Source organism: Rhodopseudomonas palustris, from assembly GCF_003031265.1.
GTDB classification, from domain to species: Bacteria; Pseudomonadota; Alphaproteobacteria; order Rhizobiales; family Xanthobacteraceae; genus Rhodopseudomonas; species Rhodopseudomonas palustris_H.
This window is the reverse complement of record NZ_CP019966.1, coordinates 3300857-3357221: the sequence shown is the minus strand read 5'-3', so window position 1 is coordinate 3357221 and position 56365 is coordinate 3300857. Positions and strand designations below refer to the sequence as shown.

Below are 56365 nucleotides of genomic sequence, written 5' to 3'. Positions count from 1 at the left end.
GCCGGGTGCTCACCGTCGGCAGCGGATTGCTCTTGGCGAGCTCCTCGTCGTACTGCGGCAGCGTCTGCACCGGCGCCTTGGCACGCATCTGCACGACCTTGTAGCCACCGGCCTTCAACCGCCGCAGCAGCTCCGGCAACGCCTCGGCGGTGCTCTTCTGGAAGTCGTGCATCAGGATGATGCCTTTGCCGAGCTTGTCGAGCTTGTTCATCACGTTGTCGACGACCTGCTGCGGCTTGCGCACCTTGAAGTCGAACGAGTCGATGTCGCAGGAGAACATCGCGACATTGCGGGTGCCGAGATAGGTCACCAGCGCCGGCGGATGCTGCAGCGCAGGGAAGCGGAAGAACGGCGACGGCGCTGTGCCGATCGCCCACTTCACCGCGGCGAAACCCTTTTCGATTTCGTCCTTGGCCTGCTGCTCGGTCAGCTTCTTGTTGCCCAGATTGGCGTGCGACCAGGTGTGCGAGCCGACGGTGTGGCCGGCTGCGGCGACCTGCTTGAGGATTTCGGGGTGGTAGGTGGCGTGCTTGCCGATCGGGAAGAATATCCCCTTGGTGCACTGGTCGCCGAGCGCCTTCAGCACCGCCGGGGTGTTCACCGGCCACGGACCGTCGTCGAACGTCAGCACCACTTCCTTGTCACGCAGGAAGTCGAGCTGCTTGAAATGCTCGAAGCCGAAGCCGGGGCCGCCGGTGGTGTCGATCTCGACCACGCGGCCGACACCGAGCGCATCGGGATTGGCGCAGACCGGTTTGGCCGCGGCTGCCGCTTGTGGGGCTGGCGCTGGAGCAGGGGCGGCCTGCGGAGCGGCGGGAGCGGGAGCTTTCGGCGCCTGCGCAAAGGCCGCGGTCGTCCCGATAGACACCACACCTGCAACGATCAAAGCTGCTGCTGTCCGCATGCCGAAGTCCTTCTGCCGTTTGGCCGTCCGAGCGAGCGCGGCCCGAGTCGGACCGGCGCGCATCGCCACGCCAAGGTAGAGGCTCGCACCCAGCCGTGCCAACGGCTTTTTGCCACGGCTGCGGAGTTGCCCGCAGATTCGAAGGTGCGCAGCTCAGCGCAGCCGGACGATGAAATCGGTGCCCTTGCCGGTCTCGCCAGCGGCGATGCCCTGGTCGGATACGATCAGCGAGCCGCCATTGGTCAGCGCTTCGGCGATCCTCTTCATCGCTTCCGGCGGGATGGTCAGGCGATCGAGCGCTTCGGTCGGGCTGTTGATGTGAAGCGAAGCTTTCGACTCTTCCGTCAAGGCATTGCCGTGACGGCGAGATTTGCGCTGCACTTCAGGTTCCGCTTTAGACAGTGCGACCGGCAGCGACACGACAGACCAGCGCACGCTCTGATCCTTGTCGAGCTCGGCGGTGAAGATGTGGGTGCCCAGCGGACGGTCGCTGGCGGCAATCGTCACCGGCACGTCGAACAGCGGCGTCTGGTTCTGCCGGACATACAGCTTGCCATCCTTGCCGCTGACGAAGGCCGCAATCTGCTCCCTCGGATTCGGCGCAGGCAGCGTCGGGGCGGCGGCGGTGTGCTCATCGCTCGTCGGCGCGTGCGACTGGTCCTTGGCGCCGGACGAGGTCGCGGCTTTGTCGTCGCTCGTTGCAGCGGATGCCTTGGGCTGGTCGGTAGCCGGGGTGGCCTCGGCGGCCGCAGGCGCCTTGGCGTCAGCAGGGTTGGCGTCGGCAGGCTTGGTGTCGACTGGCTTGTCCTGAGCCTTGGCAGCCTTGGCGGGATCGACGGGCCCGGTTGTCGCGGGAGCGGTGTCGGTGGTCTCAGGCGCTTTGCTCGATGAGGCATCGGTCAGCGTCACCGTCGCGGCGGCCGCATCCGCGGTCCGGACCGGCGAGGCCGATGGCTGGTCGCTGCCGAGCGCGAGGCCACGCCGCAGCTCGTCGGCGACAAGCGTGGGCTCCGCCGGTTGGTCATTGACGGCCGCCTTGTCGGATTTGGTCGTGGTCGCCGGCTTCGGCGAATCCGACATCATCGGCTCGGGATCCGGCGCGACCTTCTTGGTGGCGAGCAGCGGATGAGCAAAGCTCACCGGCGTCACGTCGCCGGGGGCGACGATCACGCGGGCACCCATCCGGGTCCAGCCCCACATCTTCACCGCGAACGTCATCGGCATCCGGATGCAGCCATGCGAAGCCGGGTAACCGGGGAGAGCGCCGGCATGCAGTGCGATCCCCGACCAGGTGATGCGCTGCATGTAGGGCATCGGGGCGCCGCTGTAGATATTCGAGCGGTGATATTTGCTCTTCTGGATGACGCTGAACACGCCCATCGGGGTCGAGTGCCCACGCATCCCGGTTGACACCGGCGTCTCGGCAAACAGGCCGTTGGCGTCGTACACCCGAAGCTTTTGCTGCTCGATCGAAACCGCGATCACCACCGGCCCTTGCGGCTTGGTCGCCTGCTTTTCGATCTGCTTTTCAGCCTTGTGGTCGAGCTGAAGCCGCTTGCGCGGATGCTGATAATGCCGCTTCGGCGCAGCCGGCGGCGGCTCGTCGTAAATCGGCACTTCGTCCGACCAAAACCAGGCGGGCGAGGCTTGCACGGGCGTGGCCGCCATCGCAGTGGCCATGATGCCTGCGGCGATCGTGGCCTGCGAAATGGTCAATCTCCCAGCACCGGTGCGCTTGCTGGTGCGGGAGTAACGCTCGTCGGTGAAATCGGCTTCGCATTGAAAGACGCGCACGCAGTTCTTCCCCGAATCTTGCCAGCAGGATTTTAGATTAGTGTCTCTGGCGCGAGACGCGTTCGCCTTCGTGGCGAACTGTCGCGCAATCTGTTCGACCGTAACAAAAAAGCTTCACCGGAGGTTAAACGCGGCGGCGGGCAGGAGTTGCACCTTTCAAACCGGCAACGTGCTCACCAAATGCACAGAACCGTTTCTATGGAGAATTCGATGAACCGGCGTGCCTCTCAGTTTCGCCTCTCCCGCTTCAAATCCGCGACCCTGGCGCTGCTCGCGCTGGCCGTGACGGGCGCCTCCACCGCTGCTGTGGCCGCCGACGATCCGGATCTGATCTTCCGACGCTCGACGGTGTTCAAGCTGCTGAGCCCCAACGACAAGCTCGCCGTGTACGGCATCGACGATCCGGAGATCAAAGGCGTCGCCTGCCACTTCACCGTGCCGGAGCGCGGTGGCTTCAAGGGCTGGCTCGGTTTGGCCGAGGAGGTCTCCGACATTTCGCTGGCCTGCCGGCAGGTCGGACCGATCCACTTCACGAAGAAACTCGATCAAGGCGACGACATGTTCAGCCAGCGCCGCTCGATGTTCTTCAAGCGGATGCAGATTGTCCGCGGCTGCGACGCCAAGCGGAATGTGCTGGTTTACATGGTGTACTCGGACAAGCTGATCGAGGGCTCGCCGAAGAACTCGACGTCGTCGGTGCCGGTGATGCCGTGGGGCGCGGACGCAACAATCGAGAAGTGCGGGGACTTCTTCAAGTAACGATCAAGTTCAAGTAACGATCAAGGCGTCGGCGCTTCGGCTGCGGAGAGCAGCGAAGCGCCGACGTGTCATTTTGGCACGTCGAAATTCACGGCACTTGGAATTCAGGCTGACTCCCGCTCAGACGAGAGCGGTTGCGCCGCGACCGAGCGGGCCGGTGCGCAGTAGCCGATGAGACGCACGAGGCGCTGCGGCATGCCTTGTGTGGCGGAATGGCCGAACGGTCCCTGCAGCGCCATCTCCCCCGATGTCGCGACGCCTCTGCGGCCGTTGCGGAGCAGCTCAGTGTGTAGAGCCTCCGGGCGGGTGGAATGGCGCCGTTCTGTGGGACGGTCGCTGCCAGTGCCGTCGCCGAGCGCATTACTGGCCATTTTTGTCTCCTCCATCATGTATGAACGCGGCCGATCCGGAATCGTTGCCGCACGTCGCCAAGCGACGCGTGGTCCGAACCGAAACGGGCTTTCGTGACGCAAACCGGATCAGCCGGCGCGGCGAGGGGCGAGATCCGTTAATCTTTGGATCTCCAACGTCCAGGTCTCTGCCACGGCAGCGGTGTAATGCACCGCAATGATCTGCACCCGACGTCACAGCGCGGCTCAAAGCTGGATCACGCCAAGCTCCGCAACTAATCATTTGTAGAGCCGATCCAAAGAAATTACCAGCCTCAACTATCCAACGGCCAAAGTTGGTAACAGAGGGTGGGTGGATCCCTCGTTCTCGGACCGCTGCGTGTAACGGGATGCACGCCCTACTAAGCGTCGATTGATGACGTGGTGATGTCACCGCAGCCCACCGGATGGATCAGCGCCAGCAACTTTAGTCGTGCATGGCCGCGTCTTGGGCTGAACCAGAGCGCACTGAAATCCCGATGGTTTTTTCCGCAATGTTTCGTCGAGGACGGTCCGACGAAACAATTCGCGGGTGGGACGAAACCATTCGGCTGCGCGCTTGCAGCGGTCTGGAAACACAGCGTGGTTATCAACTGTTCAACGACAGCGGCGGGGCCGGCTGACGACCGGCAGGAGACCTCGAATGCGGAGCTGGAGCCTGTTCCTTGCCCTCGCTTTGGTGGCCAGCGGTGCTTCATCCGCCGGCTCATCGGAAGGACGGCTGCCGGGCGCCGGGACCTTCGCCTATCTCGGCACCCCTGTCGCGGAAGTTGCTGCGGTCCGGGATGGCGCAGTCTGGCGAGGCGGCGACCTCGCCGAATGGAGTCGGAATTGGTGACGATGTTTCGGATGGCTGCGCTGGCGGTCGGTTTCGGCCTGATGATCGGCCATGCGGCGCAGGCGCAGACCCATACACAGACCCGGTCTCTATTTGGTGCTCAGGATGCTCGGATGGAGTTCATCCGCCAGTGCACCGCGCACATGACCGGTCGGTGGGCGCATCCCGACTCTGTTTGCGGCTGCCTGCACGATCACGCCGCGGCTAAAGTGTCCGATAGCGACCTGCGTCAGGCGCTGCTGCGCGGCATCCGCGAGAGTGGCGTGCCGACCATCGACAACGATTGGGTGCCGCAGACCAAGCAGTCGCAGATCAGCGCCACCTTCACGCTGATCGCCAAGCCTGCTCTGCAGTGCATGTTCGATCCGGCCGACTAACAGATCTGCCTTCCGGACGTGAGCCAGTCAGCGCCGCACGCGCGGGATGCACTTGACCGTCGCCACGACGCCCGAGGCCGACAGTGTCGATCCCGTGACTTCCTTGATCTGACCATTGGGGCAGGAGCCATCGTCGACCAGGATCTTCTGGCCGAGCCGCAGTTCGGTGATGTCCTGTTCGCGGAAGACTTGCAGTTGTTGTGCGGCGGCCGGCGTTGCAACGGCGAGAAGCGCGGCGGCTCCGAGCACGATCACGGTCAGAGGCGAACGCAAAGGTTGTGAACGGAACATCGGATCTCCTGAACGGTGGCGCGGCATGAGGGCATGATTCGATCGCAGGGCCAAACTGCATGGAAAATCGGGCGATCTGTGGTTTGATCCGCGCGCCGGTGTCAGACCAAACAGAAAGGAGCGCCCACCCGCATGAGCGATAACGATCTCCAGCGCCGCATTCTCGATGCCGTCGATGCCGGTTTCGACGCCCAACTCGCCACCACGCGTGACTTCGTTGCAATCCCCAGCACTCGCGGGGCCGAGGGACCGTGCCAGGACATGATCGGAGATCTGCTCCGGCAGCGCGGCTATGAAGTCGACGACTGGCATATCGACCTTGAGGATCTCAAGGATCTCCGCGGCTATGGTCCGATCGAGCACGATTTTTCGAAAGCGCGGACCGTGGTTGGCACCTATCGGCCGTCGACCAATGCCGGCCGATCGCTGATCCTGCAGGGGCATTGCGACGTGGTGCCGACCGGGCCGCTGGAGATGTGGGATACCCCGCCGTTCTCGCCCGCGATCAAGGACGGCCGGATGTACGGCCGCGGCGCATGCGACATGAAGTCCGGCACCATCGGCGCGCTGTATGCGTTGGATGCGATCAAGGCCGCCGGCCTGCGTCCGACGGGGCGGATCCACTTTCAATCGGTGATCGAGGAGGAGAGCACCGGCGTCGGCGCGCTCTCGACCCTGCAACGCGGTTATCGCGCCGATGCCTGCTTCATTCCCGAGCCGACCGGCGGCAAGATGGTGCGTTCCCAGGTCGGGGTGATCTGGTTTCGGTTGAAGGTGCGCGGTTTTCCGGTCCACGTGTTCGAGGCTGGGTCGGGATCGAACGCCATCACCGCGGCGTATCACTTGATCCTTGCGCTGGAGAAGCTCGAGGAGGAGTGGAACAGGCGCGCGGCGAGCGATCGCCACTTCAAGAGCGTGGCGCATCCGATCAACTTCAATCCCGGAATTATCAAGGGCGGAGACTGGGCATCCAGCGTGCCGGCCTGGTGCGACGTCGATTGCCGCATCGCCATCCTGCCAGGCTGGTCGGTCGCCGACCATCAGGCCGAGATCATGGCCTGCGTCACCGCGGCGGCGCGCGATCACCGCTTCCTGTCGAACAATCCGCCGCAGGTGGAGTGGTCGGGCTTCTTGTCGGAAGGCTATGAGCTGACCAACTCGGCTGAACCCGAGGCCGCCTTCGGCAAGGCGTTCTCGGCGGTGTACGGCGGAGCGCCCGAGGATTTAGTGTTCACCGCGCTGACCGACACCCGGTTCTATGGCCTCAACTACAACATCCCCAGTCTTTGCTTCGGCGCTTCCGGTGCGGCGATGCACGGCTTCAATGAGTACGTCGATCTCGACTCGCTGCGGCAATCGACTAAGGCGACCGCGCTGTTCATTGCCGAATGGTGCGGCGTCGAGCTGGTCTGAGGCACAGCTCGCGCGCCGCGTCGATGACCTGACAGGTCATTGCATCGAGGCGGACCGGTAGGCATCGGTCCGCTGGACAAATCCAAATGAGCGACGGTCGGCAGCCCGCGCCGCCGTCGCCACACCGGCGGGCAGGGGAGGCGCGACCATGACGCCGCTGGAGAAAATCAATTCAATTCCGCTGCCATTCGCGGCGCTGATGGGGCTGCGCTTCACCGAAGCCGAACCCGACCGTGTCGTCGCCACGCTGCTGGTGCGTGACGATCTCTGCACCGTGGGTGCAAGCATTCATGGCGGCGCCGTGATGGCGCTGGCCGACAGCGTCGGCGCGGCCGCGACCGTGATCAACCTGCCGACCGATGCCAAGGGCACCACGACGCTGGAGAGCAAGACCAACTTCATCGGTCCGGCGAAGGCCGGCTCAACCGTGGTGGCGACTGCCACGCCGGTGCATCGCGGACGGCGGACCCAGGTGTGGCAGACCCGAATCGAGACCGAGGACGGCAAACTGGTGGCCGTGGTCACGCAGACGCAGATGGTGCTATGATAAGGTTTGAGCCCTCTGTAAGATTACGAGGGTGCGACGCAAAACCGCTCCCCGAGCACCGTTTGCGCTGCCTCAAGCTTCCTTAACCGCCTTAGTTTAGATAGGTTTTGCGAAAGTTCGAGGGCTCTCTGCCGTTCTTTCCTAGGCGTCGCCTGCGAATGGGTCTTGAATATTATTGTGCAATGCACAATATGACTTCTGTCTAGGGAAGAGAACGCCTCCTTGAGGGTCATCCCGAGAGGAGAGAAGACTTATGCACGACGCTCTCATCGCCGATCTCACCGGCTCAAAAGGGACGATCCGATCCCTGATCAATCAAGAGCTGCCGCTGCTGCGGGATCACCTGTTGCGCCTCGATGCCGAAAGCCGGCGCGATCGCTTCAATGGCTTCGCCGACGAAGGCTTCATCGATCGCTACGCCATGAAGTGCGGCGGCGACGGCACCATCATCATCGCATTCTTTGCGGAAGACGGCTCTGTGCATGCGGCTGCTGAGCTGCATCAGCCCGATCTGCACATCGACTCGCTTCCCGAAATCGCCTTCAGCGTGGAAAGCCATCTGCGCCGCAAGGGCATCGGCAGCATCCTGTTCAAGCAGCTGATGGAGGTCGCACGCTCGCTCGGCTACGAGAAGCTGCGGATCACCACCGGCTCGCAGAACCAGGCGATGCGCGCGCTCGCTAACAAGTTCGGCGCGCACCTGACCTTCCGCCAGGGCGAATCGACCGGCACGATCGATCTCCAGCACGAGGCGGACACGGTCGCGCCCGCGCGCTCGATCGACATTCCGGGCGGCGCGGCCAATGCGCTGATCTCCTTCAATCAGGCTTGCTGGAACCTGTTTCTGAGAATGTCGGGCTTCAATCGCGCGGCCTGACGATCCGGCTGCACAAAACAACAACGCCGCGTGCTAACAGCTCGCGGCGTTCTTTTTTGGTCAGAGGCTGGTGCGCTCGAACGGCCGAGCGCGAATGCCGGTCAGATCCGCTTGTCGTTACCGACGATCCGGCGCGACACCCGGCGCTCAACCACGACAGAGCGCTGGAAGCCCTGTTCGCCGGTGATCACCCGCGAAGTTCGTGCCGAGGCACGGGCCGACTTCCGGACTTCCTTCAACACGGCTTCGATCGGCATCCCCATCAGGGACGCGGCAATCTCCGCCTGCGAGTCAACGTCGTCGGTGATGCCGGCCGCCGCAAAGATCGCTTCTTCAAGAGTCGGCGGGTCGCGTCGCACGCGCCGCACGCCATATTTGGTATTCCAGTCTTCGCTCATCGACGGCCCCGGGTTGAGTGCGTTTACCTAGTGGAGCCGATGTTGCATTGCAATATTGAATATCGGCGACGCGAACCGGACCTTGGTCGAAGGTGGCGGACCACCGCTTGCGGCAGATCAAACAGGGAGCAGATCATGGCTGCCCTGCGCCGAAGCGCAGGGCGCTGCGTACTGATTAGGCTCTGAAGATCGTGAATCCGAGAATCAGCAGCACGACGAAAATCACCACGAAGATGTAGAACAGAATCCGCGCGATGTCGGCAGACGCGGCGGAAATTCCGGTGAATCCGAAGATGCCGGCGATGATCGAAACGACCAGAAAGATCAGCGCCCATTTCAAAATCGTCATTAGGTTCTTCCTTGGCTGAGACTGCCGGCTTGAACGACGCGCAAATGCAATAGTTCCGACACGGGGTTGGCCCGATCGAGCGGCTGACGCAGGGGAAAAGCCGGGGCCCGATGCCCATCCTGATGCTTGCGGCAAGTCGGTTTTCGACGGCCCGCGGGTCTCCTCCACAATCCTTTGTCGCGCCGGGTCAGTTTAAACCTGCGTGGGGATTGGCTAGATTGCGCCCGATCGAGGCTGCCTGTGGCGGCCGGGGGCTGCTTGCCGGGGGCCGGCGCGGCCCGCGTGTTTGGGGATGAATGATGATGACGAGATCGTGGGCCGCCGGCGGGTCGGCTGTCCTGCTCGCGCTGTTACTTGGGGGCGCGATCACCTCCGCACACGCGCAGTCGGCTGATCTGGTGTTGTGCGATCGGATCGCCGCTGACCCGGCCGATCCCGACAAGCCCGCCGACGCGAAAGGCGTGATCGAGATCGCGCCCGGCGATGTCGCGACCGCCATCAAGTACTGCCGTGTTGCTTCCGCCGGATCGCGCCGGGCGATGTACGCGCTCGGTCGTGCCTATGCGGCCGGCGGGCAGAGCGCCGAGGCGATGGCCGCTTATCGTAAGGCCGCGGACAAGGGCTCGAGCGCTGCCATGGTCGAACTCGGCGTGGCTTACGCGACCGGCGTCGGGCTGCCGAAAGACGATGCCAAGGCGCGGCAGCTCCTGGAGCGTGCTGCGGCCGCGGGCAACCCGCGCGGTATCAGCAACCTGGCGGCGCTCGGCGGTGGGGCGTCGTCCGACCCCGTGAAAACCCGAGCCTTGCTTGCCAAGGGCGCGGAGAGTAACGCCGAGGCGCAATATCAGCTCGGCATGATGTTGGCCGACGGTATCGGCGGTCCGAAAGACGACGTCGGCGCGCGAGCTCTGTTCGAGAAGGCGGCGGGGCAGGGCCACCCCGGTGCTCTGCTGCAAATGGGCGCGTTCGCCCAGGCCGGCCGCGGCGGTCCGAAGGACAGTGACGCGGCCAAAGCGTACTACGAGAAGGCTGCCGCGCTCGGCAATGCCGACGCCAAGGCGGCGCTGAAGCGGAGCGATTGCCCCTATGTGCTTAAGGACAAGCGCGGAAACATGGTGACAAACCTATGCTTCTAGGCAATCGACGCAGCCGCGCCTGACTGGCTTCAACCGAATCAACACACACTCGACCACGTCCTGGAGCGGCGGCGCCGCGCGCCCCTGATCCAGGTCAATCAAGGGGCGTAGCCTTCATGCAACAGACGCGGGACCGATTTCGAGTGCTGCCCCGGGGACATCGGCGCAGCGCGCCGGCTCTTGGTCCGGCTGCGGCGCCCGCGCGGCAGGTGCTGTGCCCCGCGTCTATTGCATCCGCCCAGGCGGCCCGAGGATAGGCAATGAGCCAGCAGAAGAAGGGCATCGGTCTCCTGGTCAGTGCCATCGGAGTCGTGTTCGGCGACATCGGCACCAGCCCGCTCTACGCCCTGAAAGAAACCTTCGCCGGCCACCACCCGATTCCGGTGACGCCGGACAACATCTTCGGCGTGCTGTCGCTGGTGTTCTGGACGGTGATGCTGCTGGTGACGGTGAAGTACGTCATCGTCATCATGCGCGCCGACAACCACGGCGAGGGTGGCAGCCTGGCGCTTTTGGCGCTGGTGACCGAACTGACGCGCGGACGCCGCGTGCACTATCCGCTGATGATGCTCGGGGTGATCGCCGCCGCGTTGTTCTACGGCGACAGCATGATCACGCCGGCGATTTCGGTGCTGAGCGCCGTGGAAGGCCTCGAAGTCGTCACGCCGGACCTGAAGGCCTATGTGGTGCCGATCACGGCCGTGGTGCTGACTTTGCTGTTTGCCATCCAGTCGCGCGGCACCGGATTGGTCGGGCGGCTGTTCGGCCCGGTCATGTGCCTGTGGTTCCTGACGCTGGCCTTGCTCGGGATCGCCAACATCGTGCATGCGCCCGAAGTGCTCGAAGCGATCAGCCCCACCTTCGCGATCGAATTCGTGTTCCGTCATCCGCTGATGAGCTTCTACGCACTCGGCTCGGTGGTGCTGGCCGTCACCGGCGGTGAGGCGCTGTACACCGACATGGGGCACTTCGGCCGCTTTCCGATCCGGCTGGCCTGGTTCGGCCTGGTGCTGCCGGCGCTGCTGCTGAACTATTTCGGCCAGGGCGCTCTGCTGATCCACGATCCGTCGGCGATCCAGAACCCGTTCTTCCGGCTTGGGCCGGAATGGATGGTGGTGCCGATGGTCGGGCTGGCGACGCTGGCGACCGTGATCGCGTCGCAGGCGGTGATCTCCGGCGCCTACTCGGTGGCGCGGCAGGCGATCCAGCTCGGCCTGCTGCCGCGGATGACGATCGTCCACACCTCGGGCGAAGAGGCGGGGCAGATCTACGTGCCGTTCACCAACTGGACGCTCTATCTCGCGGTGATGGCGCTGGTGGTGGGCTTCCAGTCATCGAGCAATCTGGCGGCGGCCTACGGCATCGCCGTGACTGGCACGATGATGATCGACACCATCCTGGTGTCGTTCGTTGCCGCTCTGCTGTGGCGGTGGCACCCGGCCGTGGTCGCGGTGGTGATCGGCACGCTGCTGCTGCTCGACTTCGCGTTCTTCGCCGCCAACATCATCAAGGTCGCGCAGGGTGGCTGGTTCCCGCTGTTCATCGGCTTCATCTCGTTCACGGTGCTGACGACTTGGCGGCGTGGGCGAGCGCTGGTGCGCAAGCAACTCAAGAAACAAGCGGTGCCGCTGGACGTGGTGCTGCGCGCGCTTGGGCCGAACGTGTCGCGCGCCCGGGGCACGGCAGTGTTTCTGACCGCCGCGACCGATGGCGTGCCGCCGGCGCTGCTGCATAATCTGAAACACAATCAGACCGTCCATCAGCGGGTCATCCTGACGACGGTGAGTACGGCCGAAACGCCCTACGTGCCGGACAGCGAGCGCGTGCATATGACCGATATCGGCGACGGCTTCCATCGCCTGATCATCCGCTACGGCTTCATGCAGACGCCGGACGTTCCGGCCGCGCTTTCGCTGTGCAAACAGTTCGGGCACGAGTTCAACATGATGTCGACCTCGTTCTTCCTGAGCCGCGAAACCTACGTGCCGAGCCTCAATCCCGGCATGGCGCTGTGGCGCGAGCGGCTGTTCACGTTCATGACGCTGAACGCGACGCGGGCGACGACCTTCTTCAAGATTCCGACCGACCGTGTGGTCGAGCTTGGGACGCAGCTCGAGATCTGACGACGCCGATCAGGCAAGCCCGAGCGCAAAGGCGAGGGTGCCGACGGCGGCGTGCGAGGCGATCAGCGGCCAGATGTTGAGCGTACGCCAGTACACAAATCCCCACACCACGCCGAGCAGGAAGGTGTTGAGTAGTAGCGCCGGATCGCCGTAGCAGAGGTGGATCAGCGAGAACAGCGCCGCCGAATACAGCACATAGGCCCAGCCGCCGTGCTCCATCCGGTCTGTGATCAGCTTCGGAATCGAGCGGCACACCACTTCCTGGCACGGACTTGATACCAGCACGTAGAACGGTGCGAAGCTGAGCCAGGCCAGTGGCTGCGCGTCGAAACTGAACAACCGGGTCTGAAGCAGCATCACCGCCGAGATAAGGCTGGTGACCGCTAGTGCGCCAAGCCAATGCCGCCATTGGTGCGGACGCCCGAAGCCGAGTTCGGTGAAAGAGAAGCCCGCCCACAGGCACAGCCCAATGCACAGGGCCGATACCACGATCAGGGCGCCCATCCGGTACTCGAACGGCAGCAGCCCGAATTGGATGGCGAGGCCCGGCGCTGCCAGCAGCAGCGTCAGCCCGGCCAGTGGGGCGAAGCGGACAGCCGGATGCGGGGCCGCCGCGGTCTGGGTGGGAACCTGTCGCAAAAACGTCATGAGACCCATAATCCGGTATTAGCCGGTGGGTTCCAGTCCGGAAGGCTCCGAGGGTCAGCGGCGCACGCCGGCCCCGACGCTGATGCTGCCGCCGAGCTTGACGCAGGTTGTGCCGCCTTCGACCTGGACGAAACCCGGGCCGAACGCCGAGCATGGATTTCGCCCGGACGCGAGTGGGCGCGTCGGCGCGCTACTCGGTTCCGCGCGCGCCACAGGCGCCGCCGATTTGTGCGGTTCCGCACCGGCTGAGGCCGGTATCAGGACGGCAAGGACGATCAGCATCCGTTTCATCGGTGCTGCTGTAGCGCCTCGGCGCTCATCTGGCCAGTCGCGGCAGATGTGGAGCCGAGTGGGCTTGCCCAAAACCTGCCGCAATCGCAACGCCGTGCTGAGTGGTGGAAGGACCAGGGCTGCGGCAGCCGGCGTGCTTGACGGCACCCGACAGCTCCGGTTTGAGGATCATCGCCGCGGGCGGCGGCCAGCCGCGTGTGGTACGGGGCAAGGGACGGGGATTTCGATGAGAACGATCATGGTACTTGCCGCGCTGCTCGTGTCGAGCGCGGTGCTGGCGCAGAGCAATGCACCGGCTGCCGGCACTGCGCCGGCCGCTACCAACGGGACGCCGATGGTGGGCGATCAGCCGTTGGTGCAAATCAAGCCGAAGGACCACAAGGCGGCCAAGCACACGGCGGCCGCCAAGCCGTCGATTGCTGATCAGGTGAAGGCCTGCGTCGAGATCGAGGACGCTACCAAGGAGCGGCTGGATTGCTTCGATGCGGTGTATCCGCCGAAACCGAAGGCGACCAAGGCGGGTGCCAAAGCGAAGCCGGCCAAGACTGCGGCGGATTGTCGCCTGCTCAAGGAAGAGGACGAGCGGCTCGCCTGCTACAACGGCTTCTTCGACAAGGCGCCGGCCGCCGCTCCGAAGACATAGTCTCAATTCCGCTGGTCGGCCTCAGCCGTTGAGGCCGGCCAGCGCACTGTCGGGGTAGCGCGCGCCGACGGCGGCGCCGGCCGGCAGCGCGTCGCGGATGGTCGCAAGGTCATCCGCGCTCAGCGACACCTCGGACGCACCGAGGTTTTCATCCAGCGTCGCGATCCGCCGCGTACCGGGGATCGGAATGATCCGATCGCTCTGGTGCAGCAGCCAGGCGATCGCAAGCTGCGCCGGCGTGCAGCGTTTAGCGGCCGCGAGCTGCCGGACCTTCTCCACGAGCTTCAGATTGGCATCGAGATTGTCGCCGACGAACCGCGGCGAACGGCGGCGGTAATCGTTCACTTCGAAGCTACTGGCGTCGTTGATCGTACCCGTCAGCATGCCGCGGCCAAGCGGGGAGTAAGCCACGAAGGCAATGCCGAGCTCGTTGCACGTCGGCAGCACTTCGGCTTCCGGATCGCGGGTCCACAGGCTGTACTCGCTCTGCACCGCGGCGATCGGATGCACCGCGTGCGCCCGGCGCAGCGTTGCCGCCGAACACTCCGAAATGCCGAGGGCGCGGACTTTGCCGGCCTCGACCAGCCGCGCCATCGTGCCGATGGTTTCCTCGATCGGCCGGTTGGTGTCGATGCGATGCACGTAGTACAGATCGATGATCTCGACGCCAAGCCTCTTCAACGAGGCGTCGCAAGCCTGGACGATGTAGGCCGGCGAGTTATCGATCGTGCGCTCAAGCACGTTGTCCTGGCGGACGATGCCGAATTTGCTGGCGATGCGCACGTCCGGGTGCGCGCGCAGAAACGATGAGAGCAGTTGCTCATTGTGACCGCGGCCGTACATGTCGGCCGTGTCGTACAGCGTGACGCCGCGTTCGTAGGCATGCTCTAGCGTGCGCAGCGATGAGGCATCATCAGAGGAGCCGTAAAATTCCGGCGACATCCCCATGCAGCCGAGTCCGATCTCACCGACGTTGATTCCGCTGCTGCCGAGAATTCGCTGCTTCATCGCACTCACTCCGACCTCAATGCACGGCACGATCTGACGCGGGAGTTATGTCACGGCGACGACAGGCAGCGCATTGAATTGGCGCAAACGAAGCTTCTCAGAAGGGGCTGGTGAGTAGTTACCGTGAACGTCGACGCTGGAACGTATCGACGATCAGGCGGCCGCCGGGTCCATCGAAAACGGCGCGCTGCGCGGGCAGCAGGATTGCTCGACTTCACCATCCGCCCAGGCGCAACCGCCGCCGGCGCGCTTCGCCACATACAGCGCGCGGTCGACACGTTCGAGCAATTGCGCCGTGGTGATTCCAGCCAGCGTCGCATGACTGACGGCGATGCCGGCGCTGGCACCGATGCACACCGGCAGCTCCCCCAGCAGATACGGCATCGACAGGTCGAACACCGCCTTGCGGGCCAAGGCCAGAGCTTCGTCGCGGCCCTTTTCGGCGCTCTCGACCGACTTCAGCAGCATGAACTCGTCGCCGCCGAACCGTGCGGCGACGCCCTCGGCGCCGACGCAAGCGGTCAGCCGCTCGGCGACCTGGCGGAGTAGATCGTCACCGGTGTGATGACCATGGCGATCATTGATCGGCTTGAAGCCGTCGAGATCGATCGCCACCACGGCGAAGTGTCCTGCCATCCCCGACAGCGCCTGCAGGAAGCCGGCGCGGTTCGGCAGGTCGGTGAGGAAATCGTGCGTCGCCTGGCGCGCCAGGCGGTGCTTGGCCTCGAGGCGCTCGGTGAACGCGGCGCTGAGATGCTTCGAAGCTTCGCGCAGGGTCAGCCAGAACAGCACCAGCATGCCGGCGCCGATCTTATAGGCAATCTCAGGCCGCATCATTCCGGCGATCATGATCGGCGTCAGCAGAGCGGCCGAGGCGGTGAGAATGATCCACGGCCGGATCGCGGCGCGCGATACCATGCCGACGCAGTACGACATCGACAGTCCGAACGACACCCAGGCACCTGGCCCGTCGCCGAGTTGCAGTGCACGGAACGACAGCGCGCCGAGCGCGAGGCTGAACAGGGTGGCGCCGGCGCCGTACAAACGCTCCCAGCGCACCACGTCGGCATCGGTGAACTGCGCGGCGCGCGTCTTGTAGCGCAGGAGTGAAACCACGCGGGCGGTGGCCATGATGAAGATGCACAGCGTGATCACCGCGTAGCCGGGATCGCCGCTGATCACCGTCAGTGCCAAGGCTCCGGTGACGGACGTAACACCGATCGCGGCCACTTGTGGCAGCGAGGTGTAGAGCAATTCGACCAACTCGCGGCGAATCCGCGGGTCGGGATGCAGGAAACGGGACAACACCGGAAAGCGCATAGTCGCAACATCGTAGACAGTTCCTAATAAGCGATAGCAACTGCGCCCAACGTTGGTAGCCGGGTGGGCGTATCCTTAATGAAATGTTTGCGGTGGAGCGGCCAGGGGTCTTCGCAACCGCTGCGCCGGCCTGGCGTTACACGGGCGGCCAGTTGCGGAGTGCCATGTCGGCGAGCTTGCGCAACTGATCGGAGGAGGCGCCGCTCGCCGCCTGCACCGCCATACCCTGCAGGATCGCCGCAACGTAGCGCGCCAAATCGCCGGCATCGGCGGTGGCTGGCAGATCGCCATCGGCGATCGCGCGGGCGAGGCGGTCCTGCAGGTCCTGCTCGCCCTTGGCGCGCCGGGCGGTCAGTTCCTGCTTAATCGTCTCCGCCGCTTCGCCGCAGCACAGCGCGCCTTGCACCGCCAGACAGCCGGGGTTGCTGGGATCAGTCATGGCGTCGACCGCGCCGTGCAGGATGTGTTCGACCACTTCGCGCGCGGTCGGCTTCTGCAGGCCGGCCTTATAGTAGCCGCCAGGGCCGTCGACGTAGCGGTCGAGGGCCTTCCGGAACAGGTCTTCTTTGTTGCCGAAGGCCGCATACAGGCTCGGCTTGGTGATCCCCATCGCCTCGGTGAGGTCGGCCATCGAGGTGCCTTCGTACCCCTTGCGCCAGAACACATGCAAAGCGAGGTCGAGCGCCGCATCGACGTCGAATTCGCGGGGGCGTCCCAGGGCCATGGCTGGATCTCCAGAGATTTCTACCGACCGGTAGATAAGTCTCTTGACAGTGGATGTCGATAGTCCATCTATACCGGACGGTATGGATATGTGCGTCGCAACATGGTCCGAGAGGCGTCTCGCCAGCTGCATCGCACCCACGAGTTACTGAAGTTGCTGGGCTTTTTGCAAGCCCGCTATGGTTGAACGGGAGTCATCATGGCGAATAAGATTGGTCGAAATGTCGCGCTGGGTGCCGGGATTGTGGCGGCTTCGGTAGCTCTCGCCGGCGGCGCGGTGCTGATGGAGCGCACCGGAGCCGCGCAGGCGGAAACGGCAGCGGCGGCGCCGGCCGCTGTGCCGGTATCGGTGGCACTGGTCGAGGCCAAGGCCACGACCCCCTCCGAGGAGTTCTCGGGCCGGCTCGAGGCGATCGAGCGCGTGGAGATCCGCTCGCGGGTCGCCGGCGCCGTCCAGGAGATCCAGTTCCGGGAAGGCGCCCTGGTAAACAAGGGCGACTTGCTGGTCCGGATCGACCCGTCGCTCTACGCCGCCGAGGTCGATCGCGCCCAGGCGCAATTGTCGGCGGCCCGCGCGCGCGTCGTCTTCACCAAGGCCGATGTCGAGCGCAGCCAGCAGCTCTCCAGCGCCAGCATCACCCAGCGCGAGGTCGACAACCGCCTCAACGCCTATCGCGAGGCGGAGGCAAACCTCAAATCCGCCGAGGCGGCGCTGAAGACCGCCGAGCTGAACCTCAGCTACACCGAAATCCGCGCCCCGGTCTCCGGTCGGGTCGGCAAGGTGGAGATCACGGTCGGCAATCTGATCGCCGCCGGTCCGAGCTCGCCGCTATTGACGACGCTGGTCTCGGTCAATCCGATCTATGCCAGCTTCAATGCCGACGAGCAGGTTGTGACCCGCGCGTTGAAGACGCTCGCTGATGAAAGAACGCCGGGCGCCATCGAACGCATCCCGGTCGAGATGACGACGATTGCGGGTGGGGCACCGGTGAAAGGCAAGATGCAGTTCATCGACAATCAGGTCGATCCGCGCTCCGGCACGGTGCGGGTGCGCGCCATGTTCGACAATGCCGATGGCCGGCTGATGCCGGGCCAGTTCGCGCGGCTGTCGATGGGGCAGCCGAAGCCCGAGCCGGCGCTGTTGGTCAGCGAGCGCGCAGTCGGCACCGACCAGAACAAGAAGTTCGTCATGGTGGTCGATGGCCAGAACCACGCCGAATATCGCGAAGTGACGCTTGGGGCCTCGGTCGATGGCCTGCGCGTGGTGGCGTCCGGGCTGAAGGCCGGCGAGCGCATCGTCGTCAACGGCCTGCAGCGGGTCCGTCCCGGCGTCACCATCAAGCCTGAGACGGTGGCGATGGATGCCGCCGCGAACAAGACGGTGGCTCAGAACTAACCGTTGCGGCTTCGCCGCCAAGGCGGAGCCGAACCTCCTTCTTCTCGTCAGACATCACGCGGCAGACGTCCCGTCCGCCGTGCAGGGATCATTGCGCTCGTGTGCGGGCGAACCGGCGGATCACAGCCATGAATTTCTCCAAGTTCTTCATCGATCGCCCGATCTTCGCCGGCGTGCTGTCGGCGGTGATCTTCCTCGCCGGCCTGTTGTCGATGCCGGTGCTGCCGATCTCTGAATATCCGGAAGTCGCGCCGCCGACGATCGTGGTGTCGGCGCAATATCCCGGCGCCAATCCGAAGGTGATCGCCGAGACCGTATCGACGCCGATCGAGGAGCAGATCAACGGCGTCGAGAACATGCTCTATATGAGCAGCCAGGCGACGACCGACGGCAAGATGACGCTCAACGTCACTTTCCGGCTCGGCACCGATCCCGACAAGGCGCAGCAGCTGGTGCAGAACCGCGTCTCGCAAGCCGAACCGCGGCTGCCGGCGGAAGTCCGCGCGCTCGGCATCACCACCATCAAGAGCGCGCCCGACCTCACCATGGTCGTGCACCTGATGTCGCCGAACGACCGCTACGACATGACGTATTTGCGCAACTACGCGGTGCTCAACGTCAAGGATCGTCTGGCGCGGATTCCCGGCGTCGGCCAAGTGCAGTTGTTCGGCTCCGGCGATTATTCGATGCGGGTCTGGCTCGACCCGCAAAAGGTCGCCGAGCGCGGTTTGTCGCCGGCCGACGTGGTGCGCGAGATCCGTGCGCAGAACGTCCAGGCCGCAGCCGGGCAGGTGGGCAGCTCGCCGGGCGAGCCGGGGCTCGACCTTCAGCTCTCCGTCAATGCACAGGGGCGGCTGCAGACCGAAGAGGAGTTCGGCGAGATCATCGTCAAGAACGGCGACAACGGCGAGGTGGTGCGGCTGCGCGATGTCGCGCGGATCGAGCTCGGCGCCGCCGACTACGCGCTGCGTTCACTGCTCAACAACAAGTCCGCGGTGGCGGTGCCGATCTTCCAGTCGCCGGGCTCGAACGCGATTCAGATCTCCGACAACGTCCGTGCGACGATGAAGGAGCTGAAGCAGAACATGCCGGACGGCGTCTCCTATGACATCGTCTATGACCCGACCCAGTTCGTCCGGGCCTCGATCGAAGCGGTGATCCACACGCTGCTCGAAGCGATCGCTTTGGTCGTGCTGGTGGTGATCCTGTTCCTGCAGACTTGGCGCGCGTCGATCATCCCGCTGATCGCGGTGCCGGTGTCCGTGGTCGGCACCTTCGCGGTGATGCACGTGTTCGGCTTTTCGATCAACGCGCTGACATTGTTTGGCCTGGTGCTGGCGATCGGCATCGTGGTCGACGACGCCATCGTCGTGGTCGAGAACGTCGAGCGCAATATCGAGCGGGGGCTTGGGCCGAAGGAGGCCGCTTATCAGGCGATGCGCGAGGTCACCGGGCCGATCATTGCGATCGCGCTGGTGCTGGTCGCGGTGTTCGTGCCGCTCGCCTTCATCACCGGCCTCACCGGGCAGTTCTATAAGCAGTTCGCCTTGACGGTGGCGATCTCGACGGTGATCTCCGCCTTCAATTCGCTGACGCTGTCGCCGGCGCTCGCCGCACTGCTGCTGAAGGGCCATGACGCACCGAAGGACGCGCTGACGAAGGCGATGGACAAGACCCTCGGCTGGTTCTTCGTTCGCTTCAATCGCTTCTTCACCCGCAGCTCGGAGGCCTATGGCGGCGGCGTTCGGCGCGTGGTGTCACGCCGTGCAGCGGGCATGGGCCTGTATTTGCTGCTGGTCGGCGCGACGTTCTATCTGTTCCACGCGGTGCCGGGCGGATTCGTGCCGGGGCAGGACAAGCAGTATCTGGTCGGCTTCGCGCAGCTCCCGGACGGGGCCACGCTGGACCGCACCGAGGAAGTGATCCGCCGGATGGGCGAGATCGCCCAGCAGGAGCCGGGGGTCGAGAACTCGATTCAATTTCCCGGCCTGTCGATCAACGGCTTCACCAACTCGTCGAACTCCGGCATCGTCTTCATCGGCCTGAAGGACTTCGCGGAGCGCAAGGACAAGTCGCTGAGCGGCAATGCGATCGCGCTGTCGCTGAACAAGAAGTTCGCCGGCATCCAGGATGCGTTCATCGCCATGTTTCCGCCGCCACCGGTGGCGGGGCTCGGCACCATCGGCGGATTCAAGCTGCAGATCGAGGATCGCGCGGGGCTCGGCTACGAGGCGCTCAACGAGGCGACCAAGGCGTTCGTCGCCAAGGCAAGCGCGCAGAAGGAACTGGCGGGGCTGTTCACCAGCTATCAGATCAACGTGCCGCAGCTTTATGCCGATGTCGATCGCACCAAGGCCCGGCAGCTCAACGTGCCGGTGACGTCGATCTTCGAGACGATGCAGATCTATCTCGGATCGCTCTACGTCAACGACTTCAACAAATTCGGCCGAACCTATTCGGTGCGGGTGCAGGCCGACGCCAAGTTCAGAGCGCGGGCGGACGATATCGGCCAGCTCAAGGTGCGTTCGGACTCCGGCGAGATGATCCCGCTGTCGACGCTGTTGCGGGTCAAGGAAAGCGCCGGGCCGGAGCGGGCGATGCGTTACAACGGCTTCCTCACCGCCGACCTCAGCGGCGGCGCTGCGCCGGGTTTCTCGACCGGGCAGGCGCAGGCCGCGATCGAGCGGGTTGCCAAGGAGACGCTGCCGAAGGGTACCTCGTATGAATGGACCGAGCTGACCTACCAGGAGATCATCGCCGGCAATTCATCGCTGATCGTGTTCCCGGTGGCGCTGCTGCTGGTGTTCCTGGTGCTGGCCGCGCAGTACGAAAGCCTGACCTTGCCGCTGTCGATCATCATGATCGTGCCGATGGGCCTGCTCGCCGCGATGTTCGGCGTCTGGATCAGCAAGGGCGACAACAACGTCTTCACTCAGATCGGGTTGATCGTGCTGGTCGGCCTGTCGGCCAAGAATGCCATCCTGATCGTCGAATTCGCGCGCGAACTCGAATTCGCCGGGCGCAAGCCGATCGAGGCGGCGATCGAAGCCAGCCGCTTGCGACTGCGGCCGATCCTGATGACCTCGATGGCGTTCATCATGGGCGTCGTGCCGCTGGTGACCTCGACCGGGGCCGGCTCCGAGATGCGGCACGCCATGGGTGTCGCGGTGTTTGCCGGCATGATCGGCGTCACGGCATTCGGCATCTTCTTCACGCCGATGTTCTACGTGCTGTTGCGCGCCCTGACCGGCAACCGGCCGCTGACGCAGCATGGCGAGGGGACGGTCGATCACGCCGCGCCATTGGCACCGGCAGCGCACGACGCCGAACCGCGTCGGCAAACGGCGATCGGGTCGCATCCCTGATGGGACCCGATCAGCTCAGACGGCGGAGGCGGACTTATTGGACCTGTTCGGCCTGTCCGCGTGCGGACGGGGCGGCGTCCTCGCCCAAGGTCTGGCGCGCGATCCATCCCGTGACGGCGCGGAGATCACCACCGCTGTCACGATAGGCCCGGAGCTGGGCATCGGCCGAGCTGCCGCGCTCCAGGATCTCGCGGCAGCCTTCGACCTCTTTGGCGCAGCCAAGGTCTTCGGCATGCGGCAGCACGCGAGCGATGACCTGGTCGAGAAACTCGCGGATCTCGATCGGACCGTCCTTCGACGCAAAGATGCAGTCGGTGCCGTAGCGCTGAGCACGCCATTTGTTTTCGACCGCGATCGCGCGTTCGACGTTGCCGACCTTGTGGGCTGAGGCGGGATGCTCGCAGAGATACTTGATCAGAGCACGATACAGCGACGCGATCAGCACCGCGTCCTCCAGGCGCGTACACACGTCCGGTGCGCGAAGCTCGAGGGTGGGGTGACGCAGCGACGGCCGCAGTGCCCACCAGACGTAGCTTTCGTCCGGCATCACGCCCGATCGCACCAGCGCCTCGACATAGGCGTCGTACTCGGCCTGAGTGGTGAACAACTCCGGCAGGCCGGTGCGGGGCAACTCGTCGTACGCGGCGAGGCGATAACCGCGCAGGCCGGTCTCCTTGGCATTCCAGAACGGGGACGACGTCGCCAGCGCGATGAACAGCGGCAGATATGGGATCATCGCCCGCATCACCGCCACGCGCTCGACCGGCGGTGGGATCTGGACGTGGACGTGCATGCCGCAGAGCATGTTGCGGTGGCCGATGGTCCGCAGGTCCTCGATCATTTCCTCATAGCGTGGCTTCGGGCTCGGCTTGGAAAATCGCCACGACGCGGTCGGGTGGGTGGCGCTGGCCATGATCACCAATCCGTGCGGCGCCGCCGCTGCCGCCACCTCATTGCGCAGGAAGCGCAGCTCCTCGCGGGCGTCGCTCGGATCGACGTGGACATTGGTCGCCACTTCGATCTGTGCCTGCAGCATCTCCCGCATCGCCTGACCGCCGGTCGACCAGCTCGCAGCCTCGAACAGGATGTTGGGCGTCTGCATGGCGACTTCGAAGGTCTTTGCGTCGGCGAGAAAATACTCTTCCTCGATGCCGAACGAATAGGCAGCATTGGCATCGATGCCGATCGCAGACCGGATCACCAGGTGCTGCTGATTGGCACTCAGGTTGAGTCTGAGCTTGTCGAGGATCTTCGGATCAAACATGGGTCTGCAACCAAGCTTCGAGGAGGGCGGCCTGCCACAGCCGCGAATGACCTTTCGGACTCATTTCTGCTTCGGGGTGATCGAGCATGTGATTGATGAACTCAGGACGATACAGGCCGCGGCTGCGCGCGGCGGACGAGGACAGGGTGTCGCGAACGTAGTCGAGGAATTCTCCCTGCAGATGCCGCAGGGCCGGCACCGGGAAATAGCCCTTCGGCCGGTCAATGACCTCCGCAGGAAGCAGCGCCCGGGCCGCCTTCTTGAGAATGTATTTGCCGCCGTCGCCGAGCTTGAGCGAGGTGGGCAGCCGGGCGGCCAGTTCGACCACCTCGTGGTCGAGAAATGGTACCCGCGCTTCGAGGCCATGGGCCATGGTCATGTTGTCGACCCGCTTGACCGGATCGTCGACCATCATGATTTCGGCGTCGATCTGCAGCGCCTTGTCGACCGGCGAACTCGCCGAGGTGCGGTCGAAGAAGCTCTCGACGAACTCCGAGCTGTAGTCGTCCGCGACCAGATCCGGCGTCAGCAGTTTGGCGATGTCGGAGTGCTTCCAGTCGAAATACACTTCGCGATACTGGTCGGAGGCATTATTGGCGGTGAGCAGGGAAGGGTACCAGCTATAGCCGCCGAACACCTCGTCTGCGCCCTGACCGCTTTGCACCACGGTGACCCGCTTCGCGACCTCGCGGGACAATAGATAGAAGGCGACGGCGTCGTGGCTGACCATCGGCTCGGACATCGCCTGGATCGCGTCCGGCAGATGCTGCAGAGCCTCCCGGCCGTCGATCCTGATCTGCTCGTGGGCGGTGGCGAAGTGCTTCGCCACCAGGTCGGAATAATAGAACTCGTCGCCCTGGTGTTCGCCGATACTGTCGAAGCCGATCGCGAAGGTTTTGACGTCGGCATGGCCGAGCCTGGCGAGCAGAGCCACGATCAGCGACGAGTCGAGGCCGCCGGACAGCAGGACGCCGACCGGGACGTCGGCGACGCGGCGGCGATCGACGGCGTTCCGCATTGCGTCGGTGACCGCCTCGGTCCATTCCTGCTCGGTCATCGCCCGATCGTCGCGCCGGGCGCCGACCGCGAAACTCCAATAGCGCCGCGTGGTCCTCGATCCATCGGGCTCCAGGGTGAGAATGGTGGCTGGTTCGAGCTTCTTGACGCCACGCAGGATGGTGCGCGGCGGAGGCACGGCGGCATGGAAGCTGAAGAAGTGATGCAGTCCGACTGGGTCGAGCGACGTATCGACGTCCTCGCCTGCGAGCAGCGCGGGCAGGTCGGACGCGAAGCGGAAATAGTCGGGGTGATCGATGTAGTACAGAGGCTTGATGCCGAGGCGATCACGCGCCAGCACCACACGGCCGCTGTCGCGCTCCCACAGCGCGAAGGCGAACATGCCCTTGAACCTGGTGACGCAATCGGCGCCCCAGGCATGATAGCCCTTGAGGATGACTTCTGTGTCGCCTTGCGAAAAGAACCTGTAGCCACGCTGCGTGAGCTGTTCGCGCAGCTCGCGGAAATTGTAGATGCAGCCGTTGAAAACGATCCCGAGGCCGAGTTCGCTATCGATCATCGGCTGCTGCGAAGCAGCGGCCAGATCGAGAATGCTGAGGCGGCGATGCCCGAACGCCATGCTGCCTTGCGCGAACAATCCTTCCGCGTCAGGTCCGCGCCGATGCATCGCGCGGGTGACGGCCTTCAATGACGAAATCGAGGGCTCGCCACGCATGCGGATCTCTCCGCAGATTCCACACATCTTTCTCCGGGGCCTCCGTTGCCGATATTTTAAGCTCGCTCGACAACATTCTGGGCAACCGTGGGTTCCTGCGGCAGATGCGCCGCCGTTGGCATGAAGGGACGAATTTCGACCGGCCGCGAGGGGCGCGAAATCAGCACGTGATTAGCAGGGACTTCGGACCAATGCTGTTCGGTGTCGAACGGCTCCGACGCCACGACCAGCGGGCCGTCATCGCGATAATATAGGGTGTTGGCCGTGTCGTTATGCGCGAAGCGGAAGGCGTAGAGGTCGTGTCCGTTCGCCAGCGCCGACGTAAACCGCATCCGTTCGCGCAAGCCGTCTTCGTCGACCAATGCGCTCAGCGCGCGCATCACACGCTGGGTTGCGCCGATCGGATCGTGCTCCAGGCCTTCGCCCATCATTGCCAGAAACACCGCTTCGGAATCGGTGGTGCCGAGCCGCGACGGATACAGATGATCCGGGATCATCGCCTCGACCTTGCGCCGCAATCGGCTCCAGCTGCCGATGAAGCCGTTGTGCATGAACATCCACCGTCCGCACGCGAACGGGTGGCAGTTCTGCCGCGTCACCGCCGTTCCAGTCGCCGCGCGAACGTGGGCGAAGAACATATGCGACTGCAGGTGTCGGCAGAGGTAACGCAGGTTCTCGTCCGACCACGCCGGCCGGGTCTCGCGATAAAGCCCCGGCTCGGGATGAATGCCGTACCAGCCGAGCCCGAAGCCGTCTCCGTTGGTGCTGCCGGCGGATTCCCGGGCGCGGAGGCTCTGATTGATCAGGGAGTGGACCGGTTCGGTGACGTAGCTGTCGAATGACGTTTCTTCTCCGCGGTATGCCAGCCAGCGGCACATCGATTCACCTCGAATTTCATTTGGCGCAGCGGCGCACATCGCGGGTCAACCCGAGCGCGAGAGACCAGTTCCGCAGGGCGCGCGGCAAGGGATAGGAACTGCGGTGAAGGATCCGGGTTAGCGGGCACGATCCCGTCCATTGAAGCATCGCCGCGCGCATGAACATCCTCGACCCGCAAGGTCCAGTCGCGTACGGGAACTCGACCATCCTGATCGACTCGGTTGTGATCATGTTGGCGATCGTGGTGCCGACAATCGTCGCGATCCTGGCGTTCGCATTTTGGTTCCGCGCTTCCAATCCGCGCGCCAGACATCGGCCGGAGTTCACCTATTCGGGCCGGATCGAACTGGTGGTGTGGTCGATTCCGACGCTCACCGTCATCCTGCTCGGCGGCGTCACCTGGATCGGATCGCATCAGCTCGATCCTGCCGCGCCGGTCGAAGGCACCGGAAGCCCGGTCCGCATCCAGGTGGTGTCGATGGACTGGAAGTGGCTGTTCATTTACCCGGATCAACGCATCGCGACGGTCAACACACTGACCGTGCCGGTCGGCGTGTCACTGCAGTTCGAGCTGACGTCGGCGAGCGTGATGAACGCGTTCTTCATCCCGCAGCTCGGCAGCATGATCTACACCATGAACGGCATGGTGACGCGGCTCAACCTGCGCGCCGATGCCGAGGGCGATCTGCGCGGATTGTCGTCGCATTTCAGTGGCGACGGCTTTCCCGACATGACATTTCCGGTGCACGTGGTCTCGACCGTGGCGTTTCCCGACTGGGTTGCCGAGACTGCGAAGAGCGGCCGCGAGCTCAACGCTGACAGCTATAAGGACCTGATGAAACAAGCACCGGAGAGCGGAACGCCGACCTATCGGCTGGCTGATCCGTTGCTATTTCACGCGATCAGCACCCAGCAAATCCCGCCACAGTCGGGACCGCGGCCGACCGAACAAGGCGCGCCGTCCCACATCGAAGCGAATTGGGGAGCCAACGCGATATGCTCGGCAAGCTCGACTGGTCGGCCATTCCGATTGATCAGCCAATCCCGCTGATCGCTGCGGCGATCGTGATGGCGGCGATCCTTGCCACGCTGCTGTGGGCGGGGATCAAGGGCTACTTCCCGTATCTTTGGCATGAGTGGATCACCAGCGTCGATCACAAGCGGATCGGTGTGATGTACGTGCTGCTGGCGATGGTGATGCTGCTGCGCGGCGGCACCGATGCGATCATGATGCGAACCCAGCAAGCGGTCGCCTATCAGTCGCCGGGATATCTGCCGCCCGAGCACTACAACCAGATCTTCTCGGCACACGGCACGATCATGATCTTCTTCGTCGCCATGCCGTTCGTGATCGGGCTGATGAACCTGGTGGTGCCGCTGCAGCTCGGCGTCCGTGACGTGGCGTTTCCGACTTTGAACTCGGTCGGGTTCTGGTTGACCGCGAGCGGCGCGCTGCTGGTCAACCTGTCGCTGGTGATCGGCGAATTCGCTCGCACCGGCTGGCTGCCGTTTCCGCCGCTCTCCGAGCTGAGCTACTCACCGGGCGTCGGCGTCGACTATTACGCCTGGGCACTGCAGATCTCCGGCATCGGCACGCTGGTGGCCGGGATCAACCTCGTCACCACCGTGCTCAAGCTGCGGACCCGCGGCATGACCTACTTGCGGATGCCGATGTTCTGCTGGACGACGCTGGCCTCGAACTTGCTGATCGTCGCGGCGTTCCCGATCCTGACCGCCACCTTGGCGATGCTGCTGCTCGACCGCTACCTCGGCTTCCACTTCTTCACCAACGAGGCCGGCGGCAACATGATGATGTTCATGAACCTGATCTGGGCCTGGGGTCATCCGGAAGTTTACATCCTGGTGCTGCCGGCGTTCGGCGTGTTCTCCGAAGTGGTGTCGACGTTCTCAGGCAAGCCGCTGTTCGGCTATCGCTCGATGGTGCTGGCGACGATGGCGATCTGCATCATCTCGTTCATGGTGTGGCTGCACCACTTCTTCACCATGGGGGCGGGGGCCACCGTCAACGCGGTGTTCGGCATCGCCAGCATGATTATCGCGGTGCCGACCGGGGTGAAGATCTACAACTGGCTGTTCACGATGTATGGCGGCCGGATCCGGTTCGAGACGCCGATGCTGTGGGCGGTTGGCTTCATGGTGACGTTCATTATCGGAGGGCTCACCGGCGTTCTGGTTGCGGTGCCGCCGGCCGACTTCCAGCTCCACAACAGCATGTTTCTGGTGGCGCATTTCCACAACGTCATCATCGGCGGCGTGCTGTTCGGCGCGTTCGCCGGCTACACCTACTGGTTTCCCAAGGCGTTCGGCTTCCGCCTGCACGAGGGGCTCGGCAAGGCCGCGTTCTGGTTCACGCTGATCGGCTTCTACGTCACCTTCATGCCGCTGTATGTCGCCGGCCTGCTCGGCATGACGCGCCGGCTGCAGCACTACGACGTCGCCGCCTGGCATCCTTGGATGATCGTGGCGGCGATCGGCACCGGGATCATCAGCATCGGCGTGATGCTGCAGATCGTGCAGTTCGTCGTCAGCATCCGCCACCGCGACGAGTTGCGCGATCGCACCGGTGATCCGTGGGATGGCCGTTCGTTGGAATGGGCCACCGCGTCACCGCCGCCGGTGTTCAATTTCGCGGTCGCCCCTGATGTTACGGGCGAGGATGCGTATTGGGCCGCGAAGCAGAAGGCGCAGCAGCACGGTCTCGAAACCCGCACGCAGGACTATCGCGACATCGAGATGCCGTGCAATTCGCCGACCGGCATCGTATGCGCGTTCTTCGCCACGGTGATGGGCTTTGCGATGGTGTGGCACATCTGGTGGATGGTGGTGCTCGGCGGCATCGGCGCGTTTGCCACCTTCGTGGTGTTCGCCTGGCGTGACCACGACGAATACGTCGTTCCCGCCGCCGAGGTCGAACGGATCGACCGCGCCAATATCGCGGAGCGCAAGGCGGCGCTGAGCGCCGTGGCCGCGTCATGACCGAGGTTGCGCTGTCGCACGGTCAGGCAGACCCGCACCATCTGGGCGGGCTGCAGTCGGTCGGCGCCAGCCACGCCGGGCCGGCCTCGAAGCGGATCGTGGCCGGCTACGGCTTCTGGATCTTCCTGTTGTCCGACATCGTGATGTTCTCGTGCTTCTTTGCGAGCTACGCGGTGCTGTCGGGCGCCACCGCCGGCGGGCCAGCCGGTGCGCAGCTGTTTGATCTCCGCAACGTCGCAATCGAGACGGCTTGCCTGCTGCTCTCGAGCTTCACCTGCGGCATGGCGAGCCTCGCCGCTGCGGTCGGCAGCCAGCGCTGGTTTCAGGTCGCGATGGCGGCGACCGGCATGCTCGGCGCGGCGTTTCTCGGACTGGAGCTGCGCGAGTTTGCCGACCTGGTGGAGCAGGGGGCCGGCCCGACCCGCAGTGCGTTTCTCTCGGCCTTCTTCACGCTGGTCGGCTGCCACGGCCTGCACGTTACCGCGGGTGTGCTGTGGCTGCTGACGATGATGGCTCAAGTGTTCGCCAAGGGCTTCCGGGCCGACATCTGCCGGCGCCTATTGTGTTTCGCGCTGTTCTGGCACGCGCTCGACATCATCTGGGTGGCGATCTTTTCGATGGTCTATCTGTTGGGGAGCGGCACATGAGCGAGCAGCGAAGCGGCCACGGCGGCGAGCTCTATGACGTCGCGCCCGGCGATGAAGAGGAAGTCCGCATCGGCCCGCGACTGCTCGGCTATGGCGTCGGGCTCGGTCTGTCGGTTCTGCTCACCGCGACGTCGTTCTTCATCGCCGGCACGGATCTGGTGTGGCAGCCGAGCATTCCGGTGGCGATCGCGGTGCTGGCGATCGCTCAGATGGGCGTGCAGCTCGTGTTCTTCCTGCACATCACCACCGGTCCCGATAACACCAACAACGTGCTGGCGCTCGCGTTCGGCGGCCTGATCGTGCTTCTGGTGGTCGGTGGCTCGATCTGGATCATGGGCCACCTCAATCACAACATGATGCCGATGGAGCAGATCATGCGGATGGGCGGCTGAGGCAGCCCGATCAGCTCGGCGCGCCGAGAGGTACGCGAACAAACAGCGCGGTGCCGTGTCCGGTTTCGGTTTCCAGTTCGACGGTGCCGTCGACCAAGGCAAGTCGCTCCCGCATGCCGACAAGTCCGAGCCGGCGGGACGAATGCTCGTCGGCCTGTTCAGGAGGGATGCCGCAGCCGTCGTCCTCGATGATGCAGATCACGTCGCTGCCGCGGAATTCGAGGATCACGCCGACCCGGGTCGCATGGGCGTGGCGGACCACATTGGTGATGCCTTCCTGCACGATTCTGTACAGCGCGCTTTCGATATCGGCCGGTAGCCGTCGTTCGCCGAGACCGAGATGCAGATCGAACACCAGGCTGCAATGCGGCTCCCAGCTTGCGACCAGTTGGGACACGGCGTCTTCGAGCCCGAGCGTGTCGAGCGCGGTCGGCCGTACTTCCCATGCCACCCTGTGCAGGCTGGTGCTGAGATCGTTGACGATGTGCTTCAGCGACGCGACCTTTTCGGCGAGGCTGGCCGCCGTGGGCGTGCCGCGCGCGAGCGCATCCAGGCCGAATTGAACGAGGGTGACCATCTGCCCGAGATTGTCGTGCAGTTCGCGTGCGATGCGTTTGCGCTCGGTTTCCTGGTCGATCATGGTCTGCCGCAGCACCTTGAGCACGTCGGCTTCGGCCGCGGCGCGGCGTTCGCTCTGCACGACCAGCTTCCGCGCCGTGGTGCGGCATTCCACCAACCGGCGGTCGAGGGTCGCCAGCGTCCTTGCTTGGCGGGTCGCGTAGCGCATCGCCCGTTCGAGCACGATGGCATCGAACTCGCCCTTGACGAGGTAATCATTGGCGCCGACCTCGGTTGCCGCCTGATCGACCATCGGGTCGCCGTGGCCGGTCAGCACGATGATCGGCTTGATGTTGCCGCGATCGCGCGCGTCGCGGATCAGATCGAGCCCGCTGCGCGGACCGAGGCGAAAGTCGACGAGATAGAGGTCGTGCTCTTTGCGATCGATCGCGGCCGCCGCCTCGTCGAACCGCGATACCCAGTCGAGCGTTGCCCGAAACCCGGGGATCTTCTGCAGCATCCGCTGCATCGTCAGGTATTCGACCTCCGCATCGTCGACGAGCAGGATTCGGGACGCGATCGCGCTCACGGCCGATAAGCCTCCGTGGTCGGAAGCGAGGCCGTGTTCATCCAGAAGTGCCAGAGCGAGCGGATCGCCTCGACGTAGTCGGCGATATTGGCCGGCTTGACCAAATAGGCGTTGAAGCCGATCGAATAGGCTTCGGTGATGTGCTTGGCACTTTCCGAGGTCGACAGTGCAATCACCACCAGATGCCGTACCGTCTCGTCCTGCCGCAACAGCCGCACGACTTTCCGGCCGTCGAGCCGCGGCATGTTGAGGTCGAGCAGCACGAGCGCAGGGGTGGGTGCGTCCGCACGGCCGGCGAACCGGTTGCGGCCATAGATGTAATCCAGTGTCTGCTCGCCATCGCTGACGAAGCGGAGATCGGCGGCAATCGAGGCCCGCGCGAAGACTTCGGTCAGGATCAGCTTGTCGTAGTCGTGGTCTTCCGCCACCAGCACCGTCGGAAGCGTGCGCTCGCGGGTCATTTCAGCTCTCCGTCGTGTCCTGCTCGCACAACGGCAGCGTGAAGGTGAACACCGATCCCTGTCCGACGTGGCTCTTTGCCGAAATCGTGCCGCCGTGCCGATGGACGATCTTGCGGCAGATCGCCAGGCCAATTCCGGTGCCTTGATATTCGTCCGGACCGTGGAGGCGCTGAAACGGCTCGAAGATCTGCTCGCGGTATTGCTCATCGAACCCAATTCCGTTGTCGGCGATCGTGATGCGTGCTCTCCGTATGTTCGCGCCGGCAGGCGCCGGCAGCGGGCTATCGATCGTCGCTGCGATGGTCACGCGAGGCAGCCGCTCGGCATCGCGATACTTCACCGCATTGCTGATCAGGTTCTGCAGCAATTGCCGGATCTGGCTGCCGTCGCACAGCACCGTGGGAAGCGGATCCGAGACGACTTCGGCACGTGCATCCTGCAGCATCGGCTTCAGATCGGACAACACCTCGGCCAAAATCTGGTTGAGGTCGACCGGTTGCAGCGGCCGGGCCTGCCGGCCGATCCTGGAGTATTCGGCCAGATCGTTGATCAGCGCGCGCAACCGGCGCGACGACGCCTCGATCCCATTCACCATCACGCTGAGGCGGCTCCGCGCTTCAGGGAGTAATAGATCGCTCAACAGGCCAGCGAATGCTTCGATGTGGCGCAGCGGCTCCTTGAGGTCGTGGGCCGCGACATAGGCGAACGATTCCAGCTCGTCATTACTGCGGGATAGTTCGCGGTTGGCATTCTCCAGTTCTTCGGCGCGGCCGAGAATAACGTCGACCACGAGATCGCGGATCTCTTCCGCCGCGACGATCTCATGGCTACGCCAAGGGCGCGATCGGTCGCGGACTTCCTCGCGCCAAGCCTCGAACGACGCGCGGGTCTGTAGGCGCTTGCCCCGCGGGCCGATCTGCACCGGCTTGTGCGGATCGCCACCCCAGGTCACGGTCTGTGCCACTTCAGGCCGGAACCACAGCATCAGCGTCGTCGAGGCCCGCCCCAGGGGCACGGCGAGCAGGCCGCTGGCGATGTCCGAATACACCTCGGCCTCGGGAAAGCTCGCCGAGAGCTGCTGGGTTTGAAAGATGCCGCGCGACTCGCGGTGCGACAGCCATGACGCCAGAGCCTGGATCTCGTCGGCGGATGGGGTTCGTCCGAAGGCGGTGACACCGTCGAAGCTGCTCAGCGCAAATCCGGATGCGCCCATCAAGGTGAGCATTTCGTCGCTGACGCGGCTGAGGCCGGCGGTGAGGCCTTGCTCGTCGCCGAGCTCGTGCAGCAGCCTGTTCTGGATGGCGCGCATCCGCACGCTGTGGCGGACGATTTCGGCTTCCTCGAGCACGCCGATCTGCCAAGTCAGCACCTGGGCGATCAGTTCGCAGGCCTGCCGGACTTCGTAGGAGACAAAGCGCGGCGTCAGATTGTGGCAGGAGATCATGCCCCAGAGCCGGCCGTCGCGCACGATCGAGATCGACATCGCGGCGTGCATGCCCATGTTGACCATGTACTCGAGATGGGTCGGTGATACGCTGCGCAGCACCGAGAAGCTGAGATCGATCGGGCCGCCGACCCGCGGGTTGACGTCAGGCACCAGCGGCGAGGGGCGATACCCGATGTTCGGGATGATGCGGACGGGATTGATCGTGTACAGCGCGCGCGATTGCGCGGGGATGTCGGACGACGGAAAGTGAAAGTCCATCAGCGACGGAATTCCGGTGTCACGGTCTTCGGCGATCACCTGACCGCTCCAGTCGGCCGCGAACCGGTATACCTTGATCCGGTCGAATCCGGTGATGCGGCGGACTTCGCTGGCTGCAATCCGGCAGGCGGCCGGCAAATCGGCCGCGGTCTGCAGACGACGGATCGCAACGCGGACACTGCGAAAGAACTCGTTCGTGTAGCGCGACTCGTCGCGCGGCTCGAGTTCGAGAATGACCAGAGAGTCGTGCCGGTGCAGAATGCCGTTGAACGCGCGTTCTCCTTCAGACGTCGCGACGTCCACCCGGATCGGGTTCATGGCCGCCGTATCGCCGCCGTAGAGAACGTGCGTCAGCCGCGCGAAGCTGGCAGCGGTGATGTGGTTGGCGATCGACACGTCGAGCAGCGCAGCAGGCGACTGCCCGAGCAGATCCTCCACGTTGGCGCTGACGGATACGATCCGCAGATCGGCATCGACTAAGGCGAACAGGTAGCCGTGGGGTTGGATCGCGCCGGGAATATGAATCGGTTCGCGGTCGCACTCGGTAAGGTCAAGCGCGAGCCGCCCGCTCGGATCTGTCACGGCTGCATCGGGCGGGCCTGGATTTGATGAAGAGCTCATCGTTCATCCTGCCCATGATCGCCCGCAACCGGCAGCGTGAACCAGAAGGTCGAACCTTTCCCCGCAATGGTGTTGACGCCGACACGTCCGCCATGACGCTGAACGATCTTACGACAGATCGCGAGGCCGATGCCGCTGCCCTCATAGTCGTCTGGGCCGTGCAGCCGCTGGAACGGTTCGAACACCTGATCGATATATTTCTTGTCGAAGCCGATGCCGTTGTCGGTGACGCAGATCCGGATGGCCGGCTCCGCTCCGATCTCGGGACGCCCGCCATTGTCGTCCGGTTCTGCATAGACGTGAATTCGGCAGGGCCGCGCCGGATCGCGATATTTGAGCGAGTTGGCGACCAGATTCTGCAGCACCTGACGGATCTGGTTATGGTCGCAGCGCGCGAACGGCAGCCGGTCGGCCTGGATCTCGGCGCGTGCTTCCGCGACCCGCGGCTGCAGGTCGGCCAACACTTCGTTGAGGACCGTTTCGAGCGACACCCAGGACAGGGGCTTCGATCGGCGGCCGAGCTGCGAAAATTCCGCCAGATCGTTGATCAGGTTGCGCAGCCGCCGCGACGATTTCTCGATGCCGCTGACCATGACGCCGAGGCGCTCATCCCCCATTTCGTGGATGTTGTCGGCGAGCAGGCCGGCGAACGCCTCGATATGGCGAAGTGGCTCCTTGATGTCGTGCGAGGCCACGTGGGCGAACGATTCCAGCTCCTCGTTGCTGCGGGCGAGCTGGGTGTTGATGCGTTCCAGCTTTTCGGTGTTGCGCAGAATGACGTCGATGATCAGGTCGCGGATTTCAACAGCGGCAGCAACCTCGTGCGGCTGCCATGCGATTGCTCGGCCGTGGGTCTGCTCGGTCCAAGCTGCAAACGAGGTGCGCGGCCGCAGGCGCCCGGATTCAGCCGTCACCGACTTGTCGGGATTGCCCGCCCAATACACCGTCTGCGCCACTTCGGGCCTGAACCACAGCATCACCCGGCGGGGCGGTGTGCGCGACAGGGGGACGGCGAGAACGCCGCTCGCGACCTCGGCGCAGGCGCTGGCTTCCGGAATGATGGTCGACAACCTGTCGGTCTGGAATAGTTCGCTGCCGCCGGAGCGGCCGGCCAGTTGCGCCAGTTGATCGATGATCGGCGAGGGTGGGGTCTGCCCGATCGTGATCACGCCTTCGCGGCTATGCAGGCAAAGGCCGGATGCTCCCATCAGCTCGAGCAGCGCTTCGCTGTTGCGCGCCAGTCCGGCTCGATGATCGTGCAGTTGTTCGATGTCGTTGATCAGGCTGCGCTGAATCGCCTGGCCCTTGAGCGTCTGGCGTGTGATCGCTTGCTCTTCCATCACCCCGATCTGCCAGGCCAGCACCTGGGCGACCAGTTCGCAGGCCTGACGGCCGTCGAGATCGACGTAGTTCGGCTTCCGGTGATGGCAGGCGATCAGCCCCCAGAGCCGCTCGCCTCGCAGAATCGAGATCGACATCGTGCCGTGCATCCCGATATTGCGCATGTATTCGAGATGCACGGGCGACACGCTGCGCAGGATGGCAAAGCTGAGATCGATCGGCCGCCCGGTGATCGGATTGAGGCTTGGGGAGACCGGCACCGGCCGATAATTGATATCGGGAATGATCCGGACCGGGTTGATCGTGTAGAGCCGGCGCGCCTGCGCCGGGATGTCGGAGGCCGGAAAGTGCAGGCCGAGATACGACTCGACCTCGGCGCGTCGATTCTCTGCGATCACTTCGCCGCTGAAGTCGGGAGCGAAACGATAGATCATCACCCGATCGAATCCGGTGATCTCGCGCACCTCTTGCGCGGCGGCCGCGCAAGCGGTTTCCAGCGTCTCGGCGGCCTGCAGGCGGCGGATCGCGCTGTTGGTACGGCGAAAGAACGCCTGCGGCTCTGCGACGTCCAGCTGCGGAGGCTCGAGTTCAAGGAAGACGAGCTGATCGTGGCGGTGCCAGGAGCCGACGAAGTCACCGCCTTTTCGCACCGAGAATCCGACCGCGATCGGCGCTCCCACGGCTGCTCCGGGCTCGGCCAAGGCAATCGTCAACCGGTTGTGGGTTTCGGAATCGAAGACATCGGCCGCTGAACGGCCGATCAGGTCGCCGATTGCCAGTCCGGTGAGTTCGGGAAGGTTGTCGCTGCCGGCGACGACCGTCATGTCGGCGGCGAGGGCGAGCAGCAATCCATGCGGCTGGATAGCACCGGGGATATGGATCGGCTCGTCGTCGCAGGTCGATAGGTCTGGCTGCCTGGCGACGGATCCTTCGGTCATTGCATTCCCGCCTGAGTGTCGATTGCTGGGCACGCAGCGTCTTGTGCCGCCCTTCAACGACCGATGCCGCCTGAATGCTGGCCCGCCATGGCGCGCACCGTTTTGCGCAAGATCAAGAGGATGAGGGAAGGTCCGCCGCTGTCGACCAAATTGGTAACAAAATGCCAATCTTCGGCGCTCCCTGTCGACCCGTCGAAATCTGCAGAACGGGAGACTTCGCTGTCTACAACCCGGAATTTTCCAGCCAGCCCATGTCCAGCGCGAAGCGGATCAGTTCGACGCGGTTGGTGAAGCCCAGCTTCTCCATCGCGCGCGCCTTATAGGTCTCGACGCTCTTCGGCCCAACCTGCAGCTTGGCGGAGATCACCTTGTTGCTGTGCCCGACCGACGCCAGCCGGAGCACATCCAACTCGCGGGAGCTGAGATGCGAGATCTGGCTGGTTTCGCCGAGATTTGTCGGCGCGGCATGGACGACTCTGCCCAGCGCCTGACCGGCGATCGCCGGATCGAGATACACGCCACCCTTGGCCACCGCGTGAATTCCACGGATCAGTTCATCGGTGGCCGATCGCTTGAGAATGTAGCCGGCGACGCCGAGCTTCAGCAGCCGGCGCAGATTGGCACCGTCTTCCTGCACCGAGACGACGACGACGCGGGCCTTGGGACGGGCTGCGAGGTACTTCTGGATGACCTCCATGCCATACATGCCCGGCATCGACAGATCGAACACGGCCACGTCCGGCTGCAGTTCGATCGCCCGACGGAGCGCTGTTGGACCATCCGCTGCTTCGCCGACGACGTCAAACTCGGGATCGGCTTGGAGCAGCATCTTCATCCCGCTCAAGACCACCGGATGATCGTCCGCGATGAAAATCCGGAGATGTCCCTGATGCACCCGTCGCGTGAGTTTCTGATCCATCGTCCACACCATCCACCGCACAAGATCGCGGTGCCGAAAGGGTTCTCGTTGCCCCCTGATCTTCACGGCGAAAACTACACCCGGCGGTGTCGTGGTCGGTTGGCGCAAATCAAATCGGAACGTCAGGAAATCCTGACGTTGGAGTCCAACATCCAGCATCGTACGGACGGTTCGCTTCTGTCAGCCCAAATTGACGCTTCGAGACGTCGGCGTAAGTTCACCCCCGCGTCCTGATCACAGAATCTTGATGATTATCGGGGCGGGGCGCACGAGAGCCGAGCTGAGACGCTTCCGAAATTTCGGATGCAGACAGTGAAGCGATCATCAGATCCATTGCTGACACCGCGAGCACTCGTTCGGCGTAGCAGTGAACAACTACCTGCGTGCGGGTTCAGCACGAAACTGATCGTTAGTCTCTTAGGAGGTTATCCATGGTAGACGATCCGAACAAGGTCTGGCCGACTGGGCTGACCATCGCGGAATCGGAAGAGCTCCACAAGCACGTGATCGATGGTTCGCGCATTTTCGTGGCCATCGCGATCGTGGCGCATTTCCTGGCGTATGTTTACTCGCCCTGGCTGCACTAAGGAGTATCGAAGATGAATCAAGGTCGTATCTGGACTGTTGTGAAGCCGACCGTCGGTCTCCCGCTGCTGCTCGGCAGCGTTGCCATCATGGTCTTCCTGGTCCACTTCGCTGTGCTGACGCACACCACCTGGGTCGCGAAGTTCATGAACGGTAAGGCTGCCGCGATCGAGAGCTCGATCAAGGCCGTCTAAGACAGTCTCTGACTGTTGCTGCGGTGGCTGGGATCCGAGGATCCCCGCTACCGCGGTCAGCCAGGCTTCCTGGCTCTTCCCTGGTTCCTGCGCGCTTTCCGACCGCGCGCTGGTGTCGGTTGATCTGCCCGGGACGTGAAGGAGAGATGCCATGACGTTTCAAGTCATTCTCTGCTACGAGACCGTCCGCCAGGTTGCGGGTCTGGAATCTGAATTGAAGACGAACGGTTTCGAGAAGGCTCAGGTTCTTCCGAACGGGACCGTGCCGAACCGCGGCAGTATTACCGATCTCACCAATGCGATCAGCAAGCTCGGCGTCCTGCGCGCGACCGCTGCGGGCCTGGCCGAAACGATCAGCCGAGGCGGTGCTGTTGCGATCGTGCCTGCGCATTTCGGTGCGGGCGGCAAGGCCACCGAAATCATGAAGAAGTACAATCCGATCGTCAACAAACCGGTTGCCAAGCCGCGTGCATGGGACGATGCGGCTCCGTTCTCGTCGCTGCTGCATCTGCCGGTGCTGAGTAAATCGCAGCCGTTCAAAGGACATTCCGGCACGCCGTTGATCATCGAGCAGCAGGACGCTTACCGCTCGAATTCGGGCGAGCCGCTGGTGATCAAGCAGACCGGAGGCTACCGCTCGATGTCAGGGACGCCTCTGCTGCTCGACGGCGAAACCTATAAGTCGTTCTCGGGAACACCTTTGTTGGTCGAACAGAAGGGCGCCTACAGTTCGTTCTCCGGCACGCCTCTTCTGGTGGACAGCAACACGCTGTTCCTCACCAGAGCCTGAGTGCGGAGCCGACCGTCCATTTTCCCTCTGCCGACAGTGTTTTCAGCCATCACTGTCGACAGTCCGCGGTAACTCGAAGATTTAGCGAGCCTGCCATCTCGCGCACCTCCCGAGTTGCTTACGGCGCAGGCGGCACTCTTGAGGTGCCGCCTGCGAACTCGGACATCCTTCCTCCCAGCCTGTTGCATTACTGCCGCTTCGAGCTCTCTTGCGGGGCGTCCCTGCCCGCAGGGGCATGTGGCCGCCAGACGACATCATCCGACGTCGTCACTGGCGCCTGCGTGCCGCATCGCGCGACCGCGTTGGCCGCCGGCAAGGTCGCGTGAACGGGATATCGATGGAAGAGTGGATTTGTGGACGATCGGCGCCCGACCGCATTCGTCAGGTGCGAGGTCATGGCCTCGTCAATCGGCCGTCAACGCCTGCAAGGGCAACAAGGGAGATCGGGAGGGAGCTCCGAGGTCTCGGACTCTCCAGGAGGACAGAGCCGTCGCTGCGGGCTCCCTCCGTCACTCAGGAACGGGAAGTTACTTCTTAGCCGGCGCGGCCGGCGCCGCTGGTGCGGGCGCCGCGGCGACGGACTTACCGTTCATGAAAGCGGCCACCCAGGAGGTGTTTTCGAGGACCGCGAAATGCACGGCAAAAGCCATGACGGCCACGCTGCCGAGCAGCAACGGAAGACCGACTGTCGGACTGACAACGGTCCAGATACGACCTTGATTCATCTCAGTGGCTCCTTAGTGCAGCCAAGGCGAATACACATACGCCAGGAAGTGCGCCACGATCGCGATCGCCACGAAGATGCGCGCGCCATCGATCACGTGCTTGTGGATCTCCTCGGATTCCGCAATCGTCAGACCCGTGGGCCAGACCTTTTTCGAATCGTCGACCATTAGATGACCCTCTTGTTGCGTCGCGTAGTTCACGCGACCGCGCTGTGACACTAGGCCGGCGCGACGCGTAGTAAATCGGGGATGACATGCGGGGTGGTCCGTCTGAACACGGACTCGTGATCGTCGCGTCAGGAAATCCCTCTAGGAGCCGGGGCTAGTCAGGAAACGAATGGTACGTGTCGCCGGCGGTGAGCACGGGCAGTCATCGCATCTGGCCATGCGGCGGGCGAGTCCTGGAGGTGACCGATGCCGGCGTTGGGAGCTGAGATTCGGGTCAAGCCGATCCCAGCGTTTCGCGCGGGTGAAGCTGTGCGAAAAGCGGCGGTCGGCGTGCCTGTTGGGCCTTGCGGGAGCCCGGTATAAAGATCTCATAAAGAACCGTCGGGCCCGATATAGGAGCCGTATAGGCGTAGCTACGATTGCGTGCCGCGATGTCTTGACGCCGTGTCCGCCGTAATTTCAGGGTGCCGGAAACTGCGGGCAGGTGGCCCGCTGAACGTCACAGGGCGCCATGACTGAAGCCGTTTCCGACGTCGCCATTGCGAAGGACTCTCCCAAGCCGAATTCGTTCTGGACGCTTGCCCTGGGGTCGATCGGGGTCGTCTACGGCGATATCGGCACCAGCCCGTTGTATGCCCTGAAGGAAAGCCTCACCGCAGCGTCCGCGGGCGGAGCGCTGACGCAAGAGATGGTCTTCGGCGTGCTGTCGCTGATGCTGTGGACGCTACTGATCATCGTCACCTTGAAATACGTGCTGCTAATCATGCGCGCCGACAACCACGGCGAGGGCGGCACACTGACCTTGATGGCGCTGCTGCAGAGCGTGATGCGGCGTCGGTTCGCGGCGATCTCGCTGCTCGGCATGGCGGGCGCCGCGTTGTTCTACGGCGACGCCATCATCACGCCGGCGATCTCGGTGCTGTCCGCCGTGGAAGGCCTGAAGCTGGTTGCGCCGGGCTTCGATCCGTACATCCTGCCCCTCAGCATGGCGATCCTGGTCGGGCTGTTTCTGGTGCAGAGCTGGGGCACCGCGGCCGTGGCGACGTGGTTCGGGCCGTTGATGCTGATCTGGTTCGGCCTGATGGCGGTTGCCGGCACCGCCAATCTGATCGGCAATCTCCATATCCTCGGTGCGGTCAATCCGATCTACGGTATCGAGTTTCTGCTGCATCACGGCCATGCCGGCCTGCTGGCGCTCGGTGCGGTGTTCCTGACAGTGACCGGCGCCGAGGCGCTATACGCCGACATGGGGCATTTCGGCCGGCGGCCGATCCAGGTGGCGTGGCTGGTGCTGGTGTTTCCGTCGCTCGCGCTATGCTACCTCGGGCAGGGCGCGATGTTGCTGTCGTATCCGGAGCGGCTGGAGAACCCGTTCTTCCTGCTGTTTCCGGATTGGGCGCTGTTGCCGATGGTCTGGATCGCGACCGGCGCCACGATCATCGCCAGCCAGGCGGTGATTTCCGGTGCCTATTCGCTGACCCAGCAGGCGATCCAACTCGGGCTGCTGCCGCGGATGGAGATCCGCCGCACCTCCGAAACCGAAAAGGGACAGATCTACATTCCGCGCGCCAACTGGCTGCTGCTGATCGCGGTGCTGTATCTGGTGTTCGCGTTCAAATCCTCGAGCGCGCTGGCGTCGGCCTACGGCATTGCCGTCACCGGCACGATGGTGCTGACCAGCATCATGGCGTTCTTCGTGATGCGGAAGTGTTGGCATTGGCCGGCGGCGGTCGCGACCGCGGTGATCGTCCCGTTCCTGATCATCGACCTGATCTTCCTGATGGCCAATCTGCTCAAGATCGTCGATGGCGGCTGGATCCCGTTGATGATCGGCGTCGGCCTGATGGGCGTGATGGTGACGTGGCGCCGTGGCTCCAAGATCGTGGCGCGGAAGACCGTTCGAGACGAAATCGATCTGAACGATTTCATCGCATCGATCTCGGCCTCGTCGTCGATCAGCCGGGTTCGCGGCACCGCCGTGTTCCTGACCGGTAACCCCAACTCGACGCCGACCTCGTTGATGCACAACCTCAAGCACAACAAGGTGCTGCACGAGAAAAACGTGATCCTGCGGGTCGTGACCGAAGACGTGCCGCGCGTCAGCGAGGACGCGCGGCTGAGCTATGAGCCGGTCAACGACAGCTTCGCCAAAATCACGATTCGGTTCGGCTATATGGAGACGCCGGACGTTCCTAAGGCGCTTGTGGCGTGCCGGCCGCTCGGTTTTGCCTTCGACATGATGAGCACCTCGTTCTTCCTGTCGCGGCGGGTGATCCGTCAGGCAACCCCGTCCGAGATGCCGCGTTGGCAAGGCCTGCTGTTCGTCAACATGGCGAAATGGTCCGACGACGCCAGCTTGTATTTCAAGATTCCGACCGGCCGCGCGGTCGAAGTCGGAATGCAGATCACGGTGTGACGGACCGCGACGCCTGAGAAGCTAAGCGCGGCACTCCACGAGCAGGCGGGTGGGCGGCTGACGCCTGGATGAGCGCTCGCGCGCCGCCGCCGCGACGTCCGCCTATATGGCTTTCCTATATCTTCGCCGCTGAAGCGATCTCGAAAACCTACGCCGCAAGTGGCACCTCGGCTGGGTACGAGTTGGGCGCGTCAACGACGTGGCCCGTCGCAGAAGAGGCCTTCAATGTCCGACATTCTGATGCTGGCGTTATGCGCCGGACTGTTCACGCTGGCGATCGGTTACGCCTATGCGTGCGAGCGTCTTTAGGAGAGCCGCGATGACGATCGATTACGCCCTGGCGGGCGCCGTGACCGCGGCACTGCTCGCCTATCTCACCTACGCGCTGCTGCGTCCCGAACGGTTCTGAGTTCGGCTCGGACGCACAACAAGGACGACTTTCATGACCCTCATCGGATGGTGTCAAATCGCGCTGTTCGCGGCCATCGTCGTCGCGCTGGTCAAGCCGCTCGGCTGGTACATGACGCGTGTCTTTGCTGGCGAGTGGACGCCGCTGACGCCCGTACTGCGCCCGGTCGAGACCGTGCTGTATCGCGCGGCTGGTGTCGATCCGAAGCAGGAACAGCATTGGCTGACGTTTACGCTCGCCATGCTGCTGTTTCACATCGGCGGCTTCGTCATCATCTACGCGGTGCTGCGCCTGCAGGCGCTGCTGCCGTTCAATCCGGCGGAGCAGGGCGCGGTGGCGCCGGACCTGGCGTTCAACACCGCGATCAGCTTCCTGACCAACACCAACTGGCAGAACTACGGCGGCGAGAGCACGCTGTCCTATCTGTCGCAGATGCTGGCGCTGACCCACCAGAACTTCTTGTCGGCCGCGACTGGCATCGTTTTGGCGATGGCGTTGATCCGCGGATTTTCGCGTGCATCGGTGCGAACCGTCGGCAATTTCTGGGTCGATATCACCCGCTGCACGCTGTACGTGCTGCTGCCGATCTGCATTCCCTATGCGCTGTTTTTGGTCTGGCAGGGTATGCCACAGACCTTGGGCAGCTACGTCGACGCGACCACGCTCGAAGGTGCCAAGCAGACGATCGCGGTTGGCCCGGTAGCTTCGCAGGTCGCGATTAAGATGCTCGGCACCAATGGCGGCGGCTTCTTCAATGCCAATGCCGCGCATCCGTTCGAGAACCCGACCGCATTGTCGAATTTCGTGCAGATGTTGTCGATCTTCGTGCTCGGTGCCGCGCTGACCAACGTGTTCGGTCGGATGGTCGGCAATCAGCGGCAGGGCTGGGCCATTCTCGGCGTGATGGGCGTGCTGTTCGTTGTGGGCGTCGGGATCGCCTACTGGGCCGAGGCTTCCGGAACGGCGACGCTTGATGCGCTCGGGATCACCGGCGGCAATATGGAAGGCAAGGAAGTCCGGTTCGGCATCGTGGCGTCGGCGCTGTTCGCCGTGGTGACCACCGCCGCCTCCTGCGGCGCGGTGAACGCGATGCATGACTCCTTCACCGCGCTCGGCGGCATGATCCCACTGATCAACATGCAGCTCGGCGAGATCATCGTCGGCGGTGTCGGCGCCGGCCTCTACGGCATGCTGCTGTTCGTGGTGCTGGCGATCTTCGTCGCCGGCTTGATGGTCGGCCGCACCCCGGAATACGTCGGCAAGAAGATCGAGGCCCGCGAAGTGAAGATGGCGATGCTGGCGATCCTGGTGCTGCCGCTGATGTATCTCGGCTGGACCGCGGTCGCCGTCGTGCTGCCGTCGGCGGTTGCCTCGATGGGCAATGCCGGGCCTCACGGCTTCAGCGAGGTGCTGTACGCCTTCACCTCGGCGACCGCGAACAACGGTTCGGCCTTCGGCGGGCTCACCGGCAACACGTTCTTCTACAACCTCACCTTGGCAACCGCGATGTTCGTCGGCCGCTTCATGATGATCGTGCCGACGATGGCGATCGCAGGATCGCTTGCGGGCAAGAAGCTGGTGCCGCCGTCGGCCGGCACGCTGCCGACGACCGGCGGGCTGTTCGTCGGCCTGGTCGTCGGCGTGATCCTGATCGTTGGCGGCCTGACCTTCTTCCCGGCGCTCGCGCTCGGCCCAGTCGTCGAGCAGCTCTCGATGACCGCCAAGACCCTGTTCTGAGACATTCGGAGTGACTGCAATGGATGCGGTTCAAATCAAGACGCGCGGCAAGTCGTCGACCTTGCTGGATCCGAAGATCGTGTTGCCGGCGATCGGCACATCGCTCGCCAAGCTCGATCCTCGGGTGATGATCAAGAATCCCGTGATGTTCGTGGTGGAAGTGGTCGCGGCGCTGACCACGGTGCTGTTCGTACGGGATCTTGTCACTGGCAGCGCGGATCTGTGGTTCACCGGGCAGATCATCCTGTGGCTGTGGTTCACAGTGCTGTTCGCCAACTTTGCCGAAGCGGTCGCCGAAGGACGCGGCAAGGCGCAGGCCAATACGCTGCGCGAAACTCGCGTCGGGACTGTCGCGAAGCGGCTGCTGATGTCTGGCAACACCGAGCTGTATGAAGGTGTCGCGGCCGAGCATCTCGCGGTCGCCGATCTGGTGCTGGTCGAAGCCGGAGACGTGATCCCCGGCGACGGCGAGGTGGTGGAAGGTGTGGCCTCGGTCAATGAGGCGGCGATCACCGGCGAGTCCGCGCCGGTGATCCGGGAATCCGGCGGTGACCGTTCGGCGGTGACCGGCGGCACCACGGTGATCTCCGATCGGATCGTGGTGCGGATCACCGCGGAAGTCGGCCATTCGTTCCTCGACCGGATGATCAAGCTGGTCGAAGGCGCGGAGCGGCAGAAGACCCCGAACGAGATCGCGCTGAACATTCTGCTTGCCGGGCTCACCATCATCTTCGTGTTCGCAACCGTGACGATCCCGAGCTTTGCGGCCTATGCGGGCGGCCAGATCTCCGTGGTGATCCTGGTGGCGCTGTTCGTCACGCTCATCCCGACTACCATCGGCGCGCTGCTGTCGGCGATCGGCATTGCCGGCATGGACCGGCTGGTGCGCTTCAACGTGCTGGCGATGTCGGGCCGTGCCGTCGAGGCCGCGGGTGACGTCGACACGCTGCTGCTCGACAAGACCGGCACCATCACGCTGGGCAATCGCCAGGCGACCGCGTTCCGTCCGGTGCGGGGCGTTAGCGAACGCGATCTGGCCGACGCTGCTCAGATGGCATCGCTTGCCGACGAAACGCCGGAAGGCCGCTCGATCGTGGTGCTGGCCAAGGAGAAGCACGGCATTCGCGGACGTGATCTGGCGGAGCTGGGGGCCCACTTCATTCCGTTCACCGCACAGACCCGCATGAGCGGCGTCGACATCGGTGGATCGTCGATCCGTAAGGGGGCCGTCGACTCGATCCTCGTCTCCGTCGCGGCTGTCCCCGGCGTTGCAGTCACCCAAGGAAATGCCGCGCGCGCGATCGAGACGGTATCCAACGTCGAGGGCGCCCAAGAGCTTGTCGCGATCGCGGACGAGATCGCCAAGGCCGGCGGCACACCGCTTGCTGTCGCGCGTGACGGCAAGCTGCTCGGCGTCATTCAGCTCAAGGACATCGTCAAGGGCGGCATCCGCGAACGCTTCGCCGAACTGCGGCGGATGGGCATCCGCACGGTGATGATCACCGGCGACAATCCGATGACCGCCGCGGCGATCGCCGCCGAAGCCGGTGTCGACGATTTCCTCGCTCAGGCGACTCCGGAGGACAAGCTCAGGCTGATCCGCGACGAGCAAGCCAAGGGCAAGCTGGTGGCGATGTGCGGCGACGGCACCAATGATGCGCCGGCGCTGGCGCAGGCCGATGTCGGCGTGGCGATGAATTCCGGCACACAGGCGGCGCGCGAAGCCGGCAACATGGTCGACCTCGACTCCAACCCGACCAAGCTGATCGAAGTGGTCGAGATCGGCAAGCAGCTGCTGATGACGCGCGGGGCGCTGACCACGTTCTCGATCGCCAACGACGTCGCCAAGTACTTTGCCATCATCCCGGCGATGTTCCTGGCGTTCTACCCGCAGCTCGGCGTGCTGAACGTCATGCATCTCGCCAGCCCGCAGAGCGCGATCCTGTCGGCGATCATCTTCAACGCGCTGATCATCATCGCGCTGATCCCGCTGGCGCTAAAGGGCGTCTCGTATCGCCCAGTTGGCGCAGCGGCGCTGCTGCGGCGCAATCTTCTGATCTATGGCCTCGGCGGAATCCTGGTGCCCTTCGTCGGCATCAAGGCGATCGATCTGGCCGTCTCGGTCCTGCATCTGGTGTGAGGAGAAGTCGTCATGTTGAAGCAAGTTCGCCCCGCTGTCGTGTCGCTGTTGGCGCTCACCATGATCACCGGTCTGGCCTATCCGCTCGCTGTCACCGGCATTGCCGCCGTGCTGTTTCCGTATCAGGCCCAGGGTAGTCTGGTGGAACGCGGCGGCCAGATCGTCGGCTCGGCGTTGATCGGGCAGGAGTTCAAAGAGGACCGTTATTTCCATGGCCGTCCTTCGGCCACCACGGCACCCGACCCGGCCGATGCCAGCAAGACGATCCCGGCACCGTACAATGCAGCGAACTCCGGCGGCTCCAATCTCGGTCCGACCAGCAAGGCTCTGGCGGATCGTATGAGCGAAGACGTGGCCAAGCTGAAGGCTGAGAACCCAGCCGCCGCGATCCCGGTCGATCTCGTCACCACCAGCGGCAGCGGGCTCGATCCGGATGTCTCGCCGGAAGGCGCGTTATTTCAAGTGCCGCGTGTCGCCAAGGCGCGTGGCGTCCCTGAGGAGCAAATCCGCAAACTGGTCACAGCCTCTGTGCAGCCGCCGCTCGGCGGCGTGCTCGGCGAGCCGCGCGTCAAGGTATTGAAGCTCAATCTGGCGCTCGACGCGGCGGTGCCGCGCTGACGCGCGCTGCTAGGCGAGTCCGCTGCGGTCGGATATATTTTGCCGATGCCTGATCCGTGCGCTGAGCCGCCTTCGCGACCATCTCCGGACGCCTTGCTTGAACAGGCAAGGCGGCAGGAGCCGGGCACGGGCCGGCTGAAGGTCTTCCTCGGCGCGGCTCCGGGCGTCGGCAAGACCTTCGCGATGCTGCAGAGCGCGCACGCCCGCGCCAAGGCCGGGGTCGATGTGGTGATCGGCTACGCGGAGACCCACGGCCGCGCCGAGACAGAGGCCTTGCTCGCCGGCCTGGAGACTGTCCCGCGCCGGCGCATCGCCTATAAGGGCCAGACCCTCGAAGAGATGGACCTCGATGCGGTGCTGGCGCGCCGCCCGCAGCTCGCCATCGTCGATGAGCTGGCGCACAGCAATGCTCCGGGCAGCCGCCATCCCAAGCGCTATCTGGACGTGCTGGAGCTGCTGGCGAACGGCATCGACGTCTACACCGCGGTCAATATTCAGCACATCGAGAGCCTGAACGATGTGGTGGCGCAGATCACCACGGTCCGGGTGCGTGAGACCGTGCCGGACTCGGCGTTCGAGCGCGCCGATGCGATCGAACTGGTCGACCTGACGCCGGACGACCTGATCCAGCGCCTCAAAGAGGGCAAGGTCTATGTGCCCAAGCAGGCCGAGCGCGCGCTGGAGCATTATTTCTCGCCGGGCAACCTGACCGCGCTGCGCGAACTGGCGCTGCGGCGTACCGCCGAGCGGGTCGACGAGCAGCTGTTGTCGCACATGCAGGCCAATGCGATCGCCGGGCCGTGGGCAGCGGGCGAGCGCGTGCTGGTGTGCGTCAGCGACGATCAGCGCTCGCAAGGGCTGGTCCGCTATACCAAGCGGCTGGCCGACCGGCTGCGCGCGCCGTGGACGGCGATCAACATCGAGACGCGGCGCAGTCTGTCGCTGACCGAGCAGCAGCGGGATCGGCTCGCCGATACGTTGCGTCTGGCCGAGGCGCTCGGCGGTGAGGCGCTGGCGATCCCCGGCGGCGATCGCAGCCTGGCGCACGACATCCTGGCATTCGCGCGCGCCAACAACATCACCCAGATCGTCGTCGGCAAGGCACCGCGCTCGTTCTGGTCCGAAGCGCTGCGCGGCTCCACCGTGCACGAGCTGGTGCGTGGCTCCGGCAACATCTCGATCCACGTCATGACCGGGACGGCGGTTTCGGCCGAGGAAAACCGGAGCCGTTCGCTGCGGCCGGCGGAGGGCAGCGAGCCGTTCAACCCGTGGCCGTATCCGATGGCGCTCGGGATGGTCGGTATCGGCCTCGGCGTCGCCAAGCTGATCGAACCGTTCTTCAGCATCGAGAACGTCGACTTGGTGTTTCTCACCGCGGTTGTCGGCGTTTCGGTCCGCTATGGACTCGGGCCGTCACTGCTGGCGAGCCTCGCGGCATCGCTCTGCTACAACTTCTTCTTCCTGCCGCCGGTCTACACCTTCACCATCACAGACCCGACCAATATCGTCGCGTTCTTCTTCTTCATGCTGATTGCGATCCTGGTGTCGAATCTCGCCGGCCGTGTCCGCGCCCAGGCTACCGCAGCCTCGCAACGCGTGCGAACAACGGAGTCGCTGTACGCTTTCAGCCGGAAGCTCGCCGGCACTGCTGCGCTCGACGACGTGCTGTGGGCGACCGCCTATCAGATCGCGCTGATGCTGAAGGTGCGGGTGGTGCTGCTGCTCCCCGAGCAGGGCCGCATCGCCGTCAAGGCCGGCTATCCGCCGGAGGATCAGCTCGATCCGGCAGATCTGGCCGCAGCGAATTGGACGTGGGAGAACGACCGCGTCGCGGGCCGCGGCTCCGACACTTTGCCCGGCGCGAAGCGGCTGTTTCTGCCGATGCGGACCGGGCGGGGGCCGATCGGCGTGATCGGGATCGATGACGACCGCGCCGGGCCGTTGCTGACGCCGGACCAGCGGCGGCTGCTCGACGCGCTCACCGACCAGGGAGCGCTCGCAATCGAGCGTGTGCATCTGGTCGAGGATATGGACCGGGTCAAGCGCGATGCCGAATCCGACCGATTGCGGCAGGCGCTGCTCACCTCGATCTCGCACGATCTGAAGACGCCGCTCGCCGCGGTGCTAGGCGCGGCAACCACGATGCGGGATCTGGCGCCGCATCTGAGCGATGCGCAGCGGACCGAACTGATCGGCACCATCGTCGAGGAATCCGAACGTCTCAACCGCTTCATCGCCAATCTGCTGGACATGACCAAGCTCGAATCCGGTGCCGTGGTGCCGAACAGCGCGGCCCACGATCTCGGCGAACTGGTCGGCGCCACGCTGCGCCGCGCGACGTCGATCCTGGCTCAGCATACGGTGAAACTGGATCTCGGCCAGGATCTGCCGATGATCGAGGTCGATCCGGTGCTGTTCGAACAGGCGCTGTTCAATCTGCTCGACAACGCAGCGAAATACGCGCCGGCTGGCAGCGCGATCCAGCTTCGGGCTGTGCAGAGCGGCGGTCAGGTCGAGCTCCAGGTGCGCGATGAAGGTGAGGGGATTCCGCCTGCCGAGTTGGAAACCGTGTTCGACAAGTTTTATCGTGTGCGAAAGGGCGATCATATAAGGCCCGGCACCGGCCTCGGCCTGGCGATCGCACGAGGTTTTATCGAAGCGATGGGCGGGCGACTGTCGGCCGGCAATCGCTCCGATCGCAGCGGTGCCGCGATGACCATCCGTCTTCCCGTCGCATCGCGCCGCGATGCTTTGATCAGTGCAGCGTGAGTGCCATGGCGATTAAAGTTCTGGTCATCGACGACGAACCGCCAATTCGGAAGCTTCTGCGGATGGGCCTTGGAAGCCAAGGCTACGAAGTGATCGAAGCCAGCAACGGCAAGCTTGCGCTGCAGGCGATGGCGAACACGCCGCCCGATCTCGTCGTGCTCGATCTCGGGTTGCCGGATCTGCCGGGCCATGAGCTGCTTCGGCAGATCCGTTCGCAGAGCGAGGCGGTGCCGATTGTCGTGCTGTCGAGCCGTGGCGATGAAGCCGGAAAGGTCGAAGCGCTGGACCTCGGCGCTGACGACTACGTCACCAAGCCGTTCGGCATGGATGAACTGCTGGCGCGCCTACGTGCCGCGCTGCGGCATCAGCTTCAGGTGCAGGGCGAGCGTCCGCTGTTCCGCGTCGGCGATCTGTCGGTCGATCTGGTGCGGCGGATCGTCAAGCTCGGCGACAAGGAGGTCAAGCTGTCGCCGAAGGAATACGATCTGCTGCGCGTGCTGGTGCAGCACGCCGGCAAGGTGCTGACGCACAAGTTCCTGCTGCACGAATTGTGGGACGAACTCACGGACGCGCAATATCTGCGGGTCTATGTCCGCCAGCTCCGGCAGAAGATCGAACCCGATCCCGAGCGTCCGCAGTATCTGCTGACGGAAACCGGGATCGGATATCGATTGAAGGCGCCGAACTAAGCTCGCCGGTTCACGCGAGCTCTGCGACCGACTGTTCCTGTGCCGCAGGCGTCACGACGACGTCCCAGCGGCCGTTGCCGACGTAGCGCCGGTCCATCGTGCCGTCATCGTCGAGCGTGAACAGATGCATCCAGCCATTGTCGAACAGTGTGCGCACGTCCGGGTGGCGATCGAGGATGGTGGTAATCGCCTCGTGTGGAGCTTCGATCAGAACCGACAGCCGGAGCGGCTGGTGGACGAGGCGTTCGCCATCATGCACCGATTGCCACGGCAAGCCGCCGCGCAGCAGGCCGCCATTGCCTTCGACGACGCCGATCCCGCCGGTGACGTTGTGCAGCAGCTTGTTGCCGGCGCCGAATGTTTCCGGCGCGACGGTGGAGCCGTAGTACTGCAGGCTGATCCAGCTCGCGACCACCACTGGCGCGGTGAGGATCAGCTCGAGCACCGAGAAATCTGTGTCCTTGCGCCAGTCATAGTCGTGCAGGAAGGCTTGGCCCTGAAGGTCACGACCGCTGGTGTGGGACCGCGGCGCGGCGATGAAGGCCCGGCAGCCGGCGAGCGCCCATTCAGGGCGGACCTCGGCCCAATCGCGTGCCCGCCGTGCAATCGCGCCGCCCGTCACCGCCCGTGGCAACCGCAACGCCCGCTCACTCCGCGTCAACGCGCCGGCGGTGGCGAGCCAGGCCCGCGTTTGCGCGAGGTCTGCAGCGTGGACCGGCGAGGGATGATCTGCATCGTACAGCGTCACTGCGTCCGTGGTGGTGTCATGCAGCGCGCCGACGAACAGCGTATCGGCCGGGATCGCGATGCCGCGACCGGCGAGCGCAGCGCGGACCTCCGGATCGTTGAGCAGGCCGGCGAGTAGCCGCGCATTGACGTCGCCAGGGAAGCCACCGCAAGCGCCACAATGCAGCGCGCTGGCGTGGGGATTGTTGACGACGCTGGCACCATGCCCGGCGATCAGGACCAGCGGCGCGAATGGCCCCGTAAGCGACATCGCCTTTAGCACCGCTTCGGCCGTGTCAATCCGAGCACCGAGAGCGAGCGGCGGATCAAACTGCGGTGCCGGATCAGCGCTTGTCTTATGCTGACCGGCCCTCAGGCCATCGCTGAGCAACTTGGCGACATAGACCGGCCCCATCGACTCGACGAAAGCGAAGGACGAGATCGCGGCCAGCTTGAAGCGGCCCCAGGCGCGCTTGGCGCGCGCAGCAACACGTTTTGCCCGGTCGTTCGCCTCGTGTGCGTGCGAGTGTCCGCCGCAGCTGGTGGTGACGCGCGGGGGCAACAGCACCGGCAGGCGGGCTTCGACGACGTCGGAGGCGAACCGCCGATGCGCAATCGGAAGGCCGAAGAAGCCGCCGAAGCCGAGCGTGCGGATCCGCGGATCGAGGCTTTCCAGTGCGCGCCGGAACGGCTCGGAGCGAACGTCGATGCAAAACGCCATTTGCAGCGTTGGGCGATTATCCGGCCTCGGCTGCATTGAGGTCGACAACACGGTCTGAAGCTTCCGCTGCGCGGCGCGGTCAACCGCGTCCTGCAGGGTGGCGTTGATCTGATCGTCTTCCGCCGGCTGCAGCGGCTGCGCGTAGGCATCGATCGCGTCGGCCCAATCTGCCGCGATCCGGGCCTGGTACTTGCGCAGCAGGGCCGACTCCCACACTGCGCAGATGGCGATGAGATCGGTCACCGTTGTGTCGGTGCGGCCGGCAAGCTCTGCCTGCCAGAACCGGTAGCGCGCGAGCTGAGCCCACCCGCCGAGACTGATCAGCAGGCGATGGAAGTAGCTCTCCGATGCAGCTTCGCTCAGGCCAAGCTGCTCCACGGCGCGGATCAACGCCGCTTCGGCAGTCTCCGGAGCAGCGGCGACGTCCGCCGCAAAGCCGGTGAGGCCGAAGATCTCTGGCGTCAGGTCGTGGGTCGCGGTCAGCCGCCAGGCCGCATATGCGTTCGGTCCCTTCGGTGCGGCCCACAGCGCCTGGCCGCGATCGAAAAAACCGCTCGCCCAGGCGCTGATGCGCTCGGCGACGAAGCTGGTCCAGTCGAAGCCCGAGACAGCGCTCGCAAGCTCGGCGACAGTCGGCAGCGCCTGCGGCGGCGCGATGTCGATCTGCGCAGCCCGCTTTAGGTCGGCGATCGTTGGCGGACGTGAGGTTGGCGGTGCGGCGTCGAGCGCAGCGGCAAGGTCGACGTCGCTGATCTCGCCGGAAGCGATCCGCTCGGCGTACCAAGCTCTTGGCATCGTCAAGGCCGCACCTGCGACGCGGCGAAGCCGGGCGGCCGCCGTAGCCAGCGGTTCTCCGCTCTGGCCGAGGAACGGGTTGACCGCGACGCTCGACTCCAGCGGCCACAGCGGCGGGATGGCGCGGGCGGCGCGCCCGGCTGCCTCATGCACGGCGGTGAGGTTGAGCTGAGGGACGGGGGGCTTGGTCATCAGCATGGGTGGGCTCCTTCGGCCGGATCACGAGGTGGTGCGGCGGACCAGCCGCTCAGCAGGCGATCGAGGGCGGCGTTGATGTAGAGGCCGTTCGACAGATGGACGCGCAGACCTGCGGTCGCAGGGTGCGAGGTCCACAGCGGGAACAGCGCCTGGGCGATGGCGATGCCGCCGAAGCTCAGCACCGCCAGCGATATCAGCGTCCATTCCAGCCGGCCGGGCGCGAGCGGCGGCGGCAGTGTGCCGGCGGTCAGCCATTCGGCGGCCGTCTGGAGCGCGAAGTAACCGGCGGCGGTTGCGGCGGAGTAGATCGCGGTGCGGCGGGTCAGCAGCCGCGGCGCGGCGTCGGCCAAGCCTTGGGCCAGCAGATAGGCGACGCCGAACACCAGGATGGCGCCGAGCGCGAGCGACTGCGGCGGTTTGTGATCGAACCCGAACATCAAGCCGAAGCCGGCGCCGATCGCCACGTAGATCGCCAGTGCTGCCAGGAAGGCCCGCGCCACGGCCTGGCCGCTCGGCACCGCGATCGGACCGGGGCGGCGGATCGCGACGATCTGTTCGACCGCGCCGCCTGAGGCGAGGAAGGCGTGCGCCTTGTAAAGCGAGTGGGCGACGATGTGCAGCAGCGCCAGCGGAAACAGCGCCAGCCCGCATTCCAGCATCATGAAGCCCATCTGCGCCACGGTGGACCACGCCAGCGAGGTTTTCACCGCCGGCTGGGTCAGCATCACCAGTGCGCCGAACAGTGCGGTGAAGCCGCCGACCATAGCCAACACCGCAAGCACGCCGGGCACCGTTATCATCAGATCGGCGAAGCGGATCAGCAGGAATCCGCCGGCATTGATCACGCCGGCATGCAGCAGTGCCGACACCGGCGTCGGCGCTTCCATCACTTCGGTGAGCCAGCCATGGGTAGGGAATTGCGCCGACTTCAGTAGCGCTGCAACAGCCAGTAAGCCGGCCGCAATCATCGCAGCGGCCGGCGCATCACCGGCACGTGCGACGGCGTTGATGGTGGCGATGTCCGTGGTGTGATATGCGGTCGCGAGCAGCGCCACGCCACCGAGCATCGCGGCGGCACCGACGCTGGCAAACAGCCGCTTCTTGCGGGCGGCGCGCTGCGCCGTGGCGCGGTTCGGATAGAACAGCAGCAGTCGGTGCAGACACTCGCTGGTGGCGATCCAGCATGCAGCGAGCTGCACCAGATTGCCCGACTGCACCAGCAGCAGCACCGCGGCGACCGCCGTGCACAGCCAGCCAAGAAACGCGCCCTGACGCGCCTCGCCGTCGAGATACGTCCGCGCGTAGCGCACCACGATCCAGCCGACGAAGCCGACCAGGAGCAGCATGGTGGCGCTGACGGCATCGAGCCGCGCCGACAGGCCGACGCCGGCGAAGCCTATCAGAGGGCTCGTCGCGGGGCCGACCATGATCAGCACCGCGAGCGCACCGGCGGTGATGACGAAAGCCAGCAGTGCCGCGGCCTCGGCTATCGCCGGCACCAGCGGCGGGCGCCGGCCGGGTCGCGCGAAGGCGAACGCTGCGGCGATCAGCAGGGGCAGCGGTGCGGCGAGCGGCAGCAGATCGAGGGGCACGAGGCTGTTCTCCGATGCGGGCGATGAAGGTTCGTCGCCGGGATAGACCGGTGGCCGGATCAAAGAAAATGCATTGTTTTCGGAATGACGTTCGCTAAAATCGAACGATGAACGCGCTCAACTACAACCATCTGCGCTATTTCTGGGCGGTCGCGCATGACGGCAATCTGACCCGCACGGCGCAGCGGCTGAACCTGACGCAGTCGGCGCTGTCGGTGCAGATCCGCAAGCTCGAGGAGCGGATCGGCCACGCGCTGTTCGAGCGCCGCGGTCGGCAATTGCATCTCACCGAAGCCGGTCGCATCACCCTCGATCATGCCGACGCGATCTTCGCCACGGGTGAGGAGCTGATCGATACGCTGCGCAACACCGGGGTGGCGCGGCAGGCGCTGCGGGTGGGGGCGCTGGCGACGCTGTCGCGCAACTTCCAGATGGCGTTTCTGCGCCCGGTGCTCGGCCGGCCCGACGTCGAACTGATTTTGCGCTCGGGAAGTGCGGCGGAGCTGTTGCAGCTGCTCGGGGCGCTGAGCCTCGATGTGGTGTTGATCAACCACGCCCCGGCGCGCGACAGCGTCAACCGGCTGGTGGTGCACCGGCTCGCCGAGCGCTCGGTCAGCCTGATCGGCACCCGCGCCCGGCTGCGGCGGAAGGGCAGTCTCGAAGACCGGCTGCGCAGCCATCCGGTGATCGTGCCGACCGCGGGCAGCAGCATCCGGATGGGCTTCGACGCGCTGGTGGCGCGGCTCGGCATCCGGCCGCAGATCGCCGCCGAGGTCGAGGACATGGCGATGATGCGGCTGCTGGCGCGGGAGGATCTCGGTCTCGCGGTGCTGCCGCCGATCGTGGTCAAGGATGAGCTCGACGACGGCCGGCTGATCGAAGCCGAGCAGCTGTCCGGCATCGTCGAGACCTTCTACGCGGTGACGATCGAGCGGCGCTTTCCCAATCCGGTACTGACCAAGCTGCTGCGGGCGAAGAAGATCTAGCGGTGGAAGCGGGGCGGACCCAATGCACTTCGCGCGTGAAGCGGTGTAGCTTCGGCGAAGTCGGCGCGGCGTAGCGTGCGCGGTCTAAAGAAGGCGACGGGTCTCGACATCATGGACAAGTTTCCGGTTCTGCTCGATCTGGCTGGAACCTTCGTATTCGCGCTCAGCGGCGCGGTGGCCGGAGCGCGGCGGCGGCTCGATCTGTTCGGCGTGCTGGTGCTGGCGTTCGCGGCCGGCAATGCCGGCGGCATCACCCGCGACGTGCCGATCACCGCGGTGCCGCCGGTCGCGGTGCAGGACTGGCGCTATCTCGGGGTGTCGCTGCTCGCCGGCCTCGTCACCTTCTATCTGGTGCCGGTGGTCGTGCGGATCAGCAGCGCGATCCTGTTGTTCGACGCTGCGGGGCTGGCGCTGTTCGCCGTCACCGGCGCCACCAAAGCGCTGGCGCACGGGCTCAGCCCGGTGACGGCGATCGCGCTCGGCGTGGTCACCGGGATTGGCGGCGGCATGGTGCGCGACATGCTGCTGGCCGAGATTCCGACCGTGCTGCGCGCCGAGCTGTATGCGGTGGCGGCGGCGATCGCCGCGGCGATCATCGTGCTCGGCCAGATGCTGCATTGGCCCGACGGGCCGGTCACCACCGCGGCGCTGCTGGCGTGCTTTGCGCTGCGCGTCGCCGCGATCCGCCGCGGCTGGCGGTTGCCAGTGGCGAAGATCGAGGAGCCGGCGCCGAGCGACAAGCCGGGACAGGGCAATTAGCGGGCGGTGACCCCGCGCCGGTGTCGCAGCCAGGAACGGAGCGTTCGCGGTCGAGTTGCATCGATCAACAGACCCGCGCCGGTGAGTTCCGCGCGCGGCATCCTCGACACGCGGACATCAGGAGACACCGATATGAAGGGCGCCATCGTTCTGTTGAGCGGCATGCTGCTCGCCACCCCCGCCGCCGCGCAATCGGCCGCGCAGGCACCCGGCGCGCCGCCGGTCGCGATCAGCTCGACCACGGCGGGCTTCATCCAGCAGGTCGCGATCTCGGATCTGTTCGAGACCGCCTCGGCGCGGCTTGCGCTCGCCCGCGGCACCGACGCGCAAAAGCAGTTCGCCAATCAGATGCTGCAGGACCATGGCAAGACCTCGGCCGACGTCCGCCGCCTGATCGCGCAGCGCGGGCTCAAGGTCGACGTCCCGAGCCAGCTCGATCCGCCGCATCAGGCGCTGCTCGACAAGCTTAACGCCACCGAGGGCGACGCCTTCGCCGCGACCTATGCCGAGCAGCAGGTGCAGGCGCATCAGCAGGCGGTGACGCTGTTCCGCGGCTATGCGGGCAATGGCGACTTCTCCGAGCTGAAGCAATGGGCCGCGCAGACGCTACCGGTGCTCGAGCATCATTTGCAAATGGCGCAGCAGCTCGGCAGCGGCAACGCCGCGACAGTCGGCACCTCGCCGGCGAAATAAGCGCTGTGACGGGCGATCATGAG

The 56365-nt window shown here is 64.6% G+C and carries 49 protein-coding genes (1 of these 49 only partly in view); 27 read left to right on the top strand and 22 right to left on the bottom strand.

The features are described from left to right. Together RPPS3_RS15650 and RPPS3_RS15645 are read right to left on the bottom strand one after the other, a co-directional pair. On the bottom strand, positions 1–904 hold the 5' portion of the coding sequence (locus RPPS3_RS15650) for a polysaccharide deacetylase family protein (protein WP_107346630.1). 35 nt of this gene lie to the left of the window's left edge; 904 of the gene's 939 nt are visible here — the first part of the coding sequence; it begins with the start codon at positions 902–904; its stop codon lies beyond the left edge, outside the window. A 153-nt stretch (positions 905–1057) separates the two neighbouring features. After that, the gene (locus RPPS3_RS15645) at positions 1058–2698 is read right to left on the bottom strand and encodes a L,D-transpeptidase family protein (RefSeq protein ID WP_107344915.1); all 1641 of its coding nucleotides are present in this window, start codon (positions 2696–2698) and stop codon (positions 1058–1060) included. 210 nt (positions 2699–2908) lie between these two features. Here RPPS3_RS15645 and RPPS3_RS15640 point away from each other — a divergent pair, with 210 nt between their 5' ends. After that, the gene (locus RPPS3_RS15640) at positions 2909–3457 is read left to right on the top strand and encodes a CreA family protein (protein WP_107346629.1); all 549 of its coding nucleotides are present in this window, start codon (positions 2909–2911) and stop codon (positions 3455–3457) included. Positions 3458–3561: 104 nt separating this feature from the next. Here the strand turns inward: RPPS3_RS15640 and RPPS3_RS15635 are convergent, their stop codons facing one another. Further along, positions 3562–3828 carry a hypothetical protein gene (locus RPPS3_RS15635; RefSeq protein WP_107346628.1) on the bottom strand — a complete coding sequence of 89 codons (267 nt, stop codon included), beginning with the start codon at positions 3826–3828 and terminating at the stop codon, positions 3562–3564. A gap of 858 nt (positions 3829–4686) precedes the next feature. Between RPPS3_RS15635 and RPPS3_RS15625 the strand changes: the two genes are divergently transcribed. Beyond that, a complete protein-coding gene (locus tag RPPS3_RS15625) occupies positions 4687–5061 on the top strand; it encodes a hypothetical protein (RefSeq protein ID WP_234820241.1) in 375 nt (124 codons plus the stop codon). A gap of 27 nt (positions 5062–5088) precedes the next feature. Here the strand turns inward: RPPS3_RS15625 and RPPS3_RS15620 are convergent, their stop codons facing one another. Continuing rightward, positions 5089–5352 carry a DUF6719 family protein gene (locus tag RPPS3_RS15620; RefSeq protein ID WP_107344914.1) on the bottom strand — a complete coding sequence of 88 codons (264 nt, stop codon included), beginning with the start codon at positions 5350–5352 and terminating at the stop codon, positions 5089–5091. A 132-nt stretch (positions 5353–5484) separates the two neighbouring features. On the opposite strand from RPPS3_RS15620, the gene RPPS3_RS15615 reads away from it, so the two are divergent. The 3 genes from RPPS3_RS15615 to RPPS3_RS15605 all read left to right on the top strand — a co-directional run bounded on the left by RPPS3_RS15615 (position 5485) and on the right by RPPS3_RS15605 (position 8189). Beyond that, positions 5485–6765 carry an ArgE/DapE family deacylase gene (locus RPPS3_RS15615; RefSeq protein WP_107344913.1) on the top strand — a complete coding sequence of 427 codons (1281 nt, stop codon included), beginning with the start codon at positions 5485–5487 and terminating at the stop codon, positions 6763–6765. A 148-nt stretch (positions 6766–6913) separates the two neighbouring features. Then, complete coding sequence (locus RPPS3_RS15610; protein WP_107344912.1) at positions 6914–7312, top strand: PaaI family thioesterase; 399 nt, start codon at positions 6914–6916, stop codon at positions 7310–7312. A 253-nt stretch (positions 7313–7565) separates the two neighbouring features. Next, positions 7566–8189, top strand: coding sequence for a GNAT family N-acetyltransferase (locus RPPS3_RS15605; RefSeq protein ID WP_107344911.1), 624 nt, complete (start codon positions 7566–7568; stop codon positions 8187–8189). A 101-nt stretch (positions 8190–8290) separates the two neighbouring features. Here RPPS3_RS15605 and RPPS3_RS15600 read toward each other — a convergent pair whose 3' ends face one another. Both RPPS3_RS15600 and RPPS3_RS15595 read right to left on the bottom strand, forming a co-directional pair. Then, positions 8291–8587 carry a hypothetical protein gene (locus tag RPPS3_RS15600; protein ID WP_011158576.1) on the bottom strand — a complete coding sequence of 99 codons (297 nt, stop codon included), beginning with the start codon at positions 8585–8587 and terminating at the stop codon, positions 8291–8293. A 175-nt stretch (positions 8588–8762) separates the two neighbouring features. Further along, positions 8763–8936, bottom strand: coding sequence for a DUF1328 domain-containing protein (locus RPPS3_RS15595; RefSeq protein WP_107344910.1), 174 nt, complete (start codon positions 8934–8936; stop codon positions 8763–8765). A gap of 299 nt (positions 8937–9235) precedes the next feature. Here RPPS3_RS15595 and RPPS3_RS15590 point away from each other — a divergent pair, with 299 nt between their 5' ends. Both RPPS3_RS15590 and RPPS3_RS15585 read left to right on the top strand, forming a co-directional pair. After that, entirely contained in the window at positions 9236–10072 is an 837-nt protein-coding gene (locus tag RPPS3_RS15590) for a tetratricopeptide repeat protein (RefSeq protein WP_107346626.1), read from the top strand. Between the two features lie 260 nt (positions 10073–10332). Next, complete coding sequence (locus RPPS3_RS15585; protein WP_107344909.1) at positions 10333–12195, top strand: potassium transporter Kup; 1863 nt, start codon at positions 10333–10335, stop codon at positions 12193–12195. 9 nt (positions 12196–12204) lie between these two features. On the opposite strand, the gene RPPS3_RS15580 is transcribed toward RPPS3_RS15585, so the two are convergent. Next, positions 12205–12852 carry a CPBP family intramembrane glutamic endopeptidase gene (locus RPPS3_RS15580; RefSeq protein WP_107344908.1) on the bottom strand — a complete coding sequence of 216 codons (648 nt, stop codon included), beginning with the start codon at positions 12850–12852 and terminating at the stop codon, positions 12205–12207. A gap of 508 nt (positions 12853–13360) precedes the next feature. On the opposite strand from RPPS3_RS15580, the gene RPPS3_RS15570 reads away from it, so the two are divergent. Beyond that, positions 13361–13777 (top strand): hypothetical protein, encoded by a 417-nt coding sequence (locus RPPS3_RS15570; RefSeq protein WP_107344906.1) that lies wholly within the window; start codon positions 13361–13363, stop codon positions 13775–13777. Positions 13778–13798: 21 nt separating this feature from the next. Here RPPS3_RS15570 and RPPS3_RS15565 read toward each other — a convergent pair whose 3' ends face one another. The 3 genes from RPPS3_RS15565 to RPPS3_RS15555 all read right to left on the bottom strand — a co-directional run bounded on the left by RPPS3_RS15565 (position 13799) and on the right by RPPS3_RS15555 (position 16829). After that, entirely contained in the window at positions 13799–14785 is a 987-nt protein-coding gene (locus tag RPPS3_RS15565) for an aldo/keto reductase (protein ID WP_107344905.1), read from the bottom strand. Positions 14786–14938: 153 nt separating this feature from the next. Continuing rightward, on the bottom strand, positions 14939–16105 hold the full coding sequence (locus RPPS3_RS15560) for a GGDEF domain-containing protein (RefSeq protein ID WP_107344904.1): 1167 nt from the start codon (positions 16103–16105) through the stop codon (positions 14939–14941). 136 nt (positions 16106–16241) lie between these two features. Then, entirely contained in the window at positions 16242–16829 is a 588-nt protein-coding gene (locus tag RPPS3_RS15555; protein ID WP_107344903.1) for a TetR/AcrR family transcriptional regulator, read from the bottom strand. Positions 16830–17027: 198 nt separating this feature from the next. On the opposite strand from RPPS3_RS15555, the gene RPPS3_RS15550 reads away from it, so the two are divergent. Together RPPS3_RS15550 and RPPS3_RS15545 are read left to right on the top strand one after the other, a co-directional pair. Next, complete coding sequence (locus tag RPPS3_RS15550) at positions 17028–18224, top strand: efflux RND transporter periplasmic adaptor subunit (protein WP_107344902.1); 1197 nt, start codon at positions 17028–17030, stop codon at positions 18222–18224. A 128-nt stretch (positions 18225–18352) separates the two neighbouring features. Continuing rightward, positions 18353–21589 carry an efflux RND transporter permease subunit gene (locus tag RPPS3_RS15545; RefSeq protein WP_107344901.1) on the top strand — a complete coding sequence of 1079 codons (3237 nt, stop codon included), beginning with the start codon at positions 18353–18355 and terminating at the stop codon, positions 21587–21589. A 34-nt stretch (positions 21590–21623) separates the two neighbouring features. On the opposite strand, the gene RPPS3_RS15540 is transcribed toward RPPS3_RS15545, so the two are convergent. The 3 genes from RPPS3_RS15540 to RPPS3_RS15530 are packed head-to-tail and all read right to left on the bottom strand — an operon-like array spanning position 21624 to position 25463. Further along, on the bottom strand, positions 21624–22853 hold the full coding sequence (locus RPPS3_RS15540; protein ID WP_107344900.1) for a carboxylate-amine ligase: 1230 nt from the start codon (positions 22851–22853) through the stop codon (positions 21624–21626). Beyond that, a complete protein-coding gene (locus tag RPPS3_RS15535) occupies positions 22846–24612 on the bottom strand; it encodes an N-acetylglutaminylglutamine amidotransferase (RefSeq protein WP_107344899.1) in 1767 nt (588 codons plus the stop codon). Before RPPS3_RS15535 ends, RPPS3_RS15540 begins: the two co-directional genes overlap by 8 nt. Before the next feature lie 29 nt (positions 24613–24641). After that, positions 24642–25463: a class II glutamine amidotransferase gene (locus tag RPPS3_RS15530; protein ID WP_107344898.1), complete on the bottom strand. Its 822-nt coding sequence runs from the start codon at positions 25461–25463 to the stop codon at positions 24642–24644. Positions 25464–25621: 158 nt separating this feature from the next. Here RPPS3_RS15530 and RPPS3_RS15525 point away from each other — a divergent pair, with 158 nt between their 5' ends. The 4 genes from RPPS3_RS15525 to cyoD are packed head-to-tail and all read left to right on the top strand — an operon-like array spanning position 25622 to position 29500. Further along, positions 25622–26515 carry a cytochrome ubiquinol oxidase subunit II gene (locus RPPS3_RS15525; RefSeq protein WP_234819964.1) on the top strand — a complete coding sequence of 298 codons (894 nt, stop codon included), beginning with the start codon at positions 25622–25624 and terminating at the stop codon, positions 26513–26515. Next, entirely contained in the window at positions 26461–28461 is a 2001-nt protein-coding gene (gene cyoB / locus RPPS3_RS15520; protein ID WP_107344897.1) for a cytochrome o ubiquinol oxidase subunit I, read from the top strand. Before RPPS3_RS15525 ends, cyoB begins: the two co-directional genes overlap by 55 nt. After that, entirely contained in the window at positions 28458–29108 is a 651-nt protein-coding gene (locus RPPS3_RS15515) for a cytochrome (ubi)quinol oxidase subunit III (RefSeq protein ID WP_107344896.1), read from the top strand. Before cyoB ends, RPPS3_RS15515 begins: the two co-directional genes overlap by 4 nt. Continuing rightward, positions 29105–29500, top strand: coding sequence for a cytochrome o ubiquinol oxidase subunit IV (gene cyoD, locus RPPS3_RS15510; protein ID WP_107344895.1), 396 nt, complete (start codon positions 29105–29107; stop codon positions 29498–29500). The genes RPPS3_RS15515 and cyoD overlap by 4 nt, the downstream gene beginning before the upstream one ends. 10 nt (positions 29501–29510) lie before the next feature. On the opposite strand, the gene RPPS3_RS15505 is transcribed toward cyoD, so the two are convergent. From RPPS3_RS15505 to RPPS3_RS15485, 5 genes are all read right to left on the bottom strand, one after another. After that, a complete protein-coding gene (locus RPPS3_RS15505; protein WP_107344894.1) occupies positions 29511–30647 on the bottom strand; it encodes a hybrid sensor histidine kinase/response regulator in 1137 nt (378 codons plus the stop codon). Next, a complete protein-coding gene (locus RPPS3_RS15500; RefSeq protein ID WP_107344893.1) occupies positions 30644–31108 on the bottom strand; it encodes a response regulator in 465 nt (154 codons plus the stop codon). Before RPPS3_RS15500 ends, RPPS3_RS15505 begins: the two co-directional genes overlap by 4 nt. A gap of 1 nt (position 31109) precedes the next feature. Beyond that, on the bottom strand, positions 31110–33434 hold the full coding sequence (locus RPPS3_RS15495; protein ID WP_107344892.1) for an ATP-binding protein: 2325 nt from the start codon (positions 33432–33434) through the stop codon (positions 31110–31112). Further along, positions 33431–35713: an ATP-binding protein gene (locus tag RPPS3_RS15490; RefSeq protein WP_107344891.1), complete on the bottom strand. Its 2283-nt coding sequence runs from the start codon at positions 35711–35713 to the stop codon at positions 33431–33433. Before RPPS3_RS15490 ends, RPPS3_RS15495 begins: the two co-directional genes overlap by 4 nt. Before the next feature lie 223 nt (positions 35714–35936). Continuing rightward, positions 35937–36644 (bottom strand): response regulator, encoded by a 708-nt coding sequence (locus RPPS3_RS15485; protein WP_107344890.1) that lies wholly within the window; start codon positions 36642–36644, stop codon positions 35937–35939. A gap of 419 nt (positions 36645–37063) precedes the next feature. Between RPPS3_RS15485 and pufB (RPPS3_RS15480) the strand changes: the two genes are divergently transcribed. From pufB (RPPS3_RS15480) to RPPS3_RS15470, 3 genes are all read left to right on the top strand, one after another. Then, positions 37064–37219 carry a light-harvesting antenna LH1, beta subunit gene (pufB, locus tag RPPS3_RS15480; RefSeq protein ID WP_011158560.1) on the top strand — a complete coding sequence of 52 codons (156 nt, stop codon included), beginning with the start codon at positions 37064–37066 and terminating at the stop codon, positions 37217–37219. A gap of 12 nt (positions 37220–37231) precedes the next feature. Next, positions 37232–37411: a light-harvesting protein gene (locus tag RPPS3_RS15475; protein WP_011158559.1), complete on the top strand. Its 180-nt coding sequence runs from the start codon at positions 37232–37234 to the stop codon at positions 37409–37411. A 151-nt stretch (positions 37412–37562) separates the two neighbouring features. Continuing rightward, positions 37563–38201: a hypothetical protein gene (locus RPPS3_RS15470; protein ID WP_107344889.1), complete on the top strand. Its 639-nt coding sequence runs from the start codon at positions 37563–37565 to the stop codon at positions 38199–38201. A gap of 527 nt (positions 38202–38728) precedes the next feature. On the opposite strand, the gene RPPS3_RS15465 is transcribed toward RPPS3_RS15470, so the two are convergent. Continuing rightward, a complete protein-coding gene (locus RPPS3_RS15465) occupies positions 38729–38926 on the bottom strand; it encodes a light-harvesting protein (protein ID WP_107344888.1) in 198 nt (65 codons plus the stop codon). 12 nt (positions 38927–38938) lie between these two features. After that, entirely contained in the window at positions 38939–39094 is a 156-nt protein-coding gene (gene pufB, locus RPPS3_RS15460; RefSeq protein WP_011158557.1) for a light-harvesting antenna LH1, beta subunit, read from the bottom strand. Between the two features lie 511 nt (positions 39095–39605). Here pufB (RPPS3_RS15460) and RPPS3_RS15455 point away from each other — a divergent pair. From RPPS3_RS15455 to RPPS3_RS15425, 7 genes are all read left to right on the top strand, one after another. Continuing rightward, a complete protein-coding gene (locus RPPS3_RS15455; protein WP_107344887.1) occupies positions 39606–41510 on the top strand; it encodes a potassium transporter Kup in 1905 nt (634 codons plus the stop codon). A 319-nt stretch (positions 41511–41829) separates the two neighbouring features. Further along, positions 41830–41919 (top strand): K(+)-transporting ATPase subunit F, encoded by a 90-nt coding sequence (locus RPPS3_RS15450; protein WP_107344886.1) that lies wholly within the window; start codon positions 41830–41832, stop codon positions 41917–41919. A 33-nt stretch (positions 41920–41952) separates the two neighbouring features. After that, positions 41953–43656 (top strand): potassium-transporting ATPase subunit KdpA, encoded by a 1704-nt coding sequence (gene kdpA, locus RPPS3_RS15445; RefSeq protein WP_107344885.1) that lies wholly within the window; start codon positions 41953–41955, stop codon positions 43654–43656. A 19-nt stretch (positions 43657–43675) separates the two neighbouring features. Further along, positions 43676–45796, top strand: a complete 2121-nt coding sequence (gene kdpB, locus RPPS3_RS15440; protein ID WP_107344884.1) for a potassium-transporting ATPase subunit KdpB — start codon at positions 43676–43678, stop codon at positions 45794–45796. A 12-nt stretch (positions 45797–45808) separates the two neighbouring features. Next, a complete protein-coding gene (locus RPPS3_RS15435) occupies positions 45809–46414 on the top strand; it encodes a K(+)-transporting ATPase subunit C (RefSeq protein ID WP_107344883.1) in 606 nt (201 codons plus the stop codon). A 45-nt stretch (positions 46415–46459) separates the two neighbouring features. After that, positions 46460–49183, top strand: coding sequence for a sensor histidine kinase (locus RPPS3_RS15430; RefSeq protein ID WP_107344882.1), 2724 nt, complete (start codon positions 46460–46462; stop codon positions 49181–49183). After that, positions 49180–49872: a response regulator gene (locus tag RPPS3_RS15425; protein WP_107344881.1), complete on the top strand. Its 693-nt coding sequence runs from the start codon at positions 49180–49182 to the stop codon at positions 49870–49872. Before RPPS3_RS15430 ends, RPPS3_RS15425 begins: the two co-directional genes overlap by 4 nt. A 10-nt stretch (positions 49873–49882) precedes the next feature. On the opposite strand, the gene RPPS3_RS15420 is transcribed toward RPPS3_RS15425, so the two are convergent. Both RPPS3_RS15420 and RPPS3_RS15415 read right to left on the bottom strand, forming a co-directional pair. After that, positions 49883–52312: a YbcC family protein gene (locus RPPS3_RS15420; protein WP_107344880.1), complete on the bottom strand. Its 2430-nt coding sequence runs from the start codon at positions 52310–52312 to the stop codon at positions 49883–49885. After that, positions 52306–53904 carry a proton-conducting transporter transmembrane domain-containing protein gene (locus RPPS3_RS15415; RefSeq protein WP_107346625.1) on the bottom strand — a complete coding sequence of 533 codons (1599 nt, stop codon included), beginning with the start codon at positions 53902–53904 and terminating at the stop codon, positions 52306–52308. Before RPPS3_RS15415 ends, RPPS3_RS15420 begins: the two co-directional genes overlap by 7 nt. A 107-nt stretch (positions 53905–54011) precedes the next feature. Between RPPS3_RS15415 and RPPS3_RS15410 the strand changes: the two genes are divergently transcribed. From RPPS3_RS15410 to RPPS3_RS15400, 3 genes are all read left to right on the top strand, one after another. Further along, positions 54012–54890, top strand: coding sequence for a LysR family transcriptional regulator (locus tag RPPS3_RS15410; protein ID WP_107344879.1), 879 nt, complete (start codon positions 54012–54014; stop codon positions 54888–54890). A 111-nt stretch (positions 54891–55001) separates the two neighbouring features. Then, positions 55002–55649, top strand: a complete 648-nt coding sequence (locus tag RPPS3_RS15405; protein ID WP_107346624.1) for a trimeric intracellular cation channel family protein — start codon at positions 55002–55004, stop codon at positions 55647–55649. 132 nt (positions 55650–55781) lie between these two features. Continuing rightward, positions 55782–56342: a DUF4142 domain-containing protein gene (locus RPPS3_RS15400; protein ID WP_107344878.1), complete on the top strand. Its 561-nt coding sequence runs from the start codon at positions 55782–55784 to the stop codon at positions 56340–56342. The last annotated feature ends 23 nt before the right edge of the window (positions 56343–56365 follow it).

What these genes read in the sequence shown, in the direction of transcription:
- RPPS3_RS15605 (WP_107344911.1), top strand. Translation starts at nt 7,566, where the DNA reads ATGCACGACGCTCTCATCGCCGATCTCACCGGCTCAAAAGGGACGATC.
- RPPS3_RS15530 (WP_107344898.1), bottom strand. Translation starts at nt 25,463, where the DNA reads ATGTGCCGCTGGCTGGCATACCGCGGAGAAGAAACGTCATTCGACAGC.
- RPPS3_RS15455 (WP_107344887.1), top strand. Translation starts at nt 39,606, where the DNA reads ATGACTGAAGCCGTTTCCGACGTCGCCATTGCGAAGGACTCTCCCAAG.
- RPPS3_RS15475 (WP_011158559.1), top strand. Translation starts at nt 37,232, where the DNA reads ATGAATCAAGGTCGTATCTGGACTGTTGTGAAGCCGACCGTCGGTCTC.
- RPPS3_RS15555 (WP_107344903.1), bottom strand. Translation starts at nt 16,829, where the DNA reads ATGGCCCTGGGACGCCCCCGCGAATTCGACGTCGATGCGGCGCTCGAC.
- RPPS3_RS15585 (WP_107344909.1), top strand. Translation starts at nt 10,333, where the DNA reads ATGAGCCAGCAGAAGAAGGGCATCGGTCTCCTGGTCAGTGCCATCGGA.
- RPPS3_RS15435 (WP_107344883.1), top strand. Translation starts at nt 45,809, where the DNA reads ATGTTGAAGCAAGTTCGCCCCGCTGTCGTGTCGCTGTTGGCGCTCACC.
- RPPS3_RS15515 (WP_107344896.1), top strand. Translation starts at nt 28,458, where the DNA reads ATGACCGAGGTTGCGCTGTCGCACGGTCAGGCAGACCCGCACCATCTG.
- RPPS3_RS15640 (WP_107346629.1), top strand. Translation starts at nt 2,909, where the DNA reads ATGAACCGGCGTGCCTCTCAGTTTCGCCTCTCCCGCTTCAAATCCGCG.
- kdpA (WP_107344885.1), top strand. Translation starts at nt 41,953, where the DNA reads ATGACCCTCATCGGATGGTGTCAAATCGCGCTGTTCGCGGCCATCGTC.
- RPPS3_RS15625 (WP_234820241.1), top strand. Translation starts at nt 4,687, where the DNA reads ATGTTTCGGATGGCTGCGCTGGCGGTCGGTTTCGGCCTGATGATCGGC.
- RPPS3_RS15600 (WP_011158576.1), bottom strand. Translation starts at nt 8,587, where the DNA reads ATGAGCGAAGACTGGAATACCAAATATGGCGTGCGGCGCGTGCGACGC.
- RPPS3_RS15550 (WP_107344902.1), top strand. Translation starts at nt 17,028, where the DNA reads ATGGCGAATAAGATTGGTCGAAATGTCGCGCTGGGTGCCGGGATTGTG.
- RPPS3_RS15410 (WP_107344879.1), top strand. Translation starts at nt 54,012, where the DNA reads ATGAACGCGCTCAACTACAACCATCTGCGCTATTTCTGGGCGGTCGCG.
- RPPS3_RS15400 (WP_107344878.1), top strand. Translation starts at nt 55,782, where the DNA reads ATGAAGGGCGCCATCGTTCTGTTGAGCGGCATGCTGCTCGCCACCCCC.
- RPPS3_RS15635 (WP_107346628.1), bottom strand. Translation starts at nt 3,828, where the DNA reads ATGGCCAGTAATGCGCTCGGCGACGGCACTGGCAGCGACCGTCCCACA.
- RPPS3_RS15450 (WP_107344886.1), top strand. Translation starts at nt 41,830, where the DNA reads ATGACGATCGATTACGCCCTGGCGGGCGCCGTGACCGCGGCACTGCTC.
- RPPS3_RS15615 (WP_107344913.1), top strand. Translation starts at nt 5,485, where the DNA reads ATGAGCGATAACGATCTCCAGCGCCGCATTCTCGATGCCGTCGATGCC.
- RPPS3_RS15485 (WP_107344890.1), bottom strand. Translation starts at nt 36,644, where the DNA reads ATGGTGTGGACGATGGATCAGAAACTCACGCGACGGGTGCATCAGGGA.
- RPPS3_RS15565 (WP_107344905.1), bottom strand. Translation starts at nt 14,785, where the DNA reads ATGAAGCAGCGAATTCTCGGCAGCAGCGGAATCAACGTCGGTGAGATC.
- RPPS3_RS15560 (WP_107344904.1), bottom strand. Translation starts at nt 16,105, where the DNA reads ATGCGCTTTCCGGTGTTGTCCCGTTTCCTGCATCCCGACCCGCGGATT.
- RPPS3_RS15430 (WP_107344882.1), top strand. Translation starts at nt 46,460, where the DNA reads ATGCCTGATCCGTGCGCTGAGCCGCCTTCGCGACCATCTCCGGACGCC.
- RPPS3_RS15495 (WP_107344892.1), bottom strand. Translation starts at nt 33,434, where the DNA reads ATGAGCTCTTCATCAAATCCAGGCCCGCCCGATGCAGCCGTGACAGAT.
- RPPS3_RS15580 (WP_107344908.1), bottom strand. Translation starts at nt 12,852, where the DNA reads ATGGGTCTCATGACGTTTTTGCGACAGGTTCCCACCCAGACCGCGGCG.
- RPPS3_RS15470 (WP_107344889.1), top strand. Translation starts at nt 37,563, where the DNA reads ATGACGTTTCAAGTCATTCTCTGCTACGAGACCGTCCGCCAGGTTGCG.
- RPPS3_RS15545 (WP_107344901.1), top strand. Translation starts at nt 18,353, where the DNA reads ATGAATTTCTCCAAGTTCTTCATCGATCGCCCGATCTTCGCCGGCGTG.
- RPPS3_RS15525 (WP_234819964.1), top strand. Translation starts at nt 25,622, where the DNA reads ATGAACATCCTCGACCCGCAAGGTCCAGTCGCGTACGGGAACTCGACC.
- kdpB (WP_107344884.1), top strand. Translation starts at nt 43,676, where the DNA reads ATGGATGCGGTTCAAATCAAGACGCGCGGCAAGTCGTCGACCTTGCTG.
- RPPS3_RS15595 (WP_107344910.1), bottom strand. Translation starts at nt 8,936, where the DNA reads ATGACGATTTTGAAATGGGCGCTGATCTTTCTGGTCGTTTCGATCATC.
- RPPS3_RS15610 (WP_107344912.1), top strand. Translation starts at nt 6,914, where the DNA reads ATGACGCCGCTGGAGAAAATCAATTCAATTCCGCTGCCATTCGCGGCG.
- RPPS3_RS15420 (WP_107344880.1), bottom strand. Translation starts at nt 52,312, where the DNA reads ATGCTGATGACCAAGCCCCCCGTCCCTCAGCTCAACCTCACCGCCGTG.
- cyoB (WP_107344897.1), top strand. Translation starts at nt 26,461, where the DNA reads ATGCTCGGCAAGCTCGACTGGTCGGCCATTCCGATTGATCAGCCAATC.
- RPPS3_RS15535 (WP_107344899.1), bottom strand. Translation starts at nt 24,612, where the DNA reads ATGTGTGGAATCTGCGGAGAGATCCGCATGCGTGGCGAGCCCTCGATT.
- RPPS3_RS15500 (WP_107344893.1), bottom strand. Translation starts at nt 31,108, where the DNA reads ATGACCCGCGAGCGCACGCTTCCGACGGTGCTGGTGGCGGAAGACCAC.
- RPPS3_RS15620 (WP_107344914.1), bottom strand. Translation starts at nt 5,352, where the DNA reads ATGTTCCGTTCACAACCTTTGCGTTCGCCTCTGACCGTGATCGTGCTC.
- pufB (WP_011158557.1), bottom strand. Translation starts at nt 39,094, where the DNA reads ATGGTCGACGATTCGAAAAAGGTCTGGCCCACGGGTCTGACGATTGCG.
- pufB (WP_011158560.1), top strand. Translation starts at nt 37,064, where the DNA reads ATGGTAGACGATCCGAACAAGGTCTGGCCGACTGGGCTGACCATCGCG.
- RPPS3_RS15405 (WP_107346624.1), top strand. Translation starts at nt 55,002, where the DNA reads ATGGACAAGTTTCCGGTTCTGCTCGATCTGGCTGGAACCTTCGTATTC.
- RPPS3_RS15465 (WP_107344888.1), bottom strand. Translation starts at nt 38,926, where the DNA reads ATGAATCAAGGTCGTATCTGGACCGTTGTCAGTCCGACAGTCGGTCTT.
- RPPS3_RS15570 (WP_107344906.1), top strand. Translation starts at nt 13,361, where the DNA reads ATGAGAACGATCATGGTACTTGCCGCGCTGCTCGTGTCGAGCGCGGTG.
- RPPS3_RS15590 (WP_107346626.1), top strand. Translation starts at nt 9,236, where the DNA reads ATGATGACGAGATCGTGGGCCGCCGGCGGGTCGGCTGTCCTGCTCGCG.
- RPPS3_RS15490 (WP_107344891.1), bottom strand. Translation starts at nt 35,713, where the DNA reads ATGACCGAAGGATCCGTCGCCAGGCAGCCAGACCTATCGACCTGCGAC.
- cyoD (WP_107344895.1), top strand. Translation starts at nt 29,105, where the DNA reads ATGAGCGAGCAGCGAAGCGGCCACGGCGGCGAGCTCTATGACGTCGCG.
- RPPS3_RS15540 (WP_107344900.1), bottom strand. Translation starts at nt 22,853, where the DNA reads ATGTTTGATCCGAAGATCCTCGACAAGCTCAGACTCAACCTGAGTGCC.